The sequence below is a fragment of the Streptomyces sp. NRRL S-31 genome, from assembly GCF_000718775.1.
Classification (GTDB): domain Bacteria; phylum Actinomycetota; class Actinomycetes; order Streptomycetales; family Streptomycetaceae; genus Streptomyces.
This window is the reverse complement of sequence record NZ_JOCB01000082.1, coordinates 1-42,418: the sequence shown is the minus strand read 5'-3', so window position 1 is coordinate 42,418 and position 42,418 is coordinate 1. Positions and strand designations below refer to the sequence as shown.

Sequence of the window (42,418 nt, the reverse complement as noted above, 5' to 3'; positions counted from 1 at the left end):
ATCAGGACGACCGGGCGGCCGGTGCCGTGGTCCTCGTAGTACAGCTCGATGTCGGTGCTGTTCTCCTGGCCGACGGTGATGAACGGCATGGTGTTCCCTCCCGGAACGAGGCGGTGCGCCCGGGCGGGGGCCGACGTCAGGCGTCGCCCCTGCCCGGGGCGTTCGGCGCGTTCGATCCGCGCCGACGGGCACCACTCTCACCGCCGATGACCGTCGGGGGTATCCGTCTAACGACTTATGTGGCTGGAAATACGTGACTCATTCGAGCCGGACGGTCCGTGCGCCCGGCGCCCGGGCAGGGGGACCGGCGCGGTCCGGCCCGGTCCGGCCCGGGAGGTCAGCGCCCGGTGAAGTGCACCAGCACCCTGCCGGTGTTGCCGTCGCCGACCTCCACCCGGTCGTACAGCCGCCTGATGTGCTTCTGGCCCAGGAACGCCAGGACGCGCTGCCTCAGTTGGCCGGTGCCCTTGCCGGGAATGATCTCGGCCACCGGCTCGCCCGACCGGTGCGCCTTGAAGATGAACTGACGCAGGGCGAGTTCGATGTCCCGGTTGTTCCGGAAGATGGGATGCAGGTCCAAGCTGAGCATGTGAGTGGCCGTCCGGTGTGCTGCGCGGAAAGGTGATCGCCTACGGTCCCCTTCGTATCGCAGACGGTTCCGCCGGGGCAACATGCGGGCCGTCTCGCCACCTTACACACATGTGCGATGGGCTCCATGCACATATGCGCGACGGCTCCCGCCGGGTGTGCGGTGGGTCCCTGCACACCTGCGGGCCTCCCGTCCGTTCCGGGTGGCTGTTGACAGAGGCTGACGCCCTGTCCGATTATCGCCGGTGTCCCGGGCACCCGGTGTCACACCCCGCACCCCGACGGGCGGTGGCGGACCCACCGCACATACCGACGAGTCGGGGCGGACCCAGGACGACGGCGTACGGTCCCCGTCACCGCGGAAGCGGCGGCGACGACACCGTGCCGCCGTCACACCGCCGAGGGTGCCCACTCCCGCCCGGCACCGTGCGGAACCCCGACCCCGGGCCTCACCGTGCATCGCGGTTCCGGGACCACCCAGTCACTCCTCCATCCTCCAGACGGTCACTCAGACGGGAAGGCCAGGCAACGCCGGTGCTCCATCCCCCCCACGCGCCCGTCACCGGCGCACCACCGAACGCGCCGGGCGCACACGCCCCGGCGGAGTGTGTCCGCCCGGCCTCCTTCGCGCAGCAACGCCTCTGGTTCCTGTCCCAGTTGCCCGGCGCGAACGCGGCGTACAACGAGCCCCTGGCGTTCGAGCTGCGCGGTCCGCTCGACCCGGCCGTCCTCGGTGGGTGCCTCGACGCACTGACCGTGCGGCACGAGACGCTGCGGACCCGGCTGGTCGAACGGGGCGGCCGGGTGCTCCAGTGTGTCGACCCGCCCGGCGCCGGATTCGCCCTGGCCGTCGATGACCTGACCGGGTGCCCCGACCCCGGCGCGTGCCTCGCGGGACTGCGGGAGGAGGAGGCGGCCACCGCCTTCGACCTTGCCGCCGGACCGCTCGGGCGCGGCCGGCTGATCACCCTGGGGCCTGACCGGCACGTCCTGCTGCTGACCTTCCACCACGCGGTCTTCGACGGGCAGTCGATGAACGTGCTGCTGCGCGAACTGGGGCTGCTCTACCGCCGGTCGCTCTCGCCGGGCGGCGGTGATCCGCTGCCGCCCCTCGCCGCCCAGTACGCCGACCTCGCCGAGGCCCAGCTGGCGGCTGTCGGCGACGGCGGCCTGGCCGGCCAGGAGGCCTACTGGCGGGAGGCGCTCGAGGGCGTTCCGCCCGTGCTGGACCTCCCGTCGGACCGCCCGAGACCGCCGGAACAGCGCCACGACGGCGGCCGGGTGGAGTTCGGCGTCGACGCGGCGACGACGACGGCGCTGCGCAGCCTCGCCCGCGCGCACGGCGCGACCCTCTTCGTGGCCGTACTCACCGGCTGGGCGATCCTGCTCTCCCGGCTGTCCGGACGCACGGACATCGTTGTCGGCACTCCGGTCGCCAACCGGCGCGGCCCCCTCGCCGCCGGGCAGATCGGCTTCCTCGTCAACTCCCTCGCCCTGCGCGTCGACCTGTCCGGATCGCCCACGGCGGCCGAGGCCCTCGCGCGGGTCAGGGCCGTCGTGCGCCAGGCACTCAGGCACCAGGACCTCCCCTTCGAGAAGGTGGTGGAGCTGGTCAATCCACCCAGGAGCGCGGCGCACACCCCCTTGTTCCAGACGATGCTGGCCTGGCAGCCCGACCGGAACGGCCTCCTCGACCTGCCCGGCGTCCAGGCGGAGCCGCTGCCGCTGACGCACGCTCCCGCCCGTTTCGACCTGTCCCTCGTCGCCGTCGAGTCGGGAGACCGGGTCACGGGGCACCTGGACTTCGCCACGTCCCTGTACGACCGGTCCACGGCCGTGCGCTGGAGCGGCCACCTCCAGCACCTGCTGCGCGACCTGGCGCTCCATCCCGAGCGGGAGATCACCGCACTGGAGCTGATGAGCGCGGACGAACGCCTGCGCCTGCTCACGGACTGGGACGCGACGGACCGGCCCGCACGGCCGGATGCCCTGCCCGGCCCGGCGGCGGACCTCCGGGCCGGTGAGGCGGGGGCCGCGCTGCCCGGTCCGGTGTCGGACGCCGTCGCCGGCGCGGCGGCGGGTGCCCTGCCGGGCGGGAGCGGGGCGCACGCGGACGCCGCGCCCTCGCCGCAGACGTTCCTCGCCGCGAGCGGTCTCGTCGAACTCTTCGAGGCGCAGGTGCGGCGACGACCCCGCCAGACGGCGGTCGTCTGCCGGGACGGCACCCTGGACTACGCCACGCTCGACCGCCGCGCCAACCGGCTCGCCCACGCCCTGACCGCCCGGGCCGTGGGTCCGGGCGACGTGGTCGGGCTGCACGTGACCCGCTCGTGCGCTCTGGCCGTCGGCATCCTCGGCATCCTCAAGGCCGGCGCCGCCTACCTGCCCCTCGATCCCGCACAGCCGAGCGTCCGGCTCGCCGGCATGGTCGAGGACGCGTCCTGCCCGGTGGTGCTCAGCGACGCGGACGAGGAGCGGCGTCCCGGGCCGTGGCTGAGCCTGACCGCCGTGGAGGCGGAGGGACGCACGGACGCGCGTCCGCCGCACGGCGTCGGGCGCACGCCGGACCAGCTGGCCTACGTGATCTTCACCTCCGGGTCCACCGGGCGGCCCAAGGGCGTCGCGGTGGAGCACCGCAGTGTCCTCAACCTCTTCGCCAACTGGCAGGCCCGCATGGGTTCCCGCCCCGGTGACGTCGGCTCGGCGTGGTCGAGCATCGGCTTCGACGCCTCCGTGCACGAGCTGCTGCTGCCGCTCACCACCGGCGGCGCGCTGCACATCGTTCCCGAGGACCTGCGGGGCGATCCGGAGGCGCTGATGGGCTGGATGCGCGAGCACGCCGTCGTGCAGGCCTTCCTGCCGCCGGCCTACGTCAAGTGGATCGACGAGGACCCCGCCCGCCGGACGAGCGGGCTGTCGCTCAGAACGCTGCTCACCGGCGTGGAGTCGCTGACCGAAGCCGCGCTGCACCGCCTCACCCGGCACCTGCCCGGCCTCGCCGTCTGCTTCGGTTACGGGCCGACCGAGGCGACGCTGTACAGCACCGCCTACCACCGTCCCCGCCCCCTGGAGCGGCCGTGCCCCATCGGGCGGCCACTGGACGGGACCCGGATGTACCTCCTGGACTCGCGTATGCGGCCGGTCCCGCCCGGTGTGGTCGGCGAGGTCTACCTGGGCGGGGCCTGTCTCGCCCGGGGCTACCTCAACCGCCCGGACCTGACCGGGGAGCGATTCCTGCCCGACCCCTTCCGGCCGGGGGAGCGCGTCTACCGCACCGGCGACCTGGCCCGGCGCCTGCCGGACGGCCAGGCCCACTACGTCGGCCGCGCCGACGACCAGGTCAAGCTGCGCGGGTTCCGGATAGAGCCGGCGGAGGTGGAAGCCGCGCTGAGCGGGCTGCCCGGCGTCCGGGAAGCCGTGGTCGTGGTGGACCGGGACGGGACCGGGGAGCCCCGGCTGGTCGCCGGGACAGCGCGGGGCGACGCGGTGGCGCGTTCCGCCCAGGAGTGGCGCGCCGCCCTGGCGCGACGGCTGCCCGACCACATGATCCCGGCGGTCTTCGTAGATCTGCCCGCCCTTCCCCTCAACCGCAGCGGCAAGGTCGACCGCCCGGCACTGCTGGAGATCGCCCGCACGCGGTCCTCGCACCAGGTCAACACGGCCAGTCCGCGGGACGGGGTCGAACACACCCTGTACCGGATCTGGCGGGAGATCCTGGTGGAGCCCGACATCGGCATCGGCGACAACTTCTTCGACGTCGGCGGCACGTCCCTGTCGGCCATCAAGATGGCCCACGCCGTCGGCCGGGCCTTCGGCAGGTCCCTGCCCGTGTCCGAGATCATGCTCCGGCCGACGATCGAGGCCCTCGGCGCGCTGCTGCGTGAGGGCGGTGTGCGCGGCGGCCCGGGCAGCGTCGTGGAGTTCCGCGCCGGGACCGCCGCACGCGTGGTCTGCGTGCACCCGGCCGGGGGCACGGCCTTCTGCTACCTGCCGCTGGCGAAGCACCTGCCCGAAGCGGTCGGCCTGCACGGCATCCAGTCCCCCGGCATCGATCCCGGTGAGGAACCGCTGCCCACCGTCGAGGCCATGGCCCGGACGTACCTGAGGCTCCTCGAACCCCTGGGCCCCGGCCCCCTGGTGCTGACCGGTCTGTCCTACGGCGGTCTCGTGGCCCACGAGATGGGCCGGCTGCTCGCCCTCGCGGGCCGCACCGACATCAGTGTCGTCCTGCTGGACACCCAGGCCACCGACGACCCCGCCGCACGCGCCGCCATCACCGAGGTGGACATGGCGGAGTTCCGTGACAAGCTCGTGAGGTTCAACGGGATGTATCCCGGCATCGAAGACAGCCAGGTGGAGCGGTACTTCCGCGTCTACAACCACAACCGCATGACGGCCCGCGACCACGTCCCGGGCCGTTCCCCGGCACGCCTGGTGCTCGCGCAGGCCGTACCCGGCGGTGCCGACACCGCCGAGCACGCGCGGGTCCGCGCCTTCTGGCGGGAGCGCTGCACCGGCGACTTCCGCGTGGAGCGGGTGGACTGCGACCACTGGGACATGCTGGAGGGTCCCCAGCTCCCCCGGGTCGCCGCGGTGATCGCCGCCGAGATCGCCCACCGCGGCGGCCCGGTGGCCGCCGCGGTGGCGCCCGCCGGCCCCCTGCCGTCCAGGAGGGCGTGATGGACGACGGCTTCTCCGCCGGTGCGGCGGCCGACGTGGCGGACGCGGGGCACTCCGCGGCGGGGGACGCGCGTCCCGGGCACGCCGCCGACGCCGCGGCCCCCTGCGACCCGACGCCCTCCCCGCTCGCCGACGCGGTACTCGCCCGGGCCAGGCGCGACCCCGCCGCACCCGCGGTCGTCGACGGCGCCGCCGTGTTCGACTACGCCCGGCTGGACCGGGCCAGCGCGCGGGTCGCCGCCCGGCTGCGCACCAGCGGGGTGCGGCCGGGGCAGGCCGTCGCCGTCTGCCTGCCCCGGTCATGGCGGCTGGTCTGCGTCATGCTGGGCATCCGCCGGGCCGGCGCCACCGTCGTACCGCTGGACCGCCTGAGCCCTCGGGAGCGCAGGCGTCACATCCTCGAGGACTCGGCCGCCGTCGCCGTCGTCCACGACGGTGACGACCCGCTCGACCTGCCGGGACACCTCACCGCGCTGGACGCGAGCCTGCTGGTGGCCGACGAGGACGGGTCCGGCCCGGAGCCGGCCGCCGCGGTGCCTGCCGACGCGAGGGGGACTGCCGGGGCGTCGGCGACGAGCGGGGCACCGGCCGGCCGGACGGAAGCCGGCAGGGCTTCCGGCGGAGACGGGGCCGGGCCGAGCGGGCCCGCCGCCCGGGAGCCGCACCGCCCGCGGGACGTGTCCCGGGCCGGCGCGGACACCGCCGCGTTCCTCTTCTACACCTCCGGCACCACCGGTCGCCCCAAGGGCGTGGAGGTCACCGACGAGGGCGTGCTGCGGCTGGCCCGGCCCGGCGGGCTGACCCCGCGGCCCGGTGACCGCTACGCCTGCCTGTCCAACCCCGCCTTCGACGCGCTGTCCTTCGAGGTGTGGACACCGCTGCTGACCGGCGGCACGTGCGTGGTGCTCGGCGACCGCGAGGTGCGGAGCGCGCACGCGCTGGCCGCCGCCCTGCGCGACCGTGCCGTCGACACGCTGTTCATCACCGTGTCGCTGTTCAACGCCCTCGTCGACGAGGTGCCCGACTGCTTCGCCGGCGCCCGGCACGTCCTGATCGGCGGGGAGCAGCTCAGCGCACGGGTCGTACGGCGCTGGTACGAGGACAACCCCGGCACCGGCACCGTCCTGCACAACGCCTACGGCCCGACCGAGGCCACCACCTTCGCCCTGACGTACGCCATACCCAGGGACTTCGAGGGCGATGCCGTGCCCATCGGCGCTCCGCTGCCCGGCACCCGCTGCCTGCTGCGCACCGAGGACGGAGGCGTCGCCGAGCCGGGTGAGGTGGCCGAGCTGCTGCTGTCGGGGCCCGCGCTCGCCCTCGGCTACCGCAACCTGCCCGCGGAGACGGCCGAGCGCTTCGTCACCCTGCCCGAGGACGGCGGGGAGGAGCGCTGGTACCGGACCGGTGACCTGGTGCGCCGGGACGCCGACGGCCGCGTGACCTACGTCGGGCGCGCCGACCGGCAGGTGAAGGTGCGCGGTTTCCGCATCGAGCCGGGCGAGGTCGAGCGGCTGATCCTGGCACACCCCCGGGTGCGCCGGGCCCGCGTGTGCACCCGCCGCGAGGACGCGGACCGCCATGAACTGCTCGCCTTCGTCGTCCTGGACGGCGACCTCTCCTTCGAGGAGTACGACCGCCACCTCTCCGCCGTCCTGCCGCCCTACATGCGGCCGCACCGCACCCATCTCGTCGACGACCTCCCCCGCACCGCCAACGGCAAGGTGGACGACGCCGCCCTGCTGGGCGCCGCCCGCACCCCCTGGCGCGGCGAGCGCCGTACCGGCCCGCCCGTCACCGCCGCCCAGCGGGCCCTGCTCGCGGTGGCGGAGGAGGTGCTCGGGGTCACCGGGCTGCGTCCGGACGACCGGTGGATACCGAGCGGCGGGGACTCGCTCAAGGCCCTGCGCCTGCGCCACGAGGTGCTGCGCCGCTTCGGGGCCGACCTGTCGTCCGCCCTGGTGCTGCGAGCCGACTTCGCGCGGCTGGCCGAAGCCGTGCATGCGGCGGACGCCGCCGGCGGTGACCACCCGCCCCTGCCGGCCGCCCCACCGGAGCCGGACGCACCGGCCACCAGCGAGCAGGAGCGGCTGTGGCTGCTGCACGAACGCGACCGTGAGGACCGCTCCTACGACGTACCGCTGGTGTTCCGGGTGCGCGGGACGGTGGACCCGGCCGCGCTGCGCCGCGCGCTGCGCGGGCTGGTGGAGCGCCACCCGGCGCTGCGCACCCGGCTGGTGCCCACGCCCGGTGGCCTGCGGCAGCGGGTGGACGAGCCCTACGACCCCTGGCAGCCGTGCCGGGCCGTCGACGGCGAGCCCTGGCAGGCCACGGCGGATCGCTTCTTCGCTCATCGTCTCCTCCTGCGCGAGTCCCGCATGCTGCGGGCCGCGTGGGTGCCGACCCGGGCGGCGGACGCCGGGGAACCCGGCGGCGGACTCCTGCTGCTGCACCTGCACCACGCCGCGGTGGACGGCTGGTCGGTGAACCTGCTCCTGCGCGACCTCACCGACGGCTACGCGGCTGCGCTCGCCGCCGGCGCGCCGCCCGGCCCGTGCGACCCGGCCGTCACCCCCCTCGACTTCGCCCGATGGCAGCGGGAGTGGCGTGCGAGCCCCGCCTACCTCGGACACCGCTCGCGGCTGCGCGAGCACTACGAGAGCGGCGGCGAGCCCTCACCCTCCCTTCCGGCGTCCGGGACGCCCGTGCCCCGCGGGGCCGGGCTGCTGCGGACCTCCGTGGACGTGGTCGGACGCGGTGCGCTGGACCGGCTCGCCGCCGAACGGGGCCGGACGCGGTTCCACCTGCTGCTGTCGGCGTTCGCGTGCAGCCTGTACGGCGTGACCGGCCAGACCCGGCCGCTCGTCGCCGCCCCCGTGGCGAACCGGCCCCGGCCCGAGTTCGCCGAGACGGTCGGGATGTTCGCCAACACGGTGCTGCTGCCCCTGGGACTGGACCCGGACCGGCCGGTGGGCGAGCACCTGGACCGGCACACCGCCGAGGCCGGCTCCGTACTGGAGGGGCAGGAGATCGCTCTCGCCGACGTCCTGGCCGACCACTCCTTCCGCGCGGAAGGACCGCTGTTCGACTTCATGTTCGTCCTGGAGAACACCGACTTCTCCGCCCTCGGCCTGCCCGGATGCGAGGTGCGTCCGCTCTGGCCGCGTCCGCTCGGCGCCAAGTGCGCGCTCACCCTGTCGGTCGTCGAGCACGAAGCGGGCTTCGACTGCCTCTGGGAGTACCGGGACGACTTCGGCGCCGACCGGGTGCGGGCCGCGGCCCGCCTCTTCCGCCGGTTCCTCGACCTGCTGACCGCCGGCGCGGACGCCACCTTGCGCGAACTGGTCCTGCCCTACCGCCGCGGGCTGCCCGAGCCCGGGCGGGGGCGGGCGAGCGCACCGGACTTCCCCACCGTCGCCGAGGGCTTCGCGCGGCAGGTCCGGCGTACCCCCGCGGCACCGGCGGTGGCCGACGGACGGACCGTGCTGACCTACGCCCGGCTCGACGCCTGGGCCGAGGCCACCGCGGCCGCACTGCGTCACCGGGTCCCCGACGACCCGGCGGCCCCGGCGGCCCTGGCCCTCTACCTGGAGCCGTCGGCCGAGCACATCGTGGCCCTGCTGGCCGCGGCCCGCCTCAACCTCACCGTCGTCCCCCTGGACCCCGCCTATCCGCCGGCGCTGCTCGCCCACGTGCTGCGGCAGGCCGACCCCGTGTGCGTGCTGACGACCCCCGAGAGCGCCGCCGCGCTCGATGCCGTCGCACCCCCGGGACTCCCCCGCCACCTGCTGCGCTGTGCCGGCGAGCCGCCCCGGCGGCCGTCGTCCCGGCCCGCACCGCCGCACCGGGCGCTGCGGCCGCTGTACACCCTGTTCACCTCCGGCTCCACCGGCGTCCCCAAGGGGGTGCAGGTACCCGACGAGACCCTGTGCAACCTGCTGACCTGGCAGCGTGCGGAGGGCGGCCTGGCCGCCCCCGCCGTCACCCAGCAGTTCTCCATGCTGTCCTTCGACGTCTCCTTCCAGGAGATCTTCGGCACGCTGTGCTCCGGCGGACTGCTGCGCCTGGTCGACCCCGCCTGGCGCCACGACGTGCCCGCCCTGCTGGACGCACTGGAGAGCGGGGGCGCGGAGCGCCTGTTCCTGCCGTACGTGGCGCTGCAACTGCTCGCCGAGCACGGCGTACGCACCGGCCGGTACCCGTCGCGGCTGCGCGAGGTCGTCACCGCGGGCGAGCAACTGGTGTGCACCGACGCCATCCGCCGCTGGTTCGCCCACCTGCCCGGAGCACGTCTGTTCAACCACTACGGCCCCACCGAGACACATGTCGTCAGCGGCCTGTGCCTGGAGGGCGACCCCGCAAAGTGGCCGCTGCGCCCGGCGATCGGGCGGCCCGTGTCGGGCGCCGTGCTGCGGGTCGTGGACGACGGCGGACTGCCCGTCCCACCGGGCACCACCGGGCAGCTGCTGATCGGCGGCGTCATGGCCCGGCGCTGCTACCTCGGCGACGCCGCCCTCAACCGCTCCCGCTTCACCGACGACCCGGAGGCGGGCACCTTCTACCGCAGCGGAGACCTCGCCCGCTTCGACGAGCAGGGGCTGCTGCACTACGTGGGCCGGGAGGACGCCCAGGTCAAGCTGAGCGGACACCGGCTGGAGCTCGGCCAGGTCGAGGCCGCGCTGCTGCAGTACCCCGGCGTCACGGGCGCCGTCGCCGCCGTGCACGACGGCGTGCTGGTGGCCTGCCTGCTGCTGCGCGGCGAGGACCCGGACCCGGCCGGGATCACCCGCCATCTGGGCGGGCTGCTGCCCCGCCACGTCCGGGTGGGCCGGTTCCGCCGCCTCACCGAGCTGCCCCGCACACCGAGCGGCAAGATCGACCGGCGGGCCGCGCTCACCGCCCGGGGCCGCGAGCTGCTCGCCGCCGACGAGCCGGGTCCGGTCCGGTCACCGCTGGAGCAGCGGCTGACCGACCTCTTCCGGGAGGTCACCGGCACGTCCCTCGCCGTCGCCGAGAGGTTCTTCGACGCGGGGGTCACCAGCCTGGACCTGATGCGCTTCCAGCTCCGCTGTTCGGGCGAGGCCGGTCTGGCGTTCCGGATGCCGGACCTCTTCGAGCACGTCACGATCCGGGCGCTGGCCGGCTTCCTCGACCGGCGGGCGACGGCCGGGGAGACCGGCGCCGCACGCGCCGCGGCAGCCCCCGCGCGCCCGTCGTCCGCTCCGGCCGACACCCCGGTGGCGGCCGCGGCCGGCCGGTCACCGGGGCGTCCGCGGTCCGTCGAGGAGCCCGTCGCCGTGGTCGGCATGGCGGTGCGCCTGCCCGGCGCACGGGACCTCGCGGCCTTCTGGGACCTGGTCGTCTCCGGCCGTCGCGGCATCGAGCACTTTCCGGCCGGCGAGGGCCTGGTGGGCGCGCGCAGCCTGCTGGACGGGCCGCTCGCCTTCGATCCGGGGCGCTTCGGCATCAGCCCGCAGGACGCCCGGCTGATGGACCCCCAGCAGCGGCACCTGCTGAGCGCCTGCGTCGAGGCGCTCGCCCACGCCGGCTGCGCCGACCCCTCGGCAGGGCGGGTGGGCGTGGTGGCCGCCTGCGGGGAGAACACGTACTTCCAGGCCATGCTCCGCGAGGCGGACCCCGCGGCCCTGCCCGACCCGTTCCGGCTGGCCCTGCACCACGAGAAGGACTTCCTGGCCACCAAGGCCGCCTACCACCTCGATCTGACCGGCCCGGCGTTCACGGTGCAGTCGGCGTGCTCCAGCTCGCTCGTCGGGGTGCACCTGGCCGCCGGACTGCTGCGGCAGGGGGAGGCCGACATGATGCTCGCCGGCGGCGTCCTCGTCGATCCCGGCCTGAGCGGCGGATACACCTACCGGCCGCAGCACATCTTCTCCCCGGACGGCCACTGCCGGCCCTTCAGCGCCGACGCCGCCGGCACCGTCGGCGCCAGCGGCGTGGGGGTCGTCGTACTCAAACCGCTGTCCGCCGCCCGCCGCGACGGCGACACCGTCCACGCCGTCATCACCGGGTCCGCGCTGAGCAACGACGGTGCCGGCAAACTCGGTTACAGCGCCCCCTCGGTGGCCGGGCAGCGCGTCGCACTGCGCGCCGCGCTGGCACGCGCCGGCCGGGGCGGCCACGAGGTCGGCTACGTCGAGGCGCACGGCACGGGCACCCGCCTCGGCGACCCGGTCGAGGCGGCCGCGCTGCGCCAGGCCTACGGTCTGGCCGACGACGCGCACCTCGCGCTGTCGTCCGTCAAGAGCCAGCTCGGGCACCTGGGCGCGGCGGCGGGCATCGTCGGCCTGGTCCGGGCGGTGCTCGCCGTGCACCATGGCGTCATCCCGCCCACGGTGGACTTCGACCGGCTCAACCCGGAGATCGACGACGGTCCCTTCCGCGTCCCCACGGCGGCGGAACCCTGGCCGCGCGACGTCCCGCGGGTGGCCGCGGTGAGCAGTTTCGGCATCGGCGGCACCAACGCCCACCTGCTGGTCGAGAGCCCGGACGACGAGCACGACGCCGGTGCGGCGCCGGCGCCCGCCACCGGCGCTTCCTTCCTGCCCCTGTCGGCCGCGTCCGAAGCCGCCCTGCGGGCGGACGCCCACCGCATCGCCGACTACCTGAGCGCACACCCGCAGTCCTATCCGCGGGTCCTGCGCCACCTCCAGGCCGGACGTCCCGCGCTCGCCCACCGCGCCGCCGCCCTCTGCCCCGACGCCGGGACGGCCGTCGCCTGGCTGCGCTCGTCCTTCCCGGTCACCGCGCCCGGCGACGGGCACCGGGCGGCCCGGGACGGCTCGGCCCCGCCCGGACCCGTCGAGGCGTGGACGGCCGGTGACACCGTCGTGTGGCCGGACGGTCCGGCGAGCCCCCCGTGGGACTTCCCGCCGCCCGCCCTGGACGAGACCGACCACGACTTCGAACGCCCGGTACCGGCCGGGCCGATCGCACCCGACACGCCCGCCGGCCCCCCGCGGCGGCTGCCCGCCGGCCAGTGGCTGCACCAGCCGGTGTGGACGCGGCTGCGCCGGGCGCGCACCGAGGCGCCCGCCCGGGGGCACACCGCCGTGATCGTCACCGGCACCGGGACGGACCCCGCCGCCTGGCGGGCACTGGAGCGGCAGTACGCCCGGGTGGTACGGGTGAGCGCCGGGACGGCACTGGTGCGGCACCCGGACGGCCACTACGAGGCCGACCCCGCCGACGTCTCCCACCTGACCGCCGTACTGGCCGACGTCACGGCCCCCGGGGCCGGCGTCGACTGGCTGCACGCGCTGCCCCTCGAGATCGGCGGCGCCATCGGCGAACAGGCACTGGACACCGCGACGTGGGCCTGTCTGGACACCGTGGCCGCGCTGCTGCGGGCGCTGGCGGACGTGCCGGACGACGCCCGGCCGCGGCTGTGGCTGCTCTCACAGCGGGCCCAGGCGGTCACCGGCGTGGTCCGCCGCCCGGAGGCGGCCCTGCTGACCGCCGCGACCGAGGTGCCCCGCCAGGAGCTGGGTCTCGGCACGCGCTGGGTCGATCTGCCCGGGCCCGCCCCGGACGCCTGGGCGCCGCTCCTGGCCGGGCTCCTGCTCGACGCCTCGCCCGCCCCCGCCGTGCTGGCCCTGCGCGAGGACTTCTGGTGGCACCGCACGGTCCAGCCCGTGCCCGCCCCGGCCGCGTCCCGGACGACGGCTTCCGGAACCCACCTGATCCTCGGTGGCACCGGAGGCATCGGCCGCACCGTCGCCGCCGCCCTGCTGGACGACGACCCGGACAGCCGCGTCGTCCTGCTCTCCCGGCGGGCGACGATGCCCACGTCCCTCGCCCGGTGGGCCGACCGCGTCACCCTGGTGCCGGCCGACCTCGCCACGGACGACCTGGACCTGATCGCCGAGCGCCTCGCACCGCACCTGCGAGACCTGACGGGCATCGTCCACGCGGCCGGTTCCGCCGCCGGCGCGCTGCTCGCGCGGCGCGACGCCCGCACCGCCCGCCGCGCCACGGCGGCGAAGCTGCGCGGAGCGCTGCTGACGGAGCGTCTGATCACCGGGCACCGCCCCCGCCACGTCGTGTACTGCTCGTCGATGGCGGCCCGGTTCGGTGGCACGGGGCAGTTCGACTACGCCGCGGCCAACGGCTGCCTGGACGCCTTCGCCCAGTACGCCCCCGGGGAGGCGGCCGGGGACACGGTGCGCATCGCTGTGGCGTGGGACGCCTGGCGCGAGGTCGGCATGGCCCAGGAGGCGGCCGTCCAGGACGCCCGCCACCGCGAGCACCTCGCCGTCGCCCTCACCCCCGAGGAGGGCGCCGCCGTCTTCCGGCAGGCCCTCACCCTGCAACTGCCCCACCTCCTGGTGAACACCACGCCGGTGACCGAGGCGCGCCGCTTCTACGAACCGCCGCCCGGCGCGCCGGCCGCGGGACCGCGGCGGGCGGGCGGCACGACGGCGGGGCCCCGGAGGACGTCCGGCGCCGAGGACCCCGACGGCCCGGCCGGTCGCCGGGCGGGGGACGGCGACGTCGCGGCCCGGCTGACCGAGGCCCTGTGCGACCTGCTGGGGGTGGCGGAGGTCGACCCGGCGGCCTCCCTGTACGACGCGGGCGCGGACTCGCTGCTCCTGCTGGAACTCCTCGACGAGGTGAAACGGCGGTACGGCACCGAGATCGAGCTGTCCCGGCTGAGCCACCGCGTCAGCCTCGACGAGATCCTCGGGCACCTGGCCGGCGCCGGCGGACCGGGGCCCGAGCCGGGCGCGTCCGTGGACGTCGAGGTCTGGCAGCACGGCACGGGCCCGGACGTGCTGTGCCTCGTGCACCCCGTCGGCGGTGACATCCAGGCCTACCGCCCGCTGGTCTCGGCGCTCGACGACCGGCTGACGGTGTGCCTCGTCGCCGACCCCGCCCTGCGCGACGCGCACGCCCCCGCCTGGTCCATCGCCGAGCGCGCCGAGCACTACCTGGCGGCGGTCCGGGCCGCGTTCCCCCGTCCCGGCCGGCGGCTGAGCCTGGCGGGCTGGTCCTTCGGCGCGTGGACGGCCCTGTCGATGGCGGCCGCGGCGGAGGAGTCCGGCCGGCCCGTACACCGTCTCTACCTGCTCGACCCGCCGCCGCCGGGAGCAGGCCCGCTCGCCGCCGCCTACGACGACCGGCAGGTGGACGCCGTCTTCGCGCGCGAACTGGGCGGGAACCGGGCCGACGGCCTCGGCGAGCGGGGACGGGACTACGCCGCACGGCTGGCCCGCTGCTGCCGTGCCAACCTCGCGGCCATGGCGGAGCACCGGCTGCCCCGGCTGACCGGCACGCCCGCCACCGTGTGGCTGGCCGAGCGCCCCGTCGAGGACGTTGCCGCCCTGGCGCCGGAGCCCGGCCCGGCGGGGGAGTGGACCTCCTACCTGCCCGCTCCCCTCCGCATCCACCGCGTCGACGCGGACCACTACGGGCTCGTCGCCCCGCCGCACACGGCGGCGATCGCGGCCGTCGTCGCGGCGGACCTCGCCGGGGTTGCCGGCGGCGGACCACCATCGGTCCCCGCCCCCGTCCGGTCCGGCCGCCGCTGAGTGAGGGCACCCCGTGCGGCACCCCCGCGACGCCCGCTCCGCCGGCCGCACCGGCCCCTGCCCTCCCGCGGGAGGGCAGGCGGACCGTCCCCGGCGACCTCGTCCCCGGCCGCTGCCCGTGGGCGGACCGCTCGCCCGCGGGCCGTTGGCCCTGTCGTCAAACTCCCGCCTGCCTCGCGACGACAGGACCTAATGCGCGCTCCACCCCCGACCGTCACCCCCCGCCATACCCGACCGACCACCACTGCCCGGAGGCACCCGTGGAGGACTACGCCCTGCGAGCCGTCGAACGTCTGACGACCCGCCCGCCCGAACCGTACGAGACGCTCTCGGTCACCCCCCTCACCCCGCTGATCGGCGCAGAGGTGGCGGGCCCGGACCTGTCGGGGGAACTCACCCCGCGGCAGGAGAAGGAACTCAAGCACGCGTTCCTCGCCCACCACGTCCTGGTCTTCCGCGACCAGGAGCTCACTCCCGAGCGGCACAAGCGGTTCGCCGCGCTCTTCGGCGAGCTGCATCCGGTCGCCCTCGCCGCCGAGGACGCCGATCCCCACATACTGGAGATCAAGGCCGACAAGGACTCCCGGGCGGTCGCGGGCAACGGCTGGCACGCCGACGGCACCGCCGACGCCGAGCCGTCCCTCGGCTCCATGCTGCACATCACCACGATCCCCGAGGGCGGCAGCGGCGGCGACACCCTGTTCGCCAACATGCACCTGGCCTACGAACTGCTGTCCCCGGCCATGCGCGCCTTCCTCGACGGGCTCACCGCCCTGCACGACGGCGCCCTGCCGTGGACCGCGGCCGGCCGGACCCCGCCCCCCGAGTACGACGTCCCGCGCACCGAGCACCCCGTCGTGGTCCGCCATCCCGAGACCGGCCGCAAGCTGCTGTTCGTCAACGAGCCGTACACCTCCCACATCCCGCAGCTGTCCCGGCCGGAGAGCGACGCGCTCCTGCGGATGCTCTACGACCACATCGCCCGGACGCCGCTGCTGCAATGCCGGGTCCGCTGGCAGCCACGCACCCTGGTCTTCTGGGACAACCGCTGCGTACAGCACCACGCGGTCTGGGACTACTACCCGCACACCCGCTACGGCCGCCGGGTGGCCATCGCCGGCACCCGGCCCCGGTCCTGACCAGGTCGCACATCGGCCCGGACCAGGAGGTGAGGCGTACACACGCCTCCAGTCCCTGACCGACCGACATACGTGTGAAGCGGCGGATCGGTCGGTCACATCGACGCGAAGGCGGCCGGTGACGGTGTGCCGGCATGCCACTGGAGGACGTGCGGCCGCGTACCGGGCCGGCACCCTCCCTGCCGGTACGCCGGCCTCCTCCGGTACGGCGTCCGGTACGCGGTCCACGCGGTCGACAGCGGGGTGAGCGACCGCTACGGTCGTGCTCGATACTCGGTGAGGCTTTGCGAGGATCCATGGTTCACAGGCCGGTCGCCACGACCGCTGCGCCTCTCGTCGGGCATGACGAGGAGGTGGCGCACATCGACCGGCTGCTCGGTGACGCCGAGGCCGGGAAGGGATCCGCCTGGGTGCTGGTGGGCGAGCCGGGCGCGGGCAAGAGCGTGCTCCTGGACACCGCCGCGCGCCGAGCGGCACGGCAGGGCGTCACCGTCCTGCGTGCCGCCGGGTACGAGAACGAGCGGAAGCTGGTCTTCGCCGGGCTGCGCAGGCTCCTGGAGCCCCTGCTCGCCGGGGCGCGGCACCTGCCGGGTGAACAGGGCGAGGCCCTGCTGGTGGCCCTGGGCCTGCGCGGAGCGCCGTTCCGGGAACCCGACGATCACAGCCACCGCCTGCTGATCTACCTGGGCATGCTGGCGCTGCTGTCCCGGGCGTCGCGCGAGCGGCCGCTGCTCCTGATCGTCGACGACGTCCAGTGGCTCGACCTCTGCACGCTCGACGCCCTGACGTTCGCCGCCCGCCGGGTGGCCGGCGACGGCATCGTGATCCTCACCGCCGCGCGCACCGACCAGGTGCCCGGGCGACTCGGCAGCGGGTTTCGCCGGCTGGTCGTGCCCGCACTCGGGGCCCGGGCCGCGGCGCGGCTGCTGGACCTCCAGCCCGACGCCCCACGGGGACCGCTGCGGGCGGCCGTCCTGCGGCAGGCGGCGGGCAATCCGCTGGCGCTGATCGAACTGGCCAGGGCCACGGCGGACTCCTCGGCCGGGGCGGAGTACGCGCTCAACGGCACGCTGCCGTTGCCCCAGCGGCTGGAGCGGATGTTCGCCGACCGGCTGTCCGGGCTGCCGCGGCTGACCCGGCGCGCCCTGCTGTTCGCCGCGGCCGCGGACGGGAGCGATCTGCCCGCGGCCCTGCTCGCCGCCTCCGCCGGGGATCCGGCCGGGGGCCTCGACGCCTGGTTCGCCGCGGAGAACGAGGGCCTGGTCCGGCTGGACAGCGGGCATGTGGAGTTCCGCCACCCGATGATGCGGTCGGCCGTCTACCAGACGGCCACGTTCGCCGAACGCAGGGACGTGCACCTCGCCCTGGCCGAAGCCCTCACCGACGATCCGGACCGCCGCGCCTGGCACCTGGCGGCGGCCACGCTCGCCCCGGACGAGGAGATCGCCGGGCTCCTTTGGTCCACCGCCGACCGGGCCCGCCGCCGCGGCGGGTACCCGGCCGCCGCCGCGGCCCTGGAGCGGGCCGCACAGCTCACTCCCGACCCCGGCCGCAGGGGACAGCGGCTGCTGGAAGCCTGTGATCTGGCCATGCACGCGGGCCGCCCGCACTGGGTGGAGAGACTGGCCGCCCAGGTCACCACCGGCACGTCCGATCCGCACCTGGCGACGGGGGCGACGCTGCTCAGTTGCTGGGCCATGGCGGCGACCGGCCGCCACAGGGCGGCGCTCGACCGGTTGCTGCCGCTGGCCGAGTCCGCCGTCGGCACCGCCGGCGACGTGGCCCTGGCGGCCCTGAGCCAGGCCGTCGACGCGATCCACTACACAGGTGACGAGACCCACCGCCGCACGGCACTCGAGTTGCTCCCGGCCCTGACGGAGGGCGCGGGGGACGACTGCCGGCGGCTGTGGGTGCGCGTCGGCTGCGATCCGCTCGCGGACCGGGACGCCCACCTCCGACAGCTGCGGCGGGTCATGGCCCGTCGCGGTCACGGACCGCACGCGCCGGCCCTGCTCGGCGCCACCGCCTGGCTCCTGGACGAGACGCGGACGGCCGTCGGGCTGCTGGGCACGGCCATGGAGCAGATGCGGCGGGTCGATCCGGGCAAGGCACATGCCGAGGTCGGCCAGACGCTGGCCGCGGCACAGTTCGAGAGCGGTGCCTGGGAATCGGCCTGGGCGCTGAACGAGGAGGTGTACGAGACCGCGGTGGAGAACGGCCTCGACCCGGCCAGGCGGTCGGCGATGTGCGTCAAGGCCACCATGCTCGCCCTGCGGGGCGAGGCCGGCCGCGCCCGCGACCTCGCGGACCGGGCGGCGGCGGGCGTCGATCCGGCCGAGAGCCGTGCCCTGTACGCCGCGGTCCTGGCCGTACGGGGGGCCGCGGCCTGCGCCGAGGGTGACCACGAACTGGCCTTCGAACACCTGCGGGGCCTGTTCACCCCGGGGCCCGACCCCCGGCCCCTGCACTACCGCCTCCCGCTCTACCACGTCGGCGACCTGGCGGCCGAGGCGGTGTACGCCGGCCGTCAGGCCGAGGCGGCCGCGGTGCTGCGGTCCGTCGCCGCCCGGCCGGCCGGCGGTGACATGTCGCGGCGGCTGGCCATGCAGGTGCACAGGGCCCGCGCCCTGCTGGCGTCCGACGCCGAGAGCGGCGCACACTTCACGGCCGCACTCGCCGACCCGGAGGGTGAGCAGTGGCCCTTCGACCGGGCCCGGATCGCCCTGGAGTACGGCCAGTGGCTGCGCCGACGGCGCACGGCGGCGCAGGCACGGACGCTGTTCGCGCAGGCCCTCACGACCTTCCAGCAGCTTCGGGCCCGGCCGTGGGCCGAACAGGCCGCCGAGGGCCTGAGGGCCTGTGGCGCCGTGGTGCCGCCCGAGGACGGCGGCCGAGGACGGCTGCTCGACCGGCTCACCCCGCAGCAGAGCCAGGTCGTGCGGCTCGCCGCCGCGGGGCTCACCAACCGGCAGATCGCCGACCGGCTGCTGCTGTCGCCCCGGACGGTGGGTTTCCACCTCTACCAGGCCTTCCCCAAGCTCGGCGTGACGACGCGGGCGCAACTGCGGGACGCGCTGGACGCCGGATCCGGTGACCGGGGCGTACCGGGCCGGCCGGTGCCGGACGGTTGACGCCGTGACACCTGTGCCGTACGTGTGCCACGTGGTGTATATGTGTGTACTACCGTGAGGGTGTGTCACCGGTCCACGGCTGCGGCTCTTCCCGACCGAGGCGCACGGTGCCGCGCACCGGGCAGGGTCCGTGCGGCCATACGTACGGCTCGGCCGTGCCCTTGGGGCGACACAATGGCGCGCGAGAGCGGGAGTTCGGATGGCACAGTGGCGAAAGACCGCCTGTAGTCTCTGCTACGTCAACTGCGGACTGGAGGTCCAGACCGAGGGCCGGAAGATCACCCGGGTCCGCGGTGACCGGGAGCACCCGCGTTCCGAGGGGTACCTGTGCCAGAAGGCCCAGCGGCTGACCTGGTACGGCGACCACGGCGACCGTCTCACGACGCCTCTGCGCCGCCGTCCCGACGGAACACACGAGCCGGTCGACTGGGACACCGCCCTCACCGAGATCGCGGACCGGCTGCGGACGGTCAAAGACGGATACACCGGCGGGGACGAGGGGCCGATGGCCTACGTCGGCGGCGGTGGCCAGGGCAACCACTCCGGCGGCCCCTACGGACACGCTCTGCAGCAGTGGATGCGTTCCACCCGGATGTTCGGTGCGCTGTCGCAGGAGAAGACCGGCGACTTCTGGGTGAACGGAAAGATGTTCGGCCACCAGACCTGCCACACCGCCGAGGGCGTCGAGGAGTGCGACCTGCTCCTCGTCATCGGCTGCAACCCCTGGCAGGCGCACGGCTTCAACCGCGCCCGCAACGTCGTCAACACCATCAAGAACGATCCCGCTCGCAGGATGGTCGTGGTGGATCCGCGGCGCACCGAGACGGCCGCGGCCGCCGACCTGCACCTGCCGCTGCGGCCCGGCACGGACGCCTACCTGCTGGGCGCGATCCTGGCCCTGATCCTTGGGCGGGGCGGTCAGGACGAGGCGTTCCTGCGCGCGCGCACCGAGGGCTTCGAGCAGGTGGCCGAGGTGCTGCGCCGCGTCCCGGTGGACGAGTTCATCGCCCGCACCGAGCTCCCGCGAGCCGACGTGGAGCGGGCGGTGGACCTCATCCTCGGTGCGCGTGCCATGACCGTCCGGGTGGAACTCGGTATCCAGCAGGGCCGCAACTCCACCCTCAACAGCTACCTGGAGAAGCTGCTCTACCTGCTGACCGGTCACTTCGGCCGGCCCGGTACCAACGCGCTGCACTCCTGGCTGACGCCGCTGTGGACGCACTCGGCCGGCCGGCGCTCGGCGATCACCGGGTTCGAGTACATCGGCGGCTACCTGCCGCTGAACACCCTCGCGGAGGAGTTCCTGGCCGACCGCCCCGACCGCGCGCGGGTGATGTGGGTCGACTCGTCCAATCCCGCCAACACCGCCGCGGACACCGCCTCGTTCGAGCGCGCCATCGCCGCCGCCGAGCTCTCCGTGGTCGTCGACGTGGCGTACACCGAGACCGCGGCGCTCGCCGACTACGTCCTGCCGGCCGCCTCCCAGCACGAGAAGTGGGAGTGGACCTACTTCACGCTCGAATGGCCGGTCAACTCCTTCCACCTGCGTCCGCCGTTGTTCGACCCCCTCCCCGGAACCCTGGCCGAGGCCGACATCTACGCCCGCCTGCTCGACAAGCTCGGCGCGCTGCCCGGCCGGGAAGTGCTGGACGACCTCACCGACATCGCGCGGACCGACCGCGCGAGCCTCATGTCGCGCGCCGCCCCCCTGCTGAAGGACGTACCGGGCATCGCGCCGGTCCTGCTGTACCTGACGCTCGGCCGTACACTGCCCGCCGGCGCGGCGCCCGCGGCGGTGCTGTGGGCCGGCTGCCACCAGGCGGCGCGGCGCATGACCGTACAGGTGCAACGGGCGCTCGGCACCGGGCTGGCCGGGCCCGCCCTCGGCGAGGAACTGTTCGACCGGGTCCTCTCCTCACCCGGCGGGCTCGCCTTCAGCGCGCACACCTACGAGGAGGTGTGGGACCTGATGCACGGCGAGCGCGTCCGGCTGGACGTTCCGGAACTGCTCGAGTGGCTCGCCGGGCTGGACCCGGCCGACGACCGGCCCGACCCCGAGTTCCCGCTGTCGCTGATCGGCGGCCAGCGGCGCAGCCACAACGCCAACCAGATCCTGCGTCCGCCGGCCTGGCGCCGGACGGATCCGGACGGCGCGCTGCGGGCACGGGCCGAGGACCTGGCCGCGGTGGGAGCCGCGGAGGGCGACTGGGTGGCGGTCGTGTCGCGCACCGGACGCGTCGTGGCCCGCGCCGAGGTCGACGGCACGCTCCGCGCCGGTCAGCTCGCGCTGCCCCACGGCTACGGCATGTCCGTTCCCGACGGCCGGGGCGGACGCGTGGTCCACGGTCCCCGCATCAACCTCCTGACCGACGCCGCCGACCGCGACCCCATCGCCGGTACTCCGCACCACAAGGACGTCCCGGTGCGCCTGGAACCGGCCACCGCCGAGGAGCGGGACACCGCCCAACGGGACAGCGAGCGGGTCCGCCGGCTGGTCACCGGCTGAGGGGTCCGGTCAGGACGAACGGGCCGCCCGCCCACTCGCCGAGGTCACCCGGCGGCACCACGTCGACGTGGGCCCGCAGGATCAGTGCCGGTCTCTGAACCGAGAGACCGGAGACCGGAGACCCGTGTGCGCCCACGGCAACGGTGGGCCGCTGCCCGTGACCGAGAGCCGCCGCCGGCCGGACGGAACGGATTCGAACCAGGGCGGCCGCTCACACGTGTTCATAGTGCAGGACCCTCCCGCAGGCATCGGCCGGGGTACGGGAGGAACGGCCGTCTCCATGGGCGGCCCGCCTGCGGCCGTCGCCCCACATGGGGGTGGGTGCGTCGGCCGAGGGGCCCGGAGTCGGTGCCGGGCCCCTCTTCGTGCCGTCCGGACCCGGGCAGCCGGCCGTGCGCCCTCAGGGCCCCGTCGAACCCCGGCGGCCTCCGCTCCGTGTCCCACTCGGCCACCAGACCACGTACAGGCAGGTGGAGGTCATGATCACTGCACGATTCAGCCATGAGGAACGCATCCATCACTTGGTCACCTGGGCCAGTGCCTGGGTCGACCGCGGCCAGGGGGAGAGCATGTGGGCGTACTCCCTGCGGCTGGGCGGGTCACACGCCCTGCTGAACGGCTGGGCCGGCAATCCCAGGCTGCTGGGGCTGCTCAGCGCGGAGGAACGGCGGCGCCTGGAGGTGGCGCGCGAGAGATCGGCGCGGGCGTGGCGCGCCCGGGTACCGGCGGGACGCTGAGGCAGGACTGCGACGGCGCGGCAGCGGGCGGCCGCGGCCTGCTCCCGGCCTGGCTCCCGCGGTCCTGGCGGCGCACGACGGCGCGGCCCGCACGGGAGACACGGCGGAAGCCCCGGCGCCGGGCACCGCCCCGCCGGCCTGCGCGGGGGCCGCTGTGCGGGGGCCGGCACTCTGCCAGGGGCGGCACCGTCGGGAACGGCCGGCGGGAACGCCCGCTGAGCCCGGACTCAGTCCTCGAGATACGTGTCGGACTCGGGGATCAGGTGCATGGCCGCTTCCTCGGCCGACGCCCCGGCGCCGTCCAGGCCCCGGTCGTACGCGACCAGAGGGGACGAGGTGTCGGCCCGGACGCCCTCGTCGGGCGCGACGAGCCGTCCGGCACGCACGTCACCCACCTCCGCGTCGATCAGCTCGCCGTCGGTGTCCCAGGTGTCCCCGATGCCGTCGCCCTCGGGAAGCCGCAGGTCGGGTATCTCCTCGGCCAGGCGTTCGTCGAGGCTCTCCCCGCGCAGCCGCTCGGCGGCCGTGACCCCGCTGTGCCGGACACCCCACGGTCGTTCCGGCGGCGAGTAGCCCTCGTCCAGGGCCTCCTCGCCGGCCCGGTAGTCCAGGGTGTCGGAGGCGTCCAGCACCCCGGCGTCGTCCTGTACGTCGGAGCCGTCCGGCTGGTAGACGTCGTCACCCATCGCTTCGTCGGTCAACGTATTCCTCCATCGTGTCGAGGGCCGGACGGCCACGGCAGCCGTCTTTCCGTGCCCGGCGGGCAGCGGCACCACATCGGGCCACGGCGTGGCGCAAGCGTATCGGCGCCGCCGCCCCGTCGCGCGCAGCGGGTGTGAAAACGTGTGGCGGCCCGCCGACCGTTCCCGACCCCGTCCTCCTGGAGCGCTCTATTCCCCCAGGACGGGCGCGCCCGTGAGGGAGCGGTCCGGGACGGTCATCTCCAGCGAAACCGTCTTGCCGCGGCCGTTGGGGGAGGTGTTCCATCCGCCGGCCAGCGCCTCCACGATGAGGAGGCCACGGCCGTGCTCGGCCTCGGCGTTGTCCTCCTCGGCCAGGGCCAGCGGGGAGGGCATCGGCGGGTCGCTCTCGGAGTCCCGCACCTCCAGCCGGACGCGGTCGCCGAAGGCGCGCAGGCGGACGTCGACGTCGCTGCCCGCGTGGACCAGGGCGTTCGTGACGAGTTCGGAGACGAGGAGTTGCAGGGTGTCCGCCAGCGTCGCCAGGTCCCAGGCACGCAACTGCTCCGTGACGAAGGCACGGGCCGTCCTGACCCCTTGCAGATCACGGCGCTGCACGTGCAGTGCCGCCGTGCGCGGCGCCTCCTTCCCGAGCGCGGGCTCGTAACGTGCGAGGAGCAGCACCGCGTCGTCGCGGCGCTGCCGGGACGACGCGGCCGCCGCGGTCCGGGTGACTTCGGCGACCACGTGGTCGGCGAGCTGCTCAAGGTCATCGCCGGTCTCCGGGCCGGCGCTGTCGAACAGCGTCTGCGCCCAGGGCACCGGGTCGGCGGGGGCGTATTCGTGCAGACCGTCCGAGTACAGCATCAGCACGGAGCCGGGCCGGAGCGTGTGCTGACGGCCCTGGTATGCCTGGTCGGTGGCCACGCCCAGGGGAAGGTTGGCGGGCGCGTGCAGCGCAGACAGACGTCCGTCGGGCCGGCGCACCAGGGGCTCGGGGTGGCCGGCCAGCGCCACCTCGGCCGTACCGTCGGACATGTCCAGGGAGACGACGCAGCAGGTCACGAGGAGGTCCGCGCCCAGCTTGGCGAGCAGTCCGCCGGTGCGGTCGATCACCACGGCGGGACGGTGTCCCTCCGCGGCGTAGGAGGCGAGCGCGGTCCGCGCCTGGCCCATCAGCGCGGTGCTGTTCAGGCTGTGCCCCTCGACGTCGCCGACGACCAGCACGACGCGGTCACCGGGCGCGCGGATCATGTCGTACCAGTCGCCGCCCACCCTGGACGTGGTGTCGGCGGGCCGGTACCGGGCGGTGGCCGTCAGCCGGGGGAACAGCGGGAGCACGGGGGGAAGGAGCTGGCGTTGCAGGTGCTCGGCGACCTGCTGCTGTTGCGCGCTCAGCTCGACGCGCTGCACCGCCGCGCCGAGCAGACCCGCCATCATGGTCATGAGGGCCCGCTCCTCCGGCGGGAAACCGCGGGGTCCGTCGAAGAACATGCAGCACACGCCGAGGACGTCGCTGCCCTGGAGCAGGGGGAGGTCGAGGACGTGCCTGTTCCCGACGAGCGGCAGGTGTGCCTCGGCGAGATCCCGGGCCGACGGGGACCCGGTGCCGGGCCCGTCACCGGGTCCGGCCGGCTCCACGCCGCGGAACTGCGGGCCGGCCTGGAGGGCGTCCGCCGCCGGCGACGCGGCGTTCGCGGTGCTGCCGTGCAGGCCCCGGGCCAGTTCCGAGGAGTCGCCGCTGTGTCCGACGACCCAGAAGCGCCCGTCCTCGGCCACGGCGAGGACGATGGCGCGGGCCCGCAGTGGTCTCATGACGCAGGACCGTGCGGCGGCCATGACCTCCTGCTTGGTCGTGGCCTGGTTCAGCAGGTCGGCGAGTCGGCGCAGCGGGTACATCATGCTCGTGCCGCCCGAGCCCGGCACACCGGGAAGACCCCAGCCCGCCGTGCGGACACTCGCGGGCCGTGCCGGGATGAGCGTCGGGGTACACGGGGCGACGACGGCCTCGCCGCGGTCGGCGAGCGTCGTGAGGGCCGCGGCGAGCCCCCTCCCCTCCTCCTCCAGCGCCGCCCGGTCCGCGGCCGAGTAGGGGCCGTGCGTGTCGAGCCGGAGAGCCATCAGGGCACCGAAGCGGCGGTCCCCCGCGACCACCGGGGTGGCGATCGCGAGGTAGGGGTACGACAGCGGGGGCTGCGCGTGCTCAGCGTCCCGGTGCGTTTCCAGGTCCCCCACTGTGGTGCCCGAGGCGAGCGCGCGAGCGGGCTCGTAGGGCGAGTCCAGGTCCGCTCCCGGGAGCACACTGAAGATCGAGGGCGGGCTGCCCGCGATCATCGCCACTTCCAGGCGGGTCCGGTCCGCGTCCAGCAGATGGACGGCGGCCGTGACCGCACCCGAACGGCGGACCGTCTCGCAGACGGTGCGGTGCAGGGCGTCCGCGAGCCGAGTGCCGATTCCACCGGAACCGTCACCGCCGGGGTGCGTCTCGGAGGTGTCGCCGCTGGTCACCGATCACCCCCTTGTCTGCTGCGGTGGCGAACCGGGAGGCGGCAGGGCGTTCGCACGTCACGCCGCCTCGGTGACAGTGACCTCTTCTCATCCATCCTAGTAAAGCTTGGCCATGGGCGGACACGAGGACGCGCGCCCTCCGGCGCGCCGGAACCGTACGACCCCGCCACCGGCACCGGGGGCCCGGCGGTGTCGCACACCAGTGACCGCGACGTCGTACGGCTGCCGCCGACCCGGGAGCCGTCCACGCCGTTACGCGGATCCGTGGCCGGTCTTCCGCCGTCCCCGTCGCCTGTCGACCACACCTCCCGACAGTGGCCGTTCTAAACACGTGTGCGCACCGGTGTCTGGGTGGCGGGCGCTCGGCCACCGAGAAACGTATCTTGAGGGAGCGTAGGCTCTGAGCGGTCGTGACCCAGCCAGGGCTGCTGTAGCCATGTATGGGGCCGCGCGAGCGATCAGTGAGGAGAAACCCATGGTGTCCGCCGGGGAAGATTTCGACTACGTGATAGTGGGAGGCGGCACGGCCGGCTCCGTTGTCGCGTCCCGTCTGTCGCAGGACCCCGGAAACCGGGTCCTGCTCGTGGAAGCGGGACAGGCCGAGGGGCCCGCGGCGATGTCCGTACCCGGCGCGTGGCTCGGCCTCCGGGGCAGCGAGGTGGACTGGGGGTACCGGACCGTCGCGCAGCCGGCTCTGCACGGCAGGGAGATCGACTATCCGCGGGGCAAGGTGCTGGGCGGCTCCAGTGCCGTCAACGCACTCAGACGGACGACCTCAACGGCGCGAACGCGGAAGGCGTCGCCTGGACGGAGCTGACCGCGGTCGACGGCGTGCGGCAGTCCGCCGCGGACGCCTACCGTGTCGGCGAGCACGGCGTCGTGCTCGCCGTAGATCAGGGTCGCCGAGTTCATCACCCAGCGCAGGTCGGCACCCTCGTGGCTGCTCTCCGGCAGGTCACGGACGAGTCCTTGACGGCGGGCCAGCAGCGTGTCGTACCTCAGGTCGGTCATGGGGGTTCTCTCCTGGGTCAGTAGGCGTGCCACGGCGACCAGGGGCAGGGGCGCGGTGGCCGCGCTGCCCGGACCGACGGCGGGGTCACGAGGCCATCGGCAGGGCACCGCTCGCCAACCGGTTGCGGTCGGCCTCCGACAGCCCGCCCCACACGCCGAAGGGCTCACCCGTCGCGAGCGCCATGCGGGCGCACTGCTCCCTGACCGGGCACCCGGCGCACACCTGGCGCGCCCGCTCCTCGCGTGCCCGGCGACGGCGTCCGCGCTCATTCGCCGGCGAGTAGAAGACCGAGCTGTCCATGCCCCGGCACGCAGCGGAGAGCTGCCACTCCCACAGGTCACCGACGGGTCTGCGGGGACGGGCGTAGCGGGGTCCGGACACGGTCACTCACCTCACGAACGGTCTGCCTGCTCCTGTCCGACCGAGAATGCCCCGGGCGGGAGAAGGACACATCCGTCGTTTGACTGACCGGAACACATCAGCGCGGGGGCGCGCTCCGACCACGCCACGCAGGCTCGGGCGGAGGCGACTTCGCACCGCGCGAGAGTGGGACGGCTCCCCGGGGCCGAGCGGCGAGCCCGTCGGCGGGCCGAGGGCGGGGGCCGAGGGCGGGGCAGTGCCGCGATGTACGACGTGTGACACGGCGGCGCACGGCGAGTGGCCGGCCGCCGGTCCCACATCGCCACCGCATGTGCACACCTATCGGTCGGCGCGTGTCCGTTGCGGTACCGCGCCGCGGCTACGATACGTGCACCTTCCGGAAGTTGACGGCGACAGGCGACGGAGGCTCTGTGACTCCCAGGTTTCTCCCGCGTCCACGGACACGGACACATCCTCCGCGCACGTGTGGCGGCATCCGCACCGGAGCGGCGGCGTCCGCCGCCGTGCTCCTGCTGTGCACGGCCGTCGGCCCGGCGACCGCCGCGCCCACCTCGGGCACGTCCACGCCCTCGCCCTCGGCGAGCGCGCTGCGCCTGCCCAGCGTCCCCGCCCGCCTCGACGCCACGGCGACGACCTGCACCAAGGGGTCCGCCACCGTCATGCCCCAGGTTCCGTGGGCCCAGCGGGTGCTCGGGCTCGCCGAGGCCGGCCTGCTGACCGAGGGCGCGGGCGTCACGGTCGGCGTCGTCGACACGGGCGTGTCGCCGAAGGCGGCGGCGCTGTCCGGCCGCGTCACGGCCGAGCCGGGCGCGGGCTCCGACTGCGTGGGGCACGGCACCTTCGTCGCCGGGCTCATCGCCGCCGCTCCGCGCCCGGGCGTGGGATTCGCCGGCGTGGCGCCGGCCGCGCGGATCTTCGCCGCGCGTGGCACCGACGTGACCGGGAACGCCGACGCGAGGACGGTCGCGCGCGGGATCCGGGCGGCGGTGGACGCCGGGTGCCGGGTCGTGACGGTGTCGGCGGCGCTGGCGCGCAGCGACTCCTCACTCGCCTCCGCCGTGCGCTACGCCACCGCTCACGACGTGCTGCTGGTGGCCCCCGCCGTGCCGGACGGCACTCCCTCCACCCCGGGCGCGACGCCGTCCCCCACGCCGTTCTGGCCCGCGGCCGCGCCGGACGTGCTCTCGGTGGTGGACTTCGGCGCCGACGGGAAGCGCCCCGACGGCGCGTTCGAGCCGGCCGCGCCGGACCTGGCGGCCCCCGGCGACCTGGTGAGCGGCATCGGACCATCCGGTGACGGCCACTTCGTGGGCAGCGGGGCCTCCTTCGCCGCCGCCTACGCGGCCGGCGCCGCCACACTCGTACGGGCCTATCATCCGGACCTGACCGCCGCGCAGACCGCGGACCGGCTGAAACGCACCGGTTACCCCGCCGACGTGCCGCGCCTGGACGTCAACGGCGCGCTCACCGGCGTCCTGCCCTCCGGCCCGGCCGCCGAGCCGCCGGCCGCTGCCGGCTTCCACGTGCTCGCGGTCGTCGGCGACGGCGGGACGGTCCGTCGCGCGGCCGCGCTGACCGCGGCGTGTGCCGCCCTGGCGCTGGCCCTGGCGGTGACGGCGGCACTGCGCCGCCGGGCCCATCGCCGAACGGGCGAGCACACCTGACGGACCGCCCGTCCGGTCCGGTACCCCCGGCGGCGTGGGCCGGACACGGGCCGAACCCGGCCGGTGGTGCGCCGGCCGTGCCCCGGCCGTGCCCCGGGTGTGGTCGGGGTGTCGGGAGGTCCGGTCGTCGTCGGGCGCGGCGTGGGCGGGGGCGACGTGGTGGGGCCGGGCCGGCTGTGGACCGGTCCCCGGCGGGGCTTCCGGCAGGGCCAGCCGTGGACCCCGCTCGCACCCCTGCACGCGACCCCACCCCGCCGGCCCTGTGGGGCACCGGGTGCGGTCGGGGTGTCGGGAGGTCCGGTCGTCGTCGGGTACGGCGTGGGCGGGGGCGAAGTGGCGGGCCGCGCCGGCTGTGGACGGGTGGACTGGCGGGGCTTCCGGCCGGCCGCCCGTGGACTCCGCTCGCACGCCTGCCCGCAATCCCACCCCGCGGGGCACTGGGTGTGGTCGGGGTGTCGGGAGGTCCGGTCGTCGTCGGGCGCGGCGTGGGCGGGGGCGAAGCGGCGGGCCGGGCCGGCCGTGGACGGGGGACCGGCGGGGCTTCCGGCCGGGCCGCCCGTGGACTCCGCTCGCGCCTCGCGCCTCGCGCCTCGCGCCTCGCGCCTCGCGCCTCGCGCCTCGCGCCGTCGGCCGGGCCGGTCCACCCGAGGAGGCCGTCCGCCCCCCTCGCGCCCCGCCCCGTCAGCGTCAGCGGAGCGGGTTTCCGCCCGTTTCCGGGCCCGGGGTCCCCTCCGGGGCCGCGACCGCCGTCTGGATCTGGGTGGTCCGGCGGCGGGTGACGTACAGACCCCGCCCCGGCGGCAGGACACGGGGCTTGACGCCGAAGACGTGGCCCTCCGAGGGCGGGCACGACAGCAGCAGACCAGGTGAGTTGACCTCCAGGATGCGCCGCACCAGCGGGTCGTTGACGCCGCGTATGGCGCCCGCGGCGGCCCGGGCGACGATGACGTGCACGCCGACCTCGTAGCCCAGCGGCAGGTGCTCCAGCAGCGGTTCGAGCGGAGTCTGCATGGGCTGGGCGACCAGGTCGTAGTCGTCCACCAGGACGAACAGCCGGGGGCCCGTCCACCAGTCGGCCAGCCGCATCCGGGCGGGTGAGATGTCCTGTCCCGGCGTACGTTCCGCCAGCGCCCGCCCCACACCGGTCACCTGCTTGCGCAGCTGGTCCACCGAGACGGCGTGACCCAGCCGGTACTCCTCGGGCACGGCCTCCACCAGTTGACGGCGGTAGTCGACGACCAGGATCCGCGCCTCGGCCGGGGTGAACGTCCGCACGATGTGCTGGGCCGTCAACCGCAGGAGGTTCGTCTTGCCGGTCTCGCTGTCACCGAACAGCACCAGGTGCGGCGTCTCGGAGAAGTCGTGCCAGGCCGTGCCCAGTTCGGTCTCCTCCAGGCCGAGCGGGAAACGGAAGCGGCGCTCGGGCGCGACGGGCGGCAGGTCCTGCGCGTCCAGCCTGGTCGGCAGCATCCGCACCGCCGGCGCACCCGGCCCCGGCCAGCTCTCGGTGACCGCCGCCACCAGATCGCTCACGCCGTCGGCCAGGTCGTCGGCACGTTCCGCGCCGTCGATCCGGGGCAGCGCCGCCAGGTAGTGCAGTTTGCCCTCGACGGTCAGGCCGCGTCCGGGGGAGCGGGGCACGCTGGCCGCCTTGCGGATGTCGACCACGGAGTCCATCGCGTCGCCCATGCGCAGTTCCAGCTTGGTGCCGGCCTGGTCGCGGATCGCGGCGACCAGCTCCACCCAGCGCGCGGCCGTGATCACCAGGTGGATGCCGTAGTTCAGCCCGCGTGCGGCGATCTGGCTCAGTGCGGGGATGTCGTCCTGGAAGTCCTGCCGGACGGTCGACCAGCCGTCGACGACGAGGAACACGTCACCGTAGGCCTCCTCGGGGAACTCGCCGGCCGCCCGGCGGCGGCGCAGCGTGGCCATGGAGTCGATGCCGTGCTCCAGGAACATGCGTTCGCGCCGGGCCAGCAGCGAGCTGATCTCCGCGAGGGTGCGGCCCACCCGCTCGGTGTCCAGGCGGGTCGCGACCGAGCCCACGTGCGGCAGCCCGGTCAGTCCGGACAGGGTGCCGCCGCCGAAGTCCAGGCAGTAGAACTGCACCTCGCGCGGTGTGTGGGTGAGCGCCAGCGCCGTGACGAGGGTGCGCACGAGGGTGGACTTGCCGCTCTGCGGGCCACCCGCGATGCCGACGTGCCCGCCGGCGCCGGACAGGTCCACGGTCAGCAGGTCGCGTTTCTGGTCGAAGGGCCGGTCGACGACCCCCACGGGCACCCGGAGCGCGCCGCGCCCGGCCCAGTCCGCGGTGGTCAGGCCGTACACCGGGTCCGGCGAGAGCGGCGGCAGCAGCCGGTCCAGGGTCGGCGACTGGGTCAGCGGCGGCAGCCACACCTGGTGCGCCGGCGGCCCGGAGTCCCGCAGCCGCTCCAGCGCGACCGACAGCAGCGACGGCGCGTCCTCCTCGTTCTCCCCGCCCTCGCCGGGCGGCCGCTCCCCGGCGGCCGGCGGCAGCTCGCGCTCGGCCACCCGCTCCCCGCTCCAGACCACCACCTGGCTGGCGACCCGCTCCTGGACGAGGGCGCCGGACCGCTCGCGGTACCCACCGGAGACGTAGGCCGCGCGGAACCGGGTCAGCGGCTCGGTGCCGCTCTTGAGGAACCCGGCGCCGGGCTGCGAGGGCAGCTCGTAGGCGTCCGGCACACCGAGCACGCCCCGGCTCTCCATCGCCGAGAACGTGCGCAGGCCGATCCGGTACGACAGGTGGCTCTCCAGCTGGTGCATACGGCCCTCGTCCAGGCGCTGCGACGCCAGCAGCAGGTGGACGCCCAGCGAGCGGCCGAGCCGGCCGATCATCACGAACAGCTCCATGAACTCGCGGTGTGCCGAGAGCAGTTCGCTGAACTCGTCGACCACCACGAACAGGCTGGGCAGCGGCGCCAGCGGGGTGCCCGCGGCGCGCGCCTTCTCGTACTCCAGCGCGGAGGTGTAGTTGCCGGCCGCGCGCAGCAGCTCCTGGCGGCGGATCAGCTCGCCGTGCAGGGCGTCCTGCATGCGGGAGACCAGCGCCGCCTCCTCCGCCAGGTTGGTGATGACCGCGGAGGTGTGCGGCAGCTGGTCCAGGCCGAGGAAGGTCGCGCCGCCCTTGAAGTCGACCAGCACGAAGTTCAGGGACTCCGAGGAGTGGCCGAGCGCCAGCGCCAGCACCAGCGTGCGCAGCAGCTCGCTCTTGCCGGAGCCGGTGGCGCCGATGAGCATGCCGTGCGGGCCCATGCCGCCCTCCGCGGACTCCTTGATGTCCAGCTCGACGGCGCGTCCGTCGGCGCCGACCGCGATGGGCACCCGCAGCCGGCGCCCCGCGGAGGCGCCGCGCCGCTCCCAGTAGGCCTTCGGGTCGTACCGGTACAGGTCGGGGATGCCGAGCAGGGTGGTCAGCTCCACGTCGGTGGCGAGCGGCTGGGCCGCCTCCGCGGTGACGCCGGTGCGCATCGGGGCCAGCACCGCGGCCAGCGCCCGCGCGGAGGCCGGACCCAGCCGGTCGGCGCGGCCCAGCGCGGTCATCGACTCCTTGCGGCTGCGGCCGGTGCGCACCAGCCGCACCTCGCCCTCCTCGACGTGCAGGCGCAGCGTGGTGCGGCCCGGCCGCCACGGCAGGTCGCCCGACAGGTCGAGTACCACGGTGTTGCGGAAGCCCGCACGGGCCAGCGGGTGCCCGGAGGGCATCTGGCCGCCGTCCACCACGATCACCGTGTACGGCTCGTCCTGGCTCGCCGTGGCGCCCGCCTCGAACGGCGGCCGGTCGGCGAAGTCCTCACCGAGCAGCGCCTCCAGTTCGCCGGCGGCGGAGACGAACAGCCGGACCGGGCCCGCCCCGTCCGTCTCCACCGGGTGGTGGGTGTGCGGCAGCCACTTCGCCCAGTCCCACTCCCCGGCCCGTTCGGCGGAGACGCAGAAGACGATCATCAACTCCTGCGGGGAGTGCGCGACCGCCAGCTGGCCGAGCAGGGCCCGCGCCACCCCGAGCACCTCCTCCCGTTCACCGCGCAGGAGTACCCGAGCCCACGCCGGAAGGAAGATCGCGATGGGCTGTCCGGGGACGGTGGAGTACGCGTTGACGAAGGCGCGCAGGGCATGCGCGGTCAGCGGGTCGAGGTCCTCCACGGGCTTGGTGGCATTGGTCGTCAGCCGCATGCCCAGGCGCTGCTCGCCCACCGCGAGCCGTACCTCGCCGAAATCCTGGTCGGACGGACGGCGCTCCCACAGCCGCGTGGTGCGCGCCAGCGCCCACAGCGCGGTGGGCCCCGGGTGTCGCCACGCCAGGGCGCTCTGCTGCTCGGCCACCGCCGCCCTGACCTTGCGGCGGGCGCCGCCGAGGTAGCGCAGGTAGTCCCGGCGGGCTCCCTTGAGCTTCTGCCTGCGTTCCGTGCCGCCGCGCATCAGCTGCCCGAGCAGCATGAAGACCATCGCCAGCGCCATCACGCCGACCACCACGTACGTCATCGGACCGGAGGACTGGCCGGGACGCGCGTACAGCAGCACCATCGCGCCCGACATCATGGCCATCGGCAGGTACGTCATCAGACCGGCGCCGCCGTCCGGTACCTGTTCGGACAGCACCGGCGGCTCCTGGAGCACCATCTCGCCCTCGGGCATCTCGGGCCCCCGGCGCCGGGCCGGCCTGCGGAAGAAAACCACGCTCAACTGAAGACGTCCTTCTCAACGAGATGCGAAGCCCGAAGCCACGGGGTCCGCGCGCGGGGTGTGTATCGGGTGTGCGCGGACGGAGGGCGCGCGGACGGCGGCGTGCCGGGCAACCCGTGGGGCCCTGGCGCCGTACGGCGACACCTGTGAGACTATCGGGCACCACCGAGGTCGCCAACAGTGGTTCGCCGCACACCGGTTCTCCGCCGCGTCGGCTGCCGGTTCCGGCGACCGGCTCTCCCCCGCGGACCCCCCGACAGGCTCCGGTCCAGGGACCCCCCATCGGCCCCCGAGCGGCCCCCGCCGCCGAAGAGGTGTGAACACGTATGAGTGAAGGATCAACGACGGGTGTGTGCCGGGTGACCATACGGGCCCCGGAGCGGATCCTCGACCTGGCCGTGCCCGCCGACATCCCGCTCGCCGACCTGCTCCCGGTCGTCGTCGCACAGGCCGGCGAACAGCTGGAGGAAGCCGGGCTGGAGCACGGCGGCTGGGTGCTGCAACGCATCGGCGGCGCACCGCTGGACGGTGAACTGACCCTCGACGCCCACGACCTGCGCGACGGCGAGGTACTGCTGCTGCGCCCGGAGACCGAGGCACTGCCCCCGGTGCGGCACGACAACCTGGTCGACGCCGTCGCCGGCACGGTCCGCGAACTGCCCCACGCCTGGACCCCGGAGACCAGCCGCTGGACCCTGCGGCTGATGACCGGCGCCGCGCTCCTGGCCTGCCTCGTCGTACTGGCGCTGCCGGGTGACCCGGCGTCACGGGCCGCGCTGGCGGCCGGCGCGGCGCTGCTGGCCCTGGCCGGCGCGGGGGCGGCGGCCAGGGTGATGGAGGACCCGCCCGGCGCGGTGGTGCTGGGCCTGGGCGCCGGCCTGCTGCTGGGGCTGGCGGGCGTCCTGCTGACCGGCGACCCGTGGACCGCCTCCGGGGACCCGGCCCGGGCCGGCGCGCACCTGCTGGCGGGCTCGGCGGCCGCCGGGATCGGCGCCGCCCTGGCCCTGTCCGTGGTCTCCGTCCACGTCGTCGTCTTCGCCTCCGCCATCGTGGTGTGCGCCGCCGGCGTCCTGGGCGGTGTGCTGATGATCGCCCTGGACGCGCCGTTCTCCGCCGCGGCCGGGGCCGTCGCGGTGGCTGCCGTCGTCTTCGGGGCGTTCGTGCCGCGGCTGTCCTTCTCCCTGGCCGGTCTGCGGCTGCCGCCGCTGCCCACCACCCCCGAGCAGCTCCAGGAGGGGATCGAACCGCACGAGGGCGAGGACCTCGCCCGCCGCTCCGCGGCCACCGACCGCTGGATGAGCGGCTTCTACCTGGCCGCGGGCGCCGTGTGCGCCGCCTGCCTGGCCGGCCTGGCCCGCCGCCCGGAGCCGCCCCAGATGACCACCTGCGCCCTGCTGGCGCTGCTGCTCTTCCTGCACGGACGCAGCCTGGGCACGGCCTGGCAGCGGCTGGCGCTGACCGTGCCGGCCCTGCTCGGCCCCCTGCTGGCGGCGGCCTGGCTGGCCGCCCACGGCGGCGGCGGGGTGCGCCTGGCGGTCGCGGGCGCCCTGCTGCTGTGCACCGCGGGCCTGGCCGTGGCCTCCTGGATCATTCCCGGCCGTCGCATGCTGCCCCACTGGGGCCGGGCCGGAGACCTGCTGCAGTCCGCGACGGCCTTCGCGCTGCTGCCCGCCGTGCTGTGGAGCCTCGGCGTGTACCAGCTGCTGCGCTCGGCCAACGGCTGACCGGCGAACGAGGAGATACGTCATGCAGAACCGGCGGGACCAGGTCCAGGCACACCGCTTCGTCGTCTCCCGGCTGACCAGCGGCCTGCTGCGCGCCGACCCCGACGCCCCCGAACCGTCCACCCGCCGCACCGACAGGGGCGTCACCTTCGGCGCCGTCTTCGCGGCCGTGCTCGCCATCGGCTTCCTGGTCTACGGACTCATCAGCCCCGGCGGCGCCACCGGCTGGCGCGACGGCCACACCCTGGTGGTGGAGGAGGGCACCGGCGCCCGCTACCTGTTCGACGGCACCCGGCTGCGCCCCGTGCGCAACTACGCCTCGGCGCGCCTGCTGGTCGGCGCGGACCTGAAGACCGACACGGTCTCCGCCGCGTCCCTGCGGGGCACACCGCACGGTGACCCGGTCGGCATCGAGGGCGCCCCCGACGACCTGCCCGACGCCGGCGGCCCGGGAGCCTGGCAGGTATGCGCGGGAACGCGGCCCACCGACTCCGGCGAACGCGTGGGCACCACCGCGCTGGTGGTCGACTCCCGTCTGCCCGGCGACACCGTGGCGGACGGCGTGCTCGTGCGCGACGACAAGGGCGGCCTGTTCCTGGTGTGGCACGGCACGCGCTTCCGGCTGGCCGCCGGGCAGGCCGCGGTCGCGGCCCTCGGCTACGCGGCGGCGGACCCCCTGCCGGTGTCCGCCGCCTTCCTCGACGCGGTGCCGGCGGGCGCCGACCTGGCCGCGCCCCGGGTGGCGGGCCAGGGCGGGCCGGGACCGGACGTGGACGGCACCGCCACGCGGATCGGCCAGGTCTTCGTCGTCCGCACGCCCGGTGCCGCCCAGCAGTACTACCTGCTCCTGCGTTCGGGCCTGACCCCCGTCACCACCACCCAGGCGGCCCTGCTCCTGGGCGCGTCCGACACCCGGGAGAAGGCATACGGAGGGAAGGCCCCGCAGGCCCTGGCCCTGTCCCCGAACGCCCTCGACCGCGTGCTGGCGCCCAAGGGTGCCCACGACGAGGCGGCCGGAGTACAGCGGTCGGGCTCCGTGATCCCCGCCGCGCCCCCGGTCCTCGCCCAGCGCCGGGACGACCGGAACCTGTGCGTACGGCTGATCCCCCAGGGGGACGCGGGCACCAGCGTCTCCCTGGTCGCCGTGGACTCATCGGCCGTCGCCGCCGGGGCCACCGCGCCCGGCCGGGCCCTGGTCCCGGCCTGCCTGGCGGTGGACACCGTGTCGGTGCCCGCCTCGGGCGGCGCCCTGGTACGCGCGCTGAGCAGCGCGGGCACGGGCATGGGCGACACCACCTACCTGGTGACCGACACCGGCCGGAAGTACCGCATCGCCTCCGCGGACGCCGCGACGGCGCTCGGCTACGACGTGCGGCGGGCCCAGAAGCTGCCCTCCCCGCTGCTCGACATGCTGCCGACGGGACCCGACCTGTCCCCGGAGGCGGCCCAGGCGGGCCGCAGCGATGTCACCGGCGGGAGCCGGTGCGCGACAGGGCATGGGACCTCCTGATACGTGTGACCACCTCGCCGTTCTGCGGGCAACGGTCACTCTCCGCGGGTGACTTGACGACCCATAGGTACATGCCGAACGCACATGCCCACATGCAAAACACACATGACTGAGTGTCACTTGTCGCCCCCGCCATCGCAGGTTTATCATCGCGGTGATCCGACCGTCCGATTCTGACGGCCCGTTCGATGTGTCGGCCGCAGCATCCCGACCTACACACACGTAGTCGGCCGCGGCCGGACATGCGCACAGATGTTCCGCACGTCCCACGGCGAGACCCCGCCATGGCAGCGACGTGACCCCCCACTCGATCCGCCGATGGAACGGAAGGCAACGACACGATGAGCACCCCTACCAACGGACGGCTGCAGGAGTCCTCCACAGCCACCTACGGCCAGGCCATCTCCAGCCTGGAGGGCGCCCGGAGCCAGATGACGCTGATCCAGGGCGAAGTCCAGCAGGCCAAGGCGACCTTGCAGGCGCACTACCAGGGCGAGGACGGCCGTGCCTACGCGCGGGTCATGGACACCTGGCTCAGCGAGGTGGACCGCATCAAGCGCACCTGTGAGGCCATGGAGAACCAGCTGGGCAACAGCATGCAGTCCTCCAACAGCGCGCAGGCCGGCGCCCAGCAGGCCATCGTCGACGGCGACGGACACCTGACGGCGTTCGGATCCGACGTCGAGAACGGTACCTACACCGCCATGCGCGGCGCCTGACCCAGACCGCCACCCTCCGTCCCACCCCCCATCAAGGAGAACACCATGGGCGCCGAAGACGGCATCTACATCGACCACGGCCAGGCGCTGACCTTCGCCGAGGAGATGATGCACCAAACCACACGTATCAGCGACGTGGTGCACCAGCTCGAGGGCGAGCTGGCCGGCATCGTCGGCAACTGGCTGGGCCCCGACCGCGACATCTACTACGGCAAGGTCCAGCCCACCTGGAACTCCGAGGTCCAGGCGCTGTCCAGCATCCTCCAGCGGCACGCGCAGACCCTCGACAACATCAGCGACATGTACACGAAGACCGTGACCCGCAACGCGCAGGGCTTCGAAGAGATCAGGTTCTGACGGCGCCCACCGTCAGTTCGTTCCACCGCGCCCCGCCGTGATCCCCACAGGGGGGCGTCCCTCAGCAACGTGTGCCGCCGTCGTAGTCGTAGGGGAAGCAATGCCGGATCTGACCAAGCTGGACGCTCCCTCCCTCCGTACGTTCGCCGAAATGGACGTACGTGAGGCGGGGGACGAAATCGCCAGGCTGCGCGCCTCGGACCAGGAGGGGCAGTCCCTGTACGACATCTCCAACGCCCCCAACGGACCGTTCGTCATCGGCCCGATGGCGGGCGACTCGGACACCGCGGGCAAGAGCCTGGTGAGCCACACCATCCAGTCGGCGAAGGCGATCGACTCGGTGCTCAACCGTCACCTCACCGCTTTCCGCGATCTGCGACGGCAGCTCAACGACGTGGTCGACAGCATGCTCAAGACCCAGGGGGAGACCCTGCAACAGGTGGACGGGCAGAAGTTCCTGTCGGCCATCAGGGACTACGACTCGGACATGTCCGGCGGGTCGTACTCGTCGAACAGTTCCACCACCTCCGGCTGATCGCCATGGCCGTCGACAACTGGGAAAACATCATCAAGTTGCTCACGGGCTGGACACTGCCCGGGCGCTCGGAGGTGACCGGAGTCAAGGGGGACAGCGGCACCCCCTGGATCGACGTCAAGGTCAAGAAGGAGAAGCACCGGAGCACCACTCCGCAGATCCATCTCGACCCCGGCCACGGGGCGACCTTCCAGTACTTCGTGCAGCACGGCAAAAGCGTGGACATGTACACGGCACAGATCAGCTACCAGGGTGATCTGGCGAAGGGCACGACGTACTGGGAGCGCAGCAGGGAGGCGCTGAGCCGCCTGGTCAACCAGTTCCAGTCGGCCGGTGAGCCGTCCGCCTACGGCGGGGATCCCGGCCTCACGGATGGCGTCGACCTGCACTCCTTCAACCAGGCGGCGTACTCCTTCGACCGGGCCGGCCAGTTCTTCCGCAACCGCACGGCGGTCCTGAAGAACTGGCTCGACGCGATCGGAGCGGACAACGCGGCGTGGAAGGGCACCGCCGCGGACGTGTTCCGCGAGCTGATCGACGACCTGCACGACAAGTACGACCACTACACGACCCTGCTGAGGCCGCCCGGGTTCACGCCCACGAACACCTCGGTGGTCACCGGCACCCAGGCATGGTCGCTGCACGGCGACAACCTGATCGGGGCCCAGAACGACCTCCACCGTGCGTACACCGACCTGAGCAGGCAGCTCGACGACTTCTACTGGCGCCGGGGACGCGGCATCAACGTCACCTCGGCGGACGGCAGCACCCGCTCCCACGTCCCGCCGGCCGAGCCGACGAGCATCCTCGACGAGCTCATGTGGGACGTCCAGTGGTTCATCATGCAGTACAACCACCCGAAGGTGGCCTACCGGACGACGAGGTACAACTGGGGAACCTCGACGGAGACGGTCACCAGCTGGCATCCCACGCCCGGCTTCTCCGCCAACACCGCCTGGGGCAACCTCAAGGACCAGAGCACCTGGTCGGGCCTCGCCCAGGAGGCGATCAACCGGTGGACCAACAACATCCAGGCGAACCTGGACGAACCCGGACATCAGATCGCCACCGATCTCGGTACCAAGTGGACCCAGGTCCTCGACTCCGGTCATGACACCCGCTTCGCCTTCGAGGACATCCCCTCCGTCAGTCTCGCCGACAAGCTGGCGAAGGAACAGGCGGAGAAGGCACAGGAGGACGCGCAGCGGGAGGCCGAGGAGGCCGCCAAGGAGGCGCAGCAGGACGCACGGGACCAGGCCGACAAGTTCGCGAAGGGCGTCACCAGCCTGACGAGCGACGGATCCCCCGTGGGGAGCACCTACCCGACGGACGGCCCTCTGTCGGGACAGGACTTCCAGGTCGGCAGCACCGACATCGGCACGCCGTCCTCCTCGACGGACGGCCTCACGGACACGGCGACGCCCAGCTCGTCGGACCTCTTCAGCGGGCTGCCCACGGTCGGCGGTCCCCAGACCCTCACCGCGGACTCGGCCACCGGCACGCCGGCCACGCTCGCCGCGAACGGGGCGGACCCGCACACCCTGCTCAGCGGACTCCCCTCGGCCACGGATCTTTCGGCGGGTGTGCCGTCGACGGCTGATCTTTCGGCGGGTGTGCCCTCGGCCACGGATCTTTCGGCGGGTGTGCCGTCGACGGCCGATCTCACGGCGGGTGTGCCTTCGGCCACGGATCTTTCGGCGGGTGTGCCGTCGACGGCCGATCTCACGGCCGGTGCGCCCTCGGCCACCGACATCTCGGCGGGCACACCCTCGACGGTCGGCGCCCCCTCCGTGCCCGACCTGTCGACCCTGCTCTCCTCGCCTGCCACGGTCGGCGCACTCCCGGACGGCGGTTCCGTGGCGGTCGGCCCGGACGGAACCGTGACGACCACGACGGACGACGGCGTGACGACGACGAGCACCCTGCTCCCCGGGCAGGTGCTGACCAACCCGGACGGTTCGACGGTGTCGCTGAGCCCGGACGGCGGGGTGACCACCCACTCCCGGACGGCGGTTCCGTGGCGGTCGGCCCGGACGGAACCGTGACGACCACGACGGACGACGGCGTGACGACGACGAGCACCCTGCTCCCCGGGCAGGCGCTGACCAACCCGGACGGTTCGACGGTGTCGCTGAGCCCGGACGGCGGGGTGACCACCCACCTGCCGGACGGTTCGTCGTACACGTCCCACCCTGACGGCAGCGTGACGACGACGAACCCGGACGGTACGTCGACGACGCAGCTCCCCAACGGCGTGACCGAGACCGTCGGACCCGACGGACTGACCCACTTCACCAACCCCGACGGCAGCGTCACCACGCAGAACCCCGACGGCACGGTGAGCACCGACTTCCCCGACGGCAGCACGGCGACCATCGACCCCCGGACGGGCACGGTCACCACGCTCACACCCGACGGCCAGACCGTTTCCACCCACCTGGACCCCGGCCAGAGCCTGGTGAACCCCGACGGTTCCACGACGACGCTCGGGCCCGACGGATCGGTCACCACGACCCTGCCCGGCGGGGGCACCTACACCCTGCACCCGGACGGCACGGTCACCTCGACCGGTCCGGACGGAACGGGCCTCACACCCTCCGACGGAACGGCCGTCACCCTGCCGGACGGCACCCTCACCCAGCTTCCCGAACCGGCCGGCCTGCCCACCGTCTCCGGTGGCCCCAACACCCTCACCACCCTGACGCCGGACGGCGCCACGACCGTGCACTACCCGAGCGGCACCACCGCCACCACGGGGGCGGACGGTTTCACCACCACGACCTTCCCCGACGGCAGCAGCACCGTCAGCGGGCCCGACGGGCAGTTCCAGACCCTGCCGAGCCCCGACACGGCCGCCCTCCTCGACGGGACGGCCGGGCCCGCCGACGGGCCGGCCGGCCCCGGACAGGCCGAGGCCTTGGGCGGTCTGGGAGCGGGAGCGGGCCAGGCCGCGACGGCGGCGGCCGGCCAGGGCGCCGACCCCGGCCTGGCGGGCCTGCTCTCACCGATGATGATGATGTCGGGCATGGGCCGCATGGGCCAGGGCCAGCAGAACAAGGAACAGGAGCGGATCCGCGAGGTCTACGGCGATGACGAGTCCGACGGCGCCTTCTTCCACACCCAGCAGGTGGGCCGTCCGGGATCCCAGCCGGACCCGGAGCCCGACCTCTACGAGGAAGAGGAGGAGGACTCCGAGGAGCTTCTCAGCCGACCGCGACGAGACCAGGGAGCCGGCTACGTCCGCCCGTCCACGCAGAGCGGATCCGGCCGGGTGGACGACGGCGGTGACGTCTGGGGCACCGAAGAAGGCGGTCTGCCCGCTTCGATCGGACGGTGACCGTGACCGGCGCGCGGCGGACACCTCCGCCACCTCCACCTTCCCCGTCGTCGTCCGCACCCCGTAGTACACCCCCCTGTGAGGAGGGACCATGAAAGAAACGTTCGAGCAGCACATCCAGCAGGCGTTGTCCGAGTTCACCCAGCACCGCGAGACCTTGGCCCGGGTGCGGGGCGAGATGGCGTCCCTGTCGGCGACGGTGCGGTCCAAGGACCGTGCCGTGGAGGTGACGGTCGGTGCCCAGGGCGAGGTGACGGCACTGCGCTTCCTCGGCAACAAGCACCAGACGATGTCGGGCCAGAAGCTGGCCGCCAGCGTGCTCGACACCCTCATGCAGGCCCGCCAGGAGGTGCTGTCGCGGGCGACGGAGCTGTTCGGCTCCGTCTCCGGCATCGGCTCCGGCATCGTGGGCGCCGACCCGGAGGAGTTCGACCTGGACCGGCTGCTGGACGCGGCCGGCGCGACCGCCCGCCAGGACGCCGACAAGGCTGCCCCCGCCGCCCGCCGCTCCGGAGGCTCCCATGGCTGAGGACAGGGTCTTCGCCGCCGAACCCGACTCCGTGGTGCGCGGCGGTGACGTCACCGACCGGATCAGCCAGATCCTGGAGCGCCTCTCCCACGGCTACGCCGACCAGACCTCGTGGGACCCCGGCAACCCCCCGTGGGGTGTCGGACAGCTGGGCAGCGTCTTCGCCAAGCAGTACGTCCAGCCGCACAGCGAACTGCGGGACGCGGTGTCGGCTCTGGCCGCGGCGATGATGGGCGCGGCGACGAAGACCCTGACGTCCGGCCTGAGCTTCTCCGGCGCCCAGGACCACGCCGTCCACGAAATCGAGAGCAGAGGCCGGCGGTAGCAAGAAGTGGATCTGTCGCCTGGGTCGCCGTTGGGGAATCTGCTGAAGTTCCTGACCGGGATGGAGTGGCCTGATCTTGATGAGGCTGCGATGCAGCGGCGTGT

The 42,418-nt window shown here is 74.3% G+C and carries 23 protein-coding genes and 1 pseudogene; 17 read left to right on the top strand and 7 right to left on the bottom strand.

Features of this window, described 5'->3' with window-relative positions:
• Together IF37_RS43840 and IF37_RS0128130 are read right to left on the bottom strand one after the other, a co-directional pair.
• Positions 1-89: pseudogene (locus IF37_RS43840) on the bottom strand (alpha/beta hydrolase); the annotation flags it as partial.
• Between the two features lie 248 nt (positions 90-337).
• On the bottom strand, positions 338-589 hold the full coding sequence (locus IF37_RS0128130; protein WP_030748404.1) for a Smr/MutS family protein: 252 nt from the start codon (positions 587-589) through the stop codon (positions 338-340).
• A gap of 533 nt (positions 590-1,122) precedes the next feature.
• Between IF37_RS0128130 and IF37_RS39775 the strand changes: the two genes are divergently transcribed.
• The 6 genes from IF37_RS39775 to IF37_RS0128100 all read left to right on the top strand — a co-directional run bounded on the left by IF37_RS39775 (position 1,123) and on the right by IF37_RS0128100 (position 22,329).
• Entirely contained in the window at positions 1,123-5,268 is a 4,146-nt protein-coding gene (locus IF37_RS39775; RefSeq protein ID WP_301540355.1) for an amino acid adenylation domain-containing protein, read from the top strand.
• Complete coding sequence (locus tag IF37_RS0128120; RefSeq protein ID WP_079165915.1) at positions 5,268-14,816, top strand: SDR family NAD(P)-dependent oxidoreductase; 9,549 nt, start codon at positions 5,268-5,270, stop codon at positions 14,814-14,816. The genes IF37_RS39775 and IF37_RS0128120 overlap by 1 nt, the downstream gene beginning before the upstream one ends.
• 260 nt (positions 14,817-15,076) lie before the next feature.
• Positions 15,077-15,955 (top strand): TauD/TfdA family dioxygenase, encoded by an 879-nt coding sequence (locus IF37_RS0128115; protein ID WP_030748395.1) that lies wholly within the window; start codon positions 15,077-15,079, stop codon positions 15,953-15,955.
• Between the two features lie 296 nt (positions 15,956-16,251).
• Complete coding sequence (locus IF37_RS0128110) at positions 16,252-19,086, top strand: AAA family ATPase (RefSeq protein WP_037857192.1); 2,835 nt, start codon at positions 16,252-16,254, stop codon at positions 19,084-19,086.
• Positions 19,087-19,285: 199 nt separating this feature from the next.
• Positions 19,286-21,592 carry a molybdopterin-dependent oxidoreductase gene (locus IF37_RS0128105; protein ID WP_030748390.1) on the top strand — a complete coding sequence of 769 codons (2,307 nt, stop codon included), beginning with the start codon at positions 19,286-19,288 and terminating at the stop codon, positions 21,590-21,592.
• Between the two features lie 479 nt (positions 21,593-22,071).
• On the top strand, positions 22,072-22,329 hold the full coding sequence (locus IF37_RS0128100) for a hypothetical protein (protein WP_158727400.1): 258 nt from the start codon (positions 22,072-22,074) through the stop codon (positions 22,327-22,329).
• 227 nt (positions 22,330-22,556) lie between these two features.
• Here the strand turns inward: IF37_RS0128100 and IF37_RS0128095 are convergent, their stop codons facing one another.
• The gene (locus IF37_RS0128095) at positions 22,557-23,015 is read right to left on the bottom strand and encodes a DUF5709 domain-containing protein (RefSeq protein WP_030748384.1); all 459 of its coding nucleotides are present in this window, start codon (positions 23,013-23,015) and stop codon (positions 22,557-22,559) included.
• Positions 23,016-23,219: 204 nt separating this feature from the next.
• On the bottom strand, positions 23,220-25,517 hold the full coding sequence (locus IF37_RS0128090; RefSeq protein WP_079165912.1) for a SpoIIE family protein phosphatase: 2,298 nt from the start codon (positions 25,515-25,517) through the stop codon (positions 23,220-23,222).
• Between the two features lie 436 nt (positions 25,518-25,953).
• Here IF37_RS0128090 and IF37_RS46680 point away from each other — a divergent pair, with 436 nt between their 5' ends.
• Entirely contained in the window at positions 25,954-26,334 is a 381-nt protein-coding gene (locus IF37_RS46680; protein ID WP_367647129.1) for an NAD(P)-binding protein, read from the top strand.
• Here the strand turns inward: IF37_RS46680 and IF37_RS45280 are convergent.
• Together IF37_RS45280 and IF37_RS0128080 are read right to left on the bottom strand one after the other, a co-directional pair.
• A complete protein-coding gene (locus tag IF37_RS45280) occupies positions 26,232-26,528 on the bottom strand; it encodes a hypothetical protein (protein WP_030748377.1) in 297 nt (98 codons plus the stop codon). The two genes, IF37_RS46680 and IF37_RS45280, sit on opposite strands and share 103 nt — an antisense overlap.
• A gap of 85 nt (positions 26,529-26,613) precedes the next feature.
• Positions 26,614-26,910 (bottom strand): WhiB family transcriptional regulator, encoded by a 297-nt coding sequence (locus IF37_RS0128080; RefSeq protein WP_030748374.1) that lies wholly within the window; start codon positions 26,908-26,910, stop codon positions 26,614-26,616.
• Between the two features lie 503 nt (positions 26,911-27,413).
• On the opposite strand from IF37_RS0128080, the gene IF37_RS0128075 reads away from it, so the two are divergent.
• Complete coding sequence (locus tag IF37_RS0128075; protein ID WP_052845402.1) at positions 27,414-28,574, top strand: S8 family serine peptidase; 1,161 nt, start codon at positions 27,414-27,416, stop codon at positions 28,572-28,574.
• Between the two features lie 687 nt (positions 28,575-29,261).
• On the opposite strand, the gene eccCa is transcribed toward IF37_RS0128075, so the two are convergent.
• Complete coding sequence (gene eccCa / locus IF37_RS0128070; protein WP_052845404.1) at positions 29,262-33,272, bottom strand: type VII secretion protein EccCa; 4,011 nt, start codon at positions 33,270-33,272, stop codon at positions 29,262-29,264.
• Between the two features lie 332 nt (positions 33,273-33,604).
• Here eccCa and eccD point away from each other — a divergent pair, with 332 nt between their 5' ends.
• The 9 genes from eccD to IF37_RS0128025 all read left to right on the top strand — a co-directional run bounded on the left by eccD (position 33,605) and on the right by IF37_RS0128025 (position 42,314).
• The gene (eccD, locus tag IF37_RS0128065; RefSeq protein ID WP_030748367.1) at positions 33,605-35,002 is read left to right on the top strand and encodes a type VII secretion integral membrane protein EccD; all 1,398 of its coding nucleotides are present in this window, start codon (positions 33,605-33,607) and stop codon (positions 35,000-35,002) included.
• Positions 35,003-35,024: 22 nt separating this feature from the next.
• Entirely contained in the window at positions 35,025-36,512 is a 1,488-nt protein-coding gene (eccB, locus tag IF37_RS0128060; RefSeq protein WP_030748364.1) for a type VII secretion protein EccB, read from the top strand.
• A gap of 341 nt (positions 36,513-36,853) precedes the next feature.
• A complete protein-coding gene (locus IF37_RS0128055) occupies positions 36,854-37,231 on the top strand; it encodes a hypothetical protein (RefSeq protein WP_030748362.1) in 378 nt (125 codons plus the stop codon).
• 45 nt (positions 37,232-37,276) lie between these two features.
• The gene (locus tag IF37_RS0128050; RefSeq protein WP_030748359.1) at positions 37,277-37,588 is read left to right on the top strand and encodes a WXG100 family type VII secretion target; all 312 of its coding nucleotides are present in this window, start codon (positions 37,277-37,279) and stop codon (positions 37,586-37,588) included.
• Between the two features lie 100 nt (positions 37,589-37,688).
• The gene (locus IF37_RS0128045; RefSeq protein WP_030748353.1) at positions 37,689-38,123 is read left to right on the top strand and encodes a type VII secretion system-associated protein; all 435 of its coding nucleotides are present in this window, start codon (positions 37,689-37,691) and stop codon (positions 38,121-38,123) included.
• A 5-nt stretch (positions 38,124-38,128) separates the two neighbouring features.
• Positions 38,129-40,168, top strand: coding sequence for an AAWKG family protein (locus IF37_RS0128040; protein ID WP_030748351.1), 2,040 nt, complete (start codon positions 38,129-38,131; stop codon positions 40,166-40,168).
• A complete protein-coding gene (locus IF37_RS0128035) occupies positions 40,165-41,460 on the top strand; it encodes a T-complex 10 C-terminal domain-containing protein (protein ID WP_158727399.1) in 1,296 nt (431 codons plus the stop codon). The genes IF37_RS0128040 and IF37_RS0128035 overlap by 4 nt, the downstream gene beginning before the upstream one ends.
• A 91-nt stretch (positions 41,461-41,551) precedes the next feature.
• On the top strand, positions 41,552-41,989 hold the full coding sequence (locus tag IF37_RS40965) for a YbaB/EbfC family nucleoid-associated protein (protein ID WP_052845401.1): 438 nt from the start codon (positions 41,552-41,554) through the stop codon (positions 41,987-41,989).
• Positions 41,982-42,314 (top strand): hypothetical protein, encoded by a 333-nt coding sequence (locus IF37_RS0128025; RefSeq protein WP_030748343.1) that lies wholly within the window; start codon positions 41,982-41,984, stop codon positions 42,312-42,314. The genes IF37_RS40965 and IF37_RS0128025 overlap by 8 nt, the downstream gene beginning before the upstream one ends.
• Positions 42,315-42,418 lie beyond the last annotated feature (104 nt).

Coding starts and splice junctions, on each gene's coding strand:
- IF37_RS0128130 (WP_030748404.1), bottom strand. CDS start 589: ATGCTCAGCTTGGACCTGCATCCCATCTTCCGGAACAACCGGGACATC.
- IF37_RS0128120 (WP_079165915.1), top strand. CDS start 5,268: ATGGACGACGGCTTCTCCGCCGGTGCGGCGGCCGACGTGGCGGACGCG.
- IF37_RS0128110 (WP_037857192.1), top strand. CDS start 16,252: ATGGTTCACAGGCCGGTCGCCACGACCGCTGCGCCTCTCGTCGGGCAT.
- IF37_RS0128105 (WP_030748390.1), top strand. CDS start 19,286: ATGGCACAGTGGCGAAAGACCGCCTGTAGTCTCTGCTACGTCAACTGC.
- IF37_RS0128100 (WP_158727400.1), top strand. CDS start 22,072: ATGATCACTGCACGATTCAGCCATGAGGAACGCATCCATCACTTGGTC.
- IF37_RS0128095 (WP_030748384.1), bottom strand. CDS start 23,015: ATGGGTGACGACGTCTACCAGCCGGACGGCTCCGACGTACAGGACGAC.
- IF37_RS46680 (WP_367647129.1), top strand. CDS start 25,954: ATGTATGGGGCCGCGCGAGCGATCAGTGAGGAGAAACCCATGGTGTCC.
- IF37_RS45280 (WP_030748377.1), bottom strand. CDS start 26,528: ATGACCGACCTGAGGTACGACACGCTGCTGGCCCGCCGTCAAGGACTC.
- eccD (WP_030748367.1), top strand. CDS start 33,605: ATGAGTGAAGGATCAACGACGGGTGTGTGCCGGGTGACCATACGGGCC.
- eccB (WP_030748364.1), top strand. CDS start 35,025: ATGCAGAACCGGCGGGACCAGGTCCAGGCACACCGCTTCGTCGTCTCC.
- IF37_RS0128055 (WP_030748362.1), top strand. CDS start 36,854: ATGAGCACCCCTACCAACGGACGGCTGCAGGAGTCCTCCACAGCCACC.
- IF37_RS0128050 (WP_030748359.1), top strand. CDS start 37,277: ATGGGCGCCGAAGACGGCATCTACATCGACCACGGCCAGGCGCTGACC.
- IF37_RS0128045 (WP_030748353.1), top strand. CDS start 37,689: ATGCCGGATCTGACCAAGCTGGACGCTCCCTCCCTCCGTACGTTCGCC.
- IF37_RS0128040 (WP_030748351.1), top strand. CDS start 38,129: ATGGCCGTCGACAACTGGGAAAACATCATCAAGTTGCTCACGGGCTGG.
- IF37_RS40965 (WP_052845401.1), top strand. CDS start 41,552: ATGAAAGAAACGTTCGAGCAGCACATCCAGCAGGCGTTGTCCGAGTTC.
- IF37_RS0128025 (WP_030748343.1), top strand. CDS start 41,982: ATGGCTGAGGACAGGGTCTTCGCCGCCGAACCCGACTCCGTGGTGCGC.